The sequence below is a fragment of the Achromobacter sp. genome, assembly GCF_057314935.1.
The window spans coordinates 1-55,089 of the sequence record NZ_DBHKZA010000017.1; the positions used below are offsets into that span (position 1 = coordinate 1).

Genomic DNA, 55,089 nt, shown 5'->3' on the forward strand with positions numbered 1-55,089 from the left:
GAATCGATTTTCCAGGAAGACTCACGTAAGCTTTCGGGATCCACAATCGTGAGCCGAACCGGAACCCTCGCCCATGTCCTACCTGCTGCTGATCGTTGAACCCGTGGGCCAGCGCGCCCAGCGTACCCCCGAGGAAGGCCGCGACGCCTACGCGCAGATGGTGCGCTACGCCGAAGGCCTGAAGGCGCGCGGTCTGCTGACGCAAGCCGAATCCCTGAAATCGGAGTCCGAAGGCGTGCGGCTGCAGATCCGCGACGGTGAACGCTCGCTGGTGGACGGGCCGTACGCCGAGGCCAAGGAAATGATCGGCGGGTTCTTCCTGCTGACGTGCGACACCCGCGAAGAGGCGCTGGCCCTGGCCGCAGAATGCCCGGCGGCGCAATGGGCGACCGTCGAGGTGCGCGAACTGGGGCCGTGCTTCATGTAACTCCCCGGGGACCTGGTACTTACCCTAGGCCCGCAAATTCTTTGTCGATCTGACGTCTCGCCGTTCGTCGTGCCAGTACAAGCCCGGAGTTTCCGACGGAAACGCGGGCTGCGATGTCCAACCTCAAGGAGAGACTCAGATGCGATTCATGATCATCGTGCGGGCCACGCCCGACAGCGAAGCCGGCGTGATGCCGGAAGAAAGCCTGCTTGCCGCAATGGCGACCTATCACGAAGCACTGGCCAAGGCCGGCGTGCTGTTGGACGCCAGCGGCCTGCAACCGTCGTCCAAAGGATGGCGGGTGGAATACGAAGGCGGCCAGCGCAAGGTGGTGGACGGGCCCTTTGCCGAAACCAAGGAATTGATCGCCGGCTACACCATGATCCAGGTGCGTTCGCGCGAAGAAGCCATGCAATGGGCCCTGCGCTTTCCGGAGCCGTTCACCGGCCAGCCCTGCGCCATCGAAGTACGCCAATTGTTCGAACTGGAAGACTTCGGCCCCAGCAAGGCCGTGGAACGCTTTCGCGACATCCCCGGCGTCAGCCACTGAGCCGCTCGGAATCCCGCCATGCTGAAAACCTTGTTGCTGATCGTCCTGGCCGCCCTCGTCCTGCTGCTGGCCTATGCCGCCACGCGGCCCGACACGTTCCGAGTTGAACGCAGCGCACAGATCCAGGCCCCACCCGACCGGCTGTTCCCCCTGATCAACGATCTGCGCGCATTCAATACCTGGAACCCGTACGAGAAGAAGGATCCCGCGATCAAAGGCAGCTACGGCGCGACTACCGTCGGCCCGGGTGCGACGTACGCTTGGGAAAGCGACAAAGTCGGCGTGGGGGAAATGCGCATCGAGTCGGCGCAACCAGACACGGCCGTCAAGATGCGCCTGACCTTCGTCAAGCCGTTTTCGGCCGTCAATCAGGTGACCTTCAGCCTGACGCCGGCCGGCGACGGCACGCGCGTCGCCTGGCTCATGGAAGGCCGGCTGAACTTCGTTGCCAAACTGATGCACATCTTCTTCAATATGGACCGCATGGTCGGACAGGATTTTGAAGACGGCCTCACCAATCTCAAGGCCTTGGCCGAAAGGCGCTAGGCCCACACCGGAGCACGGACATGCACAAGCAGATCTACGTCAACCTCGCCATCGGCGACATGCAGAAATCCCAAGCCTTCTTCAAGAGCCTGGGGTTCACCTTCAATCCGCAGTTCACCAACGACCAAGGCGCCTGCATGGTCATCAGCGACGACATCTACGCCATGCTGCTGACCAAGGACTTCTTCCAGGGCTTCACCGGCAAGCCGCTGGTCGACGCGACCCGCGCCACCGAAGTGCTGATCTGCCTGTCTTGCGAAAGCCGCGCCGAAGTCGATGACCTGGTCGCCCGGGCGGTGGCCGCCGGCGGCACCGCGCCGCGTGCCCCGCAAGACCATGGGTTCATGTACGGCCATGGCTTCGAAGACCTGGACGGCCACATCTGGGAACTGGTGCACATGGTCCCCGGCGAAGCGGCCGGCGCATGAGCCAGACGGCGACCCATCGGGCTATCGAGGCAGTCTGGCGGATTGAGGCCGCCAGCGTCATCGCCGGCGTCGCGCGGCTGGTGCGCGACGTCGGCGTGGCCGAAGAGCTGGCGCAGGACGCGTTGGTGGCCGCCCTTGAACGCTGGCCCGACACGGGTGTGCCGGACAACCCGGGAGCGTGGCTGATGACCACCGCAAAGAACCGCGCCCGCGACCGCTTGCGCCTGGACGCGCTGCACACCCGCAAGCACGATCAGATCGGCCATGAACTGGAGGCCTTGCAGGCCGACGTGGAACCCGACTTCGTGGACGCGCTGGATGCCGCGCGCCAGGACGATATCGGCGACGACCTGCTGCGCCTGGTCTTCACCGCCTGCCATCCGGTGCTGTCGACCGAGGCGCGCGTGGCGCTCACGCTGCGGTTGCTGGGCGGTCTGTCCACGGCAGAGATCGCCCGCGCGTTCCTGGCGTCGGAGTCCACGATCGCCCAGCGCATCGTGCGCGCCAAGCGCAGCCTGACGGCGGCCAAGGTGCCCTTTGAGGTTCCGCGAGAACAGGACCGTGGCCCCCGGCTCGCCTCCGTGCTGGAAGTCATTTACCTGATTTTCAACGAAGGCTATTCAGCGACCTCGGGCGACGACTGGATGCGCCCGGCGCTTTGCGACGAAGCGCTGCGCCTGGGCCGCATCCTGGCCGAGTTGGCCCCCGGCGAAGGCGAAGCACATGGCCTCGTGGCGTTGATGGAGCTGCAGGCGTCCCGCCTGCCTGCGCGCACCGATGCGCAAGGCCGCCCCGTGCTGTTGATGGAGCAGGACCGCGGCCGCTGGGATCCCTTGCTGATCCGGCGCGGATTGGCGGCGTTGGCGCGCTCAGCCGCCCAAGGCGGCGCGTTAGGCGCTTATGCGCTGCAAGCGGAGCTGGCCGCCTGCCACGCGCGCGCGCGCACGCCGCCGGAAACCGATTGGCCGCGCATCGTCGCGCTCTACGACGCGCTGGCCCAGGTGATGCCGTCGCCCGTGGTGGCGTTGAACCGCGCCGTCGCCGTGGGCATGGCATTCGGTCCGCAAGCCGGGCTGGAACTGGTCGACGCGTTGTCGGCCGACCCGGCATTGGCCAACTACCATTGGTTGCCCAGCGTGCGCGGCGACCTGCTCGCCAAGCTTGGCCGCCACGCCGAGGCCTATGCCGAATTCGAGCGCGCCGCCGGCATGACGCGCAACACCCGCGAACGGGAATTGCTGCTGGCGCGCGCCGCCCAGATGCAGGCGCAACGTTCGCCCCCGGCCAAGGGCTGACGCATCGGCGTTCCCGGCCACTGTCAAAGATTGTCAATGCGCGCCCCGGCGCTCGCGGCCAGGAGTAGGCTCGTCCGAAGCGCGAAACTGACATGGGCGGAGCGTCGCATGAACAAGACTGGCACGGTGCTACTGGCGTCCACAATCGGGGTGTTGGCTCTGCTCGTGCCCTTTTCGCTGTCGCTGTACCTGGCGCAGACACAGGGCCGCGAAGATGCCCTGGCCACCCTGCACGACATGGCGGACGACGTGCTGCACCGGGCCGACAACGCCCGCCTGCAGATCAGCGACGCGATCACCGCGTTGAACAGCAATTCCGCCGAGCCGCCCTGTTCCGCGGAACAATTGACGCGCATGGGCATCCTGTCGGCAGCCTTCAGCCACGTGGCGGGCATGGGACGCCTGGAGAACGACGCGCTGGTGTGCTCCACGCTGGGCAATCAGGACCTGCCTATCAATCTGGGCAAACCCGACGGCAACCGGCCGTACGGCCTGCGCTTCTGGAGCGGGATCGAATTGCCCAACCTGCCCGGCCACTCCTTCAGCGTGCTGGGGCGCGACGGCTACGCGGCCCTGGCCTACCCCGACCTGGCGATCGACCTGCTGAACCGGGATTCCCCGGTTTCCCTGGCATTCTTCACGGGCGGGCAGCATCGGATCCTGGGACGCCGCGGCGTCATCCGCGACGACTGGGTCCGCCGCTACCAGGGCCTGCCCGTCCAATTCGAGGACGAGGGCTACTTCGTGGTGATCCAGCCGTCCGTCGCCACCGACAGCGCCGCGCTGGCGGCCATGCCATCGTCGCTGGTGCAGGCGCACGTGCGGCGCTCGGCATATGTCCTGGGACCCGTCGGCCTGATCCTGGGCGCGTTGCTGACCTGGGCAGTCGCCGTCGTCGCGCACCGCCGCATGTCGTTGACTGGCGAACTGCAAGCCGCGTTCGAACGCGACGAGTTCTTCGTGGAATACCAGCCCATCATTGACCTGCGCGACGGCCGGTGCGTCGGCGCCGAAGCGCTGGCGCGGTGGCGCAATGGAAATGGCGCGCTGATCAGCCCCAGCGTCTTCATCCCGCTTGCCGAGGCCAATGGCATGATCCAGCGGATCACCTCGAAGGTGATGGAGATCGTCGTTCGCGACGCCGGCGGACTGCTCCGAGGCAACCCGCGCTTGCACATCTCCATCAACCTGTCTTCCGACGACCTGCATGCCGGCGGCGTCGACACACGGATGACCGATCTGGTGCGGCAGGCGGGCATGCGGCCCGGCAGCCTGGTGCTGGAAATCACCGAGCGCGGGCTGATCGCCCCCGAGAAAGCGCGCGGCGCGCTCCTGGCGGTGCGCGCGGGCGGATTCCGCGTGGCGATCGACGACTTCGGCACGGGGCACTCCAGCCTGTCGTACCTGGCCACGTATGAACTGGACTTCCTGAAGATCGACAAGATGTTCGTGGACACGCTGGGCACCGACGCGCCCACCAGCCTGGTGACATTCCACATCATCGAACTGGCGCGCTCGCTGGGTTTGCAGATGGTCGCCGAAGGGGTGGAAACCGAGGCGCAGCGCAACATCCTGCAAGCGCGCGGCGTGCAGTACGCCCAGGGCTGGCTGTTCGGCCGCCCCATGAGCATCCAGAAGCTGCGCGAATTCGCGGCGCGTGCCGGGCAAGGTCTGCCTTCCCCGGATGCCACGACCTTCCTGGGGCCCACCCGGCGTGCTTAAATCCCAGACATGCGTACCGATTCCGCCGCCGCTAACGAGCCGGGCGCGCCCCTCCTGGCGGGCGTGCCGGCGGCGTTCGACCATCCCAATGACCGCGCCGAATTCCGCCATGCGGCACATCAGCCCGGCGTAGAGCTGTACCGCGCGCACATCGTGCGGCATGCCTTCGAACCCCACACGCATGAAGCCTATGGCCTGGGCGCCATCGAGTCCGGGGTGGAACGCTTCCGTTACCGGGGCGAAGACCACCTGGCGCCCTCGGGGTCGGTCGTGCTGATGAATCCGGACGAACTGCACACCGGCCGCGCGGAAACCGAATCCGGCTGGCGTTACCGCATGGCCTATATCGACCCGGACGTCGTGGCGCGCGTCACCGGGGAGTCCGGCTGGTGGTTCGACACCGCCGTCGGCCACGACAGCGCCGGCGCGCAGCGCGTCACCGCCCTGCTCGACACCTTGTGGCAGGCGCGCGAACCGCTGGCTTTCGACAGCGCCCTGTTTCTGCTGCTGGGCGAATTCCGCCGGCACGCGCAAGTGCCCCGGGGCGCGCCGGACGAAGGCGCACTGCGCTTTGCGCCCGTCATCGACTACCTGCGCGCCCATCTGTCACGCCGCCTGACGCTGGACGAACTCGCGGCGGTGGCGGGGCTGAGCCCGTTCCACTTCCTGCGCCGCTTCCAGGCGCAGCACCACGCCACGCCGCAACAGATGCTGATGGCCTTGCGGCTGTTCGAAGCCAAGCGCCTGCTGGCCGCCGGCATCACGCCCGCCCAGGTGGCGCTGGCCGCCGGCCTGACCGATCAGGCGCACCTGACCCGCGCATTCTCGCGCCGCTACGGCGTCACCCCCGCCCGCTACCAGAAGCAGGTCCGCGGCTAGCCGGCGCACCGCAATCTGGTACAAGACCGGCCCGCCCGCCGCTGGCTAGACTGCCCGCATTGATACCTGGAGCAATGTATGTGGGCGGGAACCCTTTATGCCCTGGCCGCCGGCCTGATGTGGGGGCTGGTATTCGTGGGGCCGCTGCTGTTGCCCGAATACCCGGCCGCGCTGCAATCCGTGGCGCGCTACCTGGCGTTCGGCCTGATTGCGTTGCCGCTTGCCTGGCTGGACCGCCATCGCCTGCGGCTCTTGACCCGCGCCGACTGGATTGAAGCCCTGAAGTTGGCCGCCATCGGCAACCTGCTGTACTACCTGTGCCTGGCCAGCGCCATCCAGCGCGCGGGCGGCCCTGTTCCCACCATGATCATCGGCACGCTGCCCGTGGTGATCGCCGTGTGCGCCAACCTGCGCAACGCGCGCCGCGACGGCAGGCTGCCGTGGAAACGCCTGGCGCCCTCGCTGGCGCTGATCGCGCTGGGTATCGGTTGCGTCAACAAGGTGGAGCTTGACGCGCTGCGCCTGGACGCCGACGCGGACCTGGGCCGCTACGCCATCGGCGCGGCGCTGGCGCTGGCCGCCGTCGCGTGCTGGACCTGGTATCCGCTGCGCAATGCCGACTGGCTGCGGGCGCATCCCGACCGCAGTCCCAGCACCTGGGCCACTGCCCAGGGCGTGGCCACCCTGCCCCTGGCGCTGGCGGGCTACGCCGCGCTATGGGGCGGCATGGCCGTGGCAGGCAGCGGCTTCGCCATGCCGCTGGGACCGCGTCCGGAAGTTTTTTTGGGCCTGATGGTCATCATCGGCCTGTTCGCGTCCTGGCTGGGCACCCTGTGCTGGAACGAGGCCAGCCAGCGGCTGCCCACCGCGCTGGCCGGCCAGTTGATCGTGTTTGAAACGCTGGCCGCCCTGGCCTACGCATTCATCCTGCGCGGCACGATGCCTGAACCGCTGACGATGGCGGGCATCGCCTTGCTGGTGGTCGGCGTGCTGCGCGCGGTGCGCGTCAAACCCGAACCCGTTGCCGCGGCCGCCTGACTACAGCAAGCCCGGCAACTGGCTCAGGTCGTCGATCACGTCGGACGCGCCTTCGTCCAGCAAGCGCTGGCGCTGGTCCGGCCCGTTGTGGGACGCGCCCACGTAACCCACCGCCCGCATGCGTGCGGCGCGGGCGGCGCGCACGCCGGGCACGCTGTCTTCCACCACCACGCAGTCCAGAATGGCGGTGCGCATCTGGCGCGCCGCGAACAGGAAGACGTCCGGCGCGGGTTTGCCTTTGGCCACCTGCGCCGTGCTGAACACGTTGGGCGCGAACGCGTCCCACAGGCCCACCAGCTTTAACGCGGCCTCGAGTTTCGGCGGCGTGCTGCTGGATGCCACGCAGATCTCCAGTCCGCGCGCCCGTAGCGTGGCCAGGGTCTCGTGCACGTGGGGCAAGGCTCGCAGTTCCTGGCGGAAAGTGCTTTCCAGACGATCCGCGTACTGCCGCGCAAAGCCCTCGGGCAAGGTGCAGGCATTCTCGGTTTGCAGCGTCTGCCACATGTCGGCGTCGGGGATGCCGGCGAAGCGGCGGGCGGCGTCTTCCGGGGTGATGGCGATGCCGTGTTCGGCCAGCGCGCGCGACTGGGCGCGCGCCGCAATGATTTCGCTATCGATCAGAACGCCGTCGCAATCGAAGATGACGAGGCGGGGGGCAGGCGTATGCATGGCGGCTCCAGACAGAATCGACCTCCATGATAGGCCTGCTTCATGACGGTCCGCCAACCGCCATGCGGCGGATGGCGTGCTTGGGGGGCTACAGACGCGCCGCGCGCACCCGGCCGAGGCAAATTGCGATCAGCAGCCCGCCCAGGCCGGCCGCCAGCACGACGTAGGACGCCGACGCCCAGCCGTAGCGGTCGATCACGCCGCCCACGGTGACCGGGCCGATGACCTGCCCCAGGTTGCTGCCCTGCATGACCAGGCCGACCGACGCTGCCGTCAACGCCGGACGCGGCGCCACCAGCGGCGCGGTGCCCAGCAAGGTCGCGGGGATCAGGCCGCCCACCGCCGAAAACAGCACGCACAGCAGGAAGGTGGGCATCGCCGGCAAGACCGAGCGGAAGATCAGCAGCGCCACCACGCCCATCGTCACGCTGGCGCAGGCGATCAGCGTAGACCGCCGCCAGCCCCGCGCCAGCAGCATGCCCGCGCCAAGGTTGCCGATGATGTTGGCGGCGCTTGCAATCGCGCTGTACAGGCCGGCCTTCGCCAGCGTCAGCCCCAACTGCTCCATCAGCAGCACCGGCAGGAACGTGAACAGCGCGAAGAACATCAGGCTGTACAACGTGAACGACAGCGCCAACAGCACGGGCCCCGCCGCCCCCAGCGTATCGGCGGTGTCTTGCCGCAGGCCGCCCCAGGACAGGCTGGCGGTGCCGGGCGTGGCCGGCGCCAGCGCCGCCACGCAGGCCAGCGCCACCACCACCGCCGCGCCGGCGCACCACCAGTACGCCTGCCAGTGGTCGAACGCCTGCGACGCCAGCATCGCGATAGCCATGCCGGCGGGCATGTAGCAGCTCCAGAGCGCAAAGGCGAAATCCCGGTTGGACGCCGACACCATGCGCTGCAGGGCCGCGGGACCTGCCACCGTGATCATCAGGAAACCCAGGCCTTCGATCACCCGGGATGCCAGCAGGACGCCGTAACCGGGCGCCGTGGCGCCCGCCGCCGTGCCCAACGCCGTCGCCGCCAAGCCCAGCAACAACATGCGCCGCGCGCCGAAGCGGGCGATCACCCCGCCGGCCGCAATCCCGCCGATCACGCCCAGGATCGAAAACACGGCAGTCAGAGTGCCGATGGAGGCCAGGTCCAGCCCCATGTCCTGGCGCAGCAACGGCGCGGCGATGATGACCTTGCCCACCTGCAGCGACGCCACCACGCCCGCGCCCACGATGGCCAGCACCCCGGCCCAACGCGTTTCAACCTGGTTCATTCCCGCCTCTCTTCCCATGCGATCCCGACAGCATGCCTGCGGGAAACGATCTTGATAAGTGATAATCTTTTGAAGAAACCGATCGACTGGATAGATCAGACGCAAGATGATAGACGCGCTCACCTTGGACCAGCTGCGCGTGTTCGCCGCCGTGGCCGACACCGGCAGCTTCCGCGCGGCCGGGCGCCGCCTGTCCCGCGTGCAGTCGGCGGTCAGCCACGCCATCGCCAACATGGAAGGACAACTGGGCGTGACGCTGTTCGACCGCGGCGGCCGCCGGCCTGTCATGACGCCGCAAGGTCACGCGCTGCTGGCCAACGCCCGCGACATCCTGCTGCGTGTGGACGCCCTGCGCGCCCGAGCGCAAGGCCTGGGCGAAGGCGTCGAGCTGGAGCTGTCGCTCGTCGTCGACACGCTCTTTCCCATCGCCGCGGTCGGTGCTGCGTTGAACGCCATGCGTGCCGCGTACCCGACCGTCGCCACCCGCGTGTCCGTGCTTCCGCTGGGCGGCCCGATCGATGCGCTGCTGACTGGCAGCCATACCCTGGGCATCATCGCCGGCGAGCATTTCCGCCATCCGCGCATCGCCGTGCAGGCGCTGTCCTCGGTGCAGATGGTCGCCGTGGTCAGCGCCGGCCATCCCCTGGCGCGGCGCCCCCGGTCCGACGCCGCGCTGGGCACGCCCGAACTGGCCGACCACCTGCAGATCGTGCAGTCGGACCCGTCCACCCTGACCGAAGGGCGCGATTTCGCGGTGCTGTCGCCGCAGACGTGCCGCGTCAGCGGCCAGGACACCAAGCATGCGCTGATCCTGGCGGGGGTGGGCTGGGGCCGCCTGCCGCTGTGGCTGGTGGAACGCGACCTGGCCGAAGGCCGCTTGCTGCGCCTGCCCACGGACAGCCTGGGCCGCGCCAGCCAGGTCGCCACCGAAACCTATCTGGCGCATCGCATCGACCTGCCTTTGGGGCCCGCGGCGCGCGCGCTGGCGACCGCGCTGCGCGACGCCGGCTAGGCCTTCTTGGGCGATTGCGCATAGCTCACGCCCATGCCCGCGCGCACGTCGTTCTGGATACCGTAAGGCGCGATCGGATATCGCAACCCATTGGCTGCCAACGCCTTCATACCGGCGATCGCCACCGGCAGATAACGCGGCGGCAGCGCCATCAGCATTTCTTCGTCGGGCACGCCGCCATAGCGGCGTTCGGCGAAACAGGGCAAGGACAAGCTGGGTTCGCCCGTGGCCAGCGCCCGGCCCCATGAGTCCGCACAGGCCGTCTCGCCGACCACGCTCCAATCGAACCGCCGATAGTTCTTCCACTGCAAGCCATTGATCAGAATGATCATTTGACCCGGGGTGGCGTACACCAGGCAGATGTCGGGCGGGTCCAGCCGGCCCGAGGCCAAGGGCGACACCACCAGCCCCCGGTACTTGCCCGCCGGCACACAGGACAAGGCCTCCTGGCGCGCCCGCGCATCGGCGTCTGTCGCATGCCATACGCCCACGTAGTCCTTGCCGCTTTTCCAGGCTTCGTCCTGCGGTCCCAGGCCCACCACCGCGCGGCATTGCGACCCCACCAGGTCGTCGCCCGTAATGCCCACCGTCCAACCCAGCCGCGCCGCCATCCCGACGATCTGGTCGGTCGTATGCGTGGCCTGCGGGCGCCGCAAGCCCTTCACCGCCGCCATGGCAGCCTCGTCCTCGAACAGCTTCATGCCGATGACCGTGGTCTTCAACCGCAGCAGCTTGTTCAGGTCGTCGACCAGCGACGCCCAGTCAAGGGGCGTGTCTTGCGTTGTCTCTTCCATTCCCGTCCTTTGGACTGTTGTGCGCGACGGATGCCGCGTTGGATGCCTTAGGACGGATTTTACGGATTACGACACCCGCTTCATCAAATACTTCGGTGACTCTTCATACCCCTGCCGGTAGTAGAACCGGTGCGCATCCGTCCTGCGTTCGTGGCAATGCACTTCGATGCGGTCGCAGCCGCGTGCGCGCGCTTCGTCCTCGGCCGCCGCTTCCAGCCGCCGCCCCACGCCTGCGCTACGCGCCTGATCGCTGACGCAGAAATACGTGATGCGGCAGAAATCGCCGGGCAGCGCCAGCTGGACCATGAAATGCAATCCGATGAAGCCCAGCAACTGGCCGGCCTCGTCTTCGGCGACCAGCAGCCGCGCATCGGGGTGAACGGTCAGTTGCGCGATCTTCTGCGGCATGAAAGGCGCGGTGCCGGGGTAATCCAATTGCGTCAACAATGCCGCGATGGCGGCGCTGTCCTCGGAAGTGGCGGTGCGTATCTGCATGGTGGCTTCCCGTCGATGTCTGCTAGAAAGCGCGACAGCGTATGACAGCGCCGTGTCCGCGCCATGACAAGCGCGCCACGTCCGCCTGCCCTGGCTACCCCGCCTTGTCATCCCGCTGCAACATGCTGAACAGCGCCCGGACCGACGGGCTGCCGACCGCCTGCGCCGAGGCCGCCAGGCCGAATGACCGGTACAGCGGCGACGCCAGCCGCAACACCCGCAGGCCGCGGCGGTTCTCAGGCAAGGTCAGCGCGGGCACCAATGTCACGCCCAGGCCTTCACGGACAAGCGCGAACGCGCTGCTCCAGTCCCGCACCGAGGCGCGCACGTCCGCAATGGCCAGGCCGGCATCCGCCGCCAGGCTTTGCGCATGCACGCTGCAGCCGCCCGTGGCCAGCACGAAGGGCTGGGCCACCAGCGCTGCCAAGTCGATGGCGCTGCCCGCGCGCGCCAGCCGATGGGCGGCAGGCAGCACGGCCATCCATTCGTCTTGCCCCAGCGGGCATACCGGCCTGCCCGGCGCGGCATTCAGCACGACGCCCACGTCCACGGTGCCGGCAGCCAGCAGGGTTTCGACTTCGTCGTCGGTCGCCTCCAGCGACACCACCTCGATGGCCGGGTGCAGCTGCCGGAAACGCCGCAGCACCGGCGGCAGCACGGTCGAGAACACCATCGGGAAACTGGCCAGCCGCAGCGTGCCGCCTTCGGCGCCGCTCGCCTCGCGCGATAGCGCCTGGATGCGATGCAGCGCGCCCAGCATGGCGCGGGCTTCATCCGCCACGCGCAGCCCCAGCGCGGTCGGGACGGTCTGCCGGCGTTCACGCGTAAAGAGCGGCGCGCCCAGCGTGTCTTCCAACTGCGCGATCGCCTGGCTGGCGCCGGACTGGGTCATGCCCACCTGGGCCGCGGCGTGCGTGATGTTGCCGGCGTCCACCACCGCCAGCACCAGCCGCCAATGCATCAGGTTCATCATGGCATTAGCTTTACTTATTTCACATTTATGGAAAAGTAATTTTACGCATACCTGGCATGGCCTCAAGCTGGGCGTCTTGTTGACTCCAGGACTGACCGATGAAGCTGTATTACGCACCCGACACGTGTTCGCTGTCGCCGCACATCGTGCTGCGCGAACTTGACCTGCCCTTCACGCTGGTGCGCGTGGACAACAAGACGAAACGCACCGCCGATGGCGGCGACTTCCTGAAGATCAATCCCAAGGGGTATGTCGCGGCCCTTGAACGCGGCGACGGACAGGTGCTGACCGAAGGACCGGCCATCGTCCAGTATCTGGCCGACCTCAAGCCTGAAGCCGGCCTGGCCCCGCCCAATGGCAGTTGGGCGCGCAGCCGTTTGCAGGAATGGCTGAACTTCATCAGCACCGAAATCCATGGCGGTTTCGGTCCGCTGTTCAACCGCGACCTGCCGGCTGCGGCACGCCGATGGTGGCAGGACCGGCTGGAAAAGCGCCTGGACTACACGGCGCGCGAGTTGGACGCGCGGCGCTATTTGGTCGAAGACCGCTACGGCGTGGCTGACGCCTATATGTATACGGTGCTGCGCTGGGCGGTGTTCTTCGACATCGACCTGGCACGCTGGCCCGCCCTTGCGGCCTATATGGCCCGCATCGCGCAGCGGCCCGGCGTACAGGCGGCCCTGGCCGCCGAAGGCGCTACCAGCGGTACGTGACGCCGGCCCACCGGCCATCCCCGATCGGCGACGGACCAGGAGGCCCCTCAACGAAAAGCGTCGATCCCGCGCATCAGGGCCTGGGCCAACTTGGGTTGGCGCAACGCCTCCAGCCACCATTGCAGCGCCCTGCCCTCATGGCCGCCGCGCCACGCCAGATACAGCAGGTTGGGCTCGCGCGGCGTTTCGGTGGCTTTTTCCACGAGGTCACCGCGTTCCAGCAAGGAGGCCACGCGATGGCGCGGCACCCAGCCTACGCCCAGGCCGTCGCGCTGCGCCAGGATCTTGGCGCGCATGCTGGGCACCGCCAGCACCGCCTGGCCGCCCACCCGTCCATAGCCGCGCGCCGACGCGCCGCGCGCCGTATCCGCCACCACCACGGCCCGATGCTGCTGGATCTGGTCCTGGCGCAAGGGCGCTTTGGCCTTGGCGAGCGGATGGCGGCGCGATACGGCAAACAGCCACTCCATTTCACCCAGTGCCGCCCACTGCAGATTCGGCATAGACTGGGGTTCGTTCGTCGCCCCCACGATCAGGTCGGCGCGGCCTTCGCGCAGCGCTTCCCACGTGCCGCCCAGGACTTCATGCGTAAACCGCAGCGTCACGCCGGAATCCAGGCGGTCGAACGCCTGGATCAAAGGCGACATCAGTTCGAATTCCAGGATCTCGTCGCTGACGATGTGCAGCCGGTCCTCCCAGCCGCTGGCCACCTGCTTGACGCGCTGCGTCAGGCGCGAGACGTCCAGCATCAGCCGGGCCGCCTCGTCCGCCAGCAACTGGCCGGCCGGCGTCAATTGCAGCCGGTAGCGGCGGCGGTCGAACAGCAGCGCATCGAACCGTTCTTCCAGTTGCCGGGCCGCGTGCGATACCGAAGACGGCGCGCGCCCCAGTTTCACCGCCGCCCGCGACAGGCTGCCGCTGTCCCGGATGGCTTCCAGCAGTGCCAGTTCATTCACCGTCAACATGTGCGATTCCTTCGAACGTGTTCGTCCGGAAGATCGTACGACAAAGCGCCTGACCTGGCGCACTATGGCTACACCTTATCGAACGACTCCCAAGGAGCTCACCATGAACCGTTTTGAACAGAAGACCGTCCTGGTCACCGGCGGCACCAGCGGCATCGGCCTGGCGGCCGCACAAGCTTTCGCGGCGGAGGGCGCCCGCGTCATCGTCACCGGGCGCGACGCCGCCGCCCTGGAGACCACCCGCGCCGCGCTGGGCGCGCGTGCCGTGGCCATCCAGAACACCGCCGGCGCGCCTGGCGCGGCTGCCGCCCTGGCCGACGCATTGCAAACGGCCGGCATCCGGCTGGACGCGGTGTTCGTGAACGCCGGCATCGCCAAATTCGCCACGCTGGCCGAGGCCACCGAAGACCTTTGGGACCAGACCTTCAATACCAACATCAAAGGCGTGTTCTTCCAGCTTCAGGCCTTGGACCCGCTGTTGAACCCGGGCGCCTCCATCGTGCTGAATGGATCGATCAACGCCCACATCGGCATGCCGGCCTCTTCCATCTACGCCGCCAGCAAGGCCGCGCTGATTTCCTTGGCCAAGACCTTGTCGGCCGAACTGCTGCCGCGTGGCATCCGCGTGAATGTGGTCAGCCCGGGCCCGATCTCCACGCCCATCTACGGCAAGCTCGGCCTGGACGCCGAGGCGCTGGAAAAGACCGCGGCGGGCATCCAGGCGCAGATTCCGCTGGGCCGGTTCGGCACGCCCCAGGAGCTGGCCTCCACCGTGCTGCACCTGGCCGCGCCGGAGTCCGCCTTCATCGTGGGCACCGAGATCATCGTGGACGGCGGGATGAGCCAGCTCTGAAATCGATGCGGTTACGCCCCGACCGAACGCAGTGCGCGCTTGCAGATGCGCTCGGTCGCGGCGGCGGGCTGACCGGCCAGCCACCGCGCGCACACGGCGCGCACCCAGGCCGGCTGGTCCTTGCTGGCGTCGTTCAGCCAGTTCGCCACCGAATCCTGCACATAGGCCGCCGGGTCGGCGCGTAGGGGCTCCAACAGCGGCAGCGCGATGGCCGGGTCCGACTTCAACGCCGCGATGTGGGCGCACCAGACCCCTCGCGGCCGCAGCGATTCACTGGCGAAACGGCGCACGCGCTCGGACGGGTCCAGGGTCCAGGGCCGAAGCGCCTGTACCGACGCCGCCAGGTCGTCGGCCAAGCGCGGGCGCACGGCCAACCACGCCCACTCGCGCACCCCGAAATGGGCGTCGTCCGCCAACGGACGGATACGGTCCAGGCGGGCTTGCAGCGACACGCCCGGCAACGCGCCGACCAGGAAGCAGGCCCAGCCGCGCACGGTGTCGGATTCGTGCGACCTGAATTGCACATCGGCCTGCGGACCGAAGTGGTCGCCCAGGATGCGTCCGGCTACCGCCATGCGCTTGGAAATGCCGGTCGCGGCTTGCGCGCGCATTTGCGCAATGGCTGTCGCGCCCACTTGCGGCGCAACCGCCTGCATCAATGCCGCGAAATCCACCGCCAGGCATTCGGTCAACGTCGTGGCGGGCGCGCCCGCGTTCAACTGCGCCAGGCGGGCCGCGCTGATGTCCTTGACGCCGCGGCCCGTGGCCTTTTTGGCAGGTGCTGCGGTCCGGGTCATTGCGGCCCCCTGAGCAACGCCGAGCGGCCGGTGTCGGTGCCATGCCAGATGCGCGCCAGCAGGTCGCTCAAACGGGCCTTATCCGACGGGGCCAAGCCCCCGAACAGGGAACCGATCCAGTCCGTGTGTTCCTTGAACAGCTTCGCCGCCACCGACTTGCCCTTGGCCGTCAGCGTCACCATGACCCGGCGGCGGTCCTCTCGCCCGGGTTCGCGCAGCACGAAGCCGTCGCGCGCCAGTCCATCGACGAGGCCGGTGATGGTCGCGCGCGTCACGCCCGCCCCGTCCGCCAGCTGGTGCGCGGACAAGCCGGCCGCCTGCTCGTGCAACAGGAACAGCAGCACGAACTTGCCTTCCGACAACTGCTGCGGCGCCAGCCGTGCCGCGCAGTCGCGGTCGATGGCGTTGGCCAGCGACAGCAACTGAAAGCACAGCCCGATGTCGCCGGCCGACGCCAACCCGCGGCGCTTCGCGACGTCCAGCAACGCATGGTGTTTGGGTTCGAGCATGGGCGGCGTGCGCGCAGCGTCGGGCATGGGCGGTTTCCTGTTCTTCGATTCAACGGAGCAAATAGTAAGGCACCTAATCATCTAAGCGCAAACCAGCTCCGCGCGTGCCGGTATCATCGTGCATGCTCCCGGACTCCCCCTTAGCTCCCCTGCCCGCCCCCCGCCCCAGCGTGACCCTTCGCCGTGTGCAAACGGACGACGTGCCCATGATCCTGGCGATGGAGGCCGACCCCGCGGTCATGCGGCACAGCACCGGCGTCAAGCCCGCGACCGACGCGCGGCGCCAGGAATTGCTGGCATGGCTGCGCGAACCGACTTCCGACATCGGCCATTGGACCGTACTGGTCGACGGCGCCGCCGTCGGCTGGATCAGCCTGGTCCCCCTTGCGGAAGGCGGTCGCCTGCAACTGGCCTACCGCCTGTGCCGTGCCGCCTGGGGCCAGGGGTACGCCACGCTGGCGGGCCAGCAGCTGTGCGACTACGCTTGGCGCGCGCTGGACGTCCCCGAACTGGTGGCCGTGGTCTGGCCCGACAACCACGCTTCCGTGCGCGTCTTGGAGAAGCTGGGCTTCGCCTTCAGCGCCTACGAGCGGCACTACGATCGCCGCACCGCGGTTTACGCCTTGCCGCGTCCGGCCGCCTGATCTGCCCTATCATTCCGACTTCCCATTCACGGAACCCCTCAGCATGTCCCACACCGCGCAGCCCTTCGACGTCCAAGCCTTCATCGCCCAGAGCCTGGAGGGGATGCAGGCCGCTACCAGCGCCCATTGCGCCACCTGGCACCTGGACGAGGCCGAGCAATGGTCGGTGGACATGGACAGCGCCAGCATCGTCTTCCAAATGCCCGGCGGCATCACCGCGACGGCGCCCGTGCAGATCGTCGGCACGTCCAACAGCGCCGACGGCAGCTTCCTGTGGGGCTGGGACCACCCGTCCGTGCCTGCCGAACTGTCCGAACACGCGCAGCTGGCGCTGGCCTTCGGACGCGCGCACGGCCTTCCCGCCTACACCCACCGCAAGGTCCCGTGCGACGACGCGCTGGCCTGGGAGTTCACGGCCGTTGCCATGCGCCTGGGTGAGGCCACCGGCACCTATCGGGCACAAGCATCCGAAACCGCCTATGTGTGGATGACGTTCGGGCAAGTGAGCCTGTCGGCCGCATCGGGCCAATCCGAACACTGATCCCCCATGATCCCCTTCCGTCTGCCCCGTTGCACGCTAGGCGCAGTCGCGCTGGCCCTTCTGGCACAAGCCGGCAACCTGGCCCACGCGGCCCCGCGCACGGTGTACACGGGCACGCTGCAAGGCGCGGGCGACGTGGTGATGGAACTGGATAGCCGGCCGGCGGAAAACGGCGTGCTGACCGGCCGCTACTTCTATCCCAAGCATGGCGTCGACATTCCCTTGAAGGGCACGGCGCAGGCGCTGGTCGAGCCGATGACCTTCCAGGCGCTTGTGGATGCCGGCAAGGATCCTGAAACGGACGAGCTGGCGACGATTGCCGCGGCCACCTGGCAAGGCAAGCGCGACGCCGACGGCTACCAGGGTCAATGGACCGACGCCCGCACCGGCAAGCAGCGCAGCTTCACCTTGCGCCGCGTGGCCGAATACGACCCCGAGGCGTCGGCGCCAGGCAGCGTGCAGGCCGTCACCAATGCGATCAGCGGCGGCGTGGGCAGCGGCATCGACGTCAACGTCGGCATCAATGCCCAGACCGCCCCCTATGAAACCTTGAAGCTCGCCGGCCATGCCGTGCCCGTCGGGCAGGACAGCGGCAACGGCCCGGTGGCCTATCGCATGTGGCGCGACCCCCGCACGCAATTCAGTTATCCGCGGCTCAGCCGGCACCCGGACCCGCAAGTCGCCAAACGCGTCAACGCCCTGCTGGAACAGCGGCACTGGCAAATGAACCTGGCGGCGCTGGCCTGCATGGCATCGGCCTACACCGACGGCAACCCGGCCGCCGGCACGCTGGGCAGCTACGACGACGAAGCCATCACCGTGCAATGGCTGTCCAGGGCGCTGATGACGGTGACCGAATCCGGCAGCCTGTACTGCGGCGGCGCGCACCCCGACAACCATTTCGAGCCCTACACCTTCGATCTGCTGCGCGGCGAATACCTGGACTGGAACCGCGTGCTCGACGCCTACGTTCCGGGTGAAAGCGGCTGGCGCAAGGAGAGCCCCGCGCTGCTGGCGTTGATGGAAAAAGCGCGCGCGCCGCTGGCCGCCGCCAGGGCCAACACCAAGGGCGACGCGCAAGACGATTCATTGGACAGCTGCTCTGACCTGTGGCCCAGCTATCTGGCCTTGGGCACGGAATCGCCGGGCGTGCTGACCCTGTCGATTTCCGGCATCGGCCATGCGATGGGCGTCTGCCTGGGCACGCACGCGACGGTGCCCTTCAAGGATCTGACACCCTACCTGGCGCCCGGCGGCCAGGCGTATCTGGTCACCGAATAGCCAAGACGGCGGGCAGGCTCAACGCTTGCCGAAATCCTTCTGGCTGAAGTCCGTCTCGCCGCGATAGCCGTACATCCGGGAAACGGCCTGGAAATCCTCCGGCGCGAAGCCGGTCCAGGAATAATTCCGGACATTCTTCTTGGTCTTGGCGTTACGCACGTAGAACGACAACGCGGCGCGCTGCTCGGGCAAGTTCACGGCCTTATGCAGCGACGGCACGAACTCGTACTCGGACGTGGCATAGCTTTTCTTGACGCCCAGCAGGGTGTGGACCGAGATCTCGTTGTCGTTGAAGGCATAACGGTTCACGAAGACATAGTCCCGGCGGATGATCAGAAAGGCGATCAGCCCCAGCACCACCGTCGACACGTGGAAGACCGTCGAATTGATGTTCCGGTCCACCGTGAACCGATAGGCGTAATTGAAGACCAGCGCCAACAGGCCCACGCCGATGACCAACTGCCCCAATTGCGAAAACAGCCATTTCGGTTTGTTCTGGATGTTGGCGATCATCGGTCGTCTCTATGACAGGTTGCGGGATAGGCATGGCCCCGAAACCCGGGGCCGGCCGATTATTCCAGGGAGGGATGACGGTCCGCAAGCCGTTGGCGTCGCTGCCGCAGGGCCTCCAGTTTTTCTTCCAGCTCCGCGATCTCGGACTCGACGTCCTGCACGCTTTGTTCGATGGTCTCGTACGCCTCTTGCAGCAGCACCTTGGCTTCACGCTTGCTCGACGCATTCGGCGTGTCGCCCCGCAGCGGCCGGTTTGCCGTTTCGGGCAGGAAGAACGAAGTGATCAACCCGATGGTGGCCGCGACGATCAGGTAGTAGGCGGGCATCATCAGATTGCCGGTTTCCTCGACCAGCCACGCGGCAAGCGTGGGCGTCAGGCCGGCGATGATGATGGCGATGTTGAATGAACTGGCCAGCGCACTGTAGCGGATCCGCGTCGGAAAGAGCGCCGGCAGGGTCGAGGCCATGACGCCCGTCAGGCAATTGAGCAGCACCGCGATGAACAGCAGCCCCAGGAAGATCAGGCCGGTATTGTCGCTGCCCACGAATTTGAAGGCCGGCACCGCCAGCACCAGCAGGCCCAGGCTGCCCGCCAGCAGGAAGGGCTTGCGCCCCACCTTGTCGCTGGCGAAGCCGACGACCGGCTGCACGAACAGCATGCCGATCATGACCACGATGATGATCAGCACCCCATGCTCTTCGGAATACCCGAGACTGCTCGTCAGGTAGGTAGGCATGAAGGTCAGCAGCATGTAGTAGGTGATGTTCGTCACCAGGACCATGCCGATGCAGATCAGCAGCGCCTTGCGGTACTTGGAGAAGATCTCGCGGAACGACACCGTGGGCCGCTCCTGCACGGCGTCCCGGTCCTCTTTCTCCATCTTTTCAAGCTGTTGCGTGAACGCGGGCGTCTCTTCGGCGGCGTGGCGCAGATACAGGCCCAGCAAACCCAGCGGCCCCGCCAGGAAGAACGGCAGGCGCCAGCCCCAGTCCAGGAAGGTCTGCTCAAGCAGGATCGTCTGCAGCAGCACGACCAGCCCGGCGCCCAGCACGAACCCCGCGATCGATCCGAAATCCAGCCAGCTGCCCAGGAAGCCGCGCTGCCGGTCGGGCGCGTACTCGGCCACGAAGATCGCCGCCCCGGTGTACTCGCCCCCCACCGAGAAGCCCTGCGCCAGCTTGCACAGCAGCAGCAGGATCGGCGCCCAGATGCCGATGGATGCGTAGGAGGGGATCAGCCCGATGCAAAAGGTGCTGATCGCCATGATGATGATGGTCAGCGAAAGGACTTTCTGCCGGCCGAACCGGTCGCCCATCACACCGAAGAACACGCCGCCCAGCGGGCGGACCAGGAATGGCACCGAAAAGGTGCCCAGCGCGGCGATCGTCTGGACGGCGGGCGACGCGTCCGGGAAGAAGACTTTGCCCAAGGCGAAGGCGACGAAGCCATACACGCCAAAATCGAACCATTCCATGGCGTTGCCAAGCGCCGCGGCCGTCACGGCCTTCTTCAGTTTGGAGTTGTCGATGACGGTGATGTCACCGATCTCCAATGGCCGCGCCTGTTGCGATGAAGAGGGTGTAGAGGTCATGTGTCAGCTTCCCGTAGTGCGTCCAGGATCGTGCTGACGACAGCATACTCCCCTACCGGTACAGCACCGTCGGCAGCCACATCCCGATCGCCGGGAACATGTACAGCAGGAAAATCGCCACCACCTGGATGCCCATGAACGGCATCATGCCCAGGAAAATCTGGTTCAGCGTCACATGCGGCGGCGACACGCCCTTCAGGTAGAACGCAGACATGGCCACGGGCGGCGACAGGAACGCGGTCTGCAGGTTCAGCGCCACCAGCAGGCCGAAGAACAGCGGGTCGATGCCGAAGGCGTTCAGAAGCGGCACGAAGATGGGCATGAAGATCACGATGATCTCGGTCCATTCCAGCGGCCAGCCCAAGAGGAAGATGATGACCTGCGCCAGCAGCAGGAACTGGATGGGCGTCAGGCCCAGCGACAGCACCCAGTCCTCGATGATGCGCTGGCCGCCCAGCAACGCGAACGCGGCGGAAAAGATCGACGAGCCCACGAACAGCCAGCACACCATCGCGCTGGTCTTGGCGGTCAGGAAAACGGATTCGCGCAGCACCGGCAGGTTCAGCCGCCGATACGCGAGCGCCAGCAAGGCGCCGCCCATCGCTCCCATGGCCGCGGCCTCGCTGGGCGTGGCCAGGCCGAAGGCGATCGACCCCAGCACCGCGGCGATCATGACCGCCAGCGGGAAGAACGACGACATCAGCATCTTGAAGATTTCCAGCCGCGCCCAGGTCAGCGCGGCGTAGAACACCGCCAGCAACGCGGCGCACACGGCGACGAAGATCCAGAACTCCTTGGGTGTCGGGACGGACTCCGCCGCCGCCCCGGCGGGCGCGGCCGGCTCCGCAGCGCCGGCCTGCGACGCGGCCGACGCGGTCGACGCGGCAGGCGTGCCCGGCGGCTCGGCCAAGCCGACGGCCCCCACGCCCGACCCGGGCGGCTCGGCCAGTTCGCCCGACGGCGGTTCCGCCAGGCCGCCCGCGTCGGGCTCGCTCAGGCCGGAGCCGGAATCGAAGCCGCCCGAACCCAGTTGCAGTTCCGCCGGGATGTCATACACGACCTCCGGCCGCGTCACTCCATGGTGCACCACCGCCACCAGCAGCAGCGTCAAGGCCAGCGGCGCCAACGCCGTCGCCATGTTGCGCAGCAGGAAGCTGAACGGCACGTCGCGGTTGCGGCGGCCCTTGAACAGGGCGGCCACCATGCCCGAGACGGCGTGCGTGTATCCCGTGGCGGCCAGCGACCGGGCCTCGGGCGACAGCGGCACGCCGCGCTCGTTGACCGGCAGCGGCGGCGCCATGTCGGGGCGCAGTTTGGCCACGATGATCACATACACCATGTACAACACCGCCAGCATGATGCCGGGAAACAAGGCGCCCGCGTACAGCTGCACCACCGACACCCCGGTCGTCGCGCCGTACACGATCAGCATCACCGACGGCGGCAGCAGGATGCCCAGGCAACCGCCCGCCGTGATGGCGCCGGCCGTCAGCCGCACGCTGTAGCCCGCCTTCAGCATCGCGGGCATCGCCAGCAACCCCATCAGCGTCACTACCGCCCCGACGATGCCGGTCGCCGTGGCGAAGATCGCGCAGGTGGCCAGCGTGGCCACCGCCAGCGCGCCAGGCAGGCGCGCCAGCGCCAGGTGCATGGACCGGAACAGCTTTTCGATCAGGTTGGCCCGTTCGACCAGATAGCCCATGAACACGAACAGCGGGATCGAGATCAGGGAATCATTGGTCATCGTGGCGTATGTGCGCTGCACCATCAGGTCCAGCGTCTGCCCGATGGAGCGTCCCGCGTCCGCGCTCTGCATGTAGTACGCCAGGAAGGTGAACAGGACGCCCATGCCCATCAGCGTGAACGCCGTGGGAAACCCCAGCATGATCGCCACCACGATCAGCGCCAGCATCAGGAGGCCGATGTGCCCCGTTGTGAGCTCGCCCCACGGGGTCAGGAACGCGATCATCAACAGCACGATCCCGATGCAGGACAGCCCGAACCACAACGCCTTGTGGATTTTCATCAGCGAGGCTCCTTGGGCGTGGTCACATAGCGGTCCAGTTGGGCGATGTCTTCGTCCTTCACGTGCACCATCTTCTTGAGCTTGTCCACGTCCACTTCCTCGACGTCCTCTTCACGCGACGGCCAGGCGCCGCGCCGCAGGCACAGCACGCAACGCAGCACCTCGGCCACGCCCTGCAGCAGCAACACGGCGCCCGCCACCGGAATGAAGGCCTTGAAGGGATAGATGGGCGGCCCGTCGGCCATCAGCGAAGAGTGCTCGCCGATGGCGATGGAGTAGCCGGCGTAATACCAGCCGGCCCACACCAGTGCGATCACCCCCGGGAAGAAGAACAGGATGAAGAGAATCAGGTCCAGCCCGGCCTGTACCCGGGGCGGCAGGAAACCGTACAGGATGTCGCCGCGCACATGCCCGCTCTTGGCCAGCGTGTAGGCGCCCGCCATCATGAAGAGGATGCCGTAATACATCATCTGCATGTCGAACGCCCAGGCGCTGGGCCGGTTCAGCAGATAGCGCGCCGCCACCTCCCAGCACACGTGCAAGGCCAGCACGACGATCAACCAGGCGAACGTCTGCCCGACGAAGGTGGAGATGCGGTCAATCAAGCGTATGAGTCGGATCATCGGACATCCAGGACGAGACGCGTGGCGCCCTTGCGCGCACGCGCCGCCCGCCTGGCCCCACGGGGCGGCAAGCAGGCGGCAAGGCAGGCCTGCGTCAGGCTGGCTTGGTGCTGCGCGAGAAGTAGTGGTTGTAGGCCATGCGGTAGTTCACCGACACGTCCCCGTGCCAACGCCCCACCCGCTCGGCGAATACCCGCTGCGAGTCCAGCACCTTCTTGAACAAGGGGTTCTCGGCCGACCGCTTGGCGATCATCTCGTCCCAGATCTTCAGCTGCGCCTGCAGGATCGCGTCCGGCGTCTTGTAGAACTTGACGTTGTGGTCCTTCTGCAGCTTGATGTAGTCCTGCGAATAGCGGTTGGCCGCCTTCCAGGACATGTCCGCGCTGCAGGCCTGGGCGGCATTGCTCAAGACGTGCTTCAGGTGCGGCGGCAGGGAATCGTACTTGCCCTTGTTGAACAGCACTTCGAACTGCTCGGCGCTTTGATGGAAGCTTTGCAGCATGCAGATCTTGGAGACGTCCTGAAAGCCCAGCGCCAGGTCCGACGACGCGTTGTTGAACTCGGCCCCGTCCAGCAGGCCGCGGTCCAGCGCCGGCACGATCTCGCCGCCCGGCAAGGCGTTCACCGCCGCGCCCATTGCCGTGTACATGTCGATGGCCAGCCCCACCGTGCGGAACTTCACGCCCTTCACGTCCTCGACCTTGGTCACCGGCCGCTTGAACCAGCCGAACGGCTGGGTTGGCATCGGCCCGTACATCAGCGACACCACGTTCACGCCCATCGCCTTCTGGATTTCCACCAGCAATTCCTTGCCGCCGCCGTACTCGTGCCAGGCCAGCAGCATGTTGGCGTCCATGCCGAAAGACGGCCCGGACCCCCACAGCGCCACGGCCGTATTCTTCCCGTACCAATAGGCCACGACCCCATGGCCGCCGTCCAGCGTGCCTGCCGATACCGCGTCCAGCAGGTCGAACGCCTTCACGACCGCCCCGGCAGGCAGCACCTCGATCTTCAACTGGCCGCCGGCCATGTCGTTGACCTTCTGCGCATAGTCGCGCGCGAACTCGTGGAAGATGTCCGTGGCGGGCCAGGTACTTTGGAACCTTAAGGAAATGGGCGCGTTCTGCGCCCGGGCGACGGCGGGGAATCCCAGTGCGGCGGCGCCCGCGACGGCAGCGCCGGAAATGAACTTGCGGCGGGGTTTCGTGGGTTGTTGCATGGCTTGTTGTCTCCTTGGTGGACTACACGGACCAGCTTGTAGTGACTACACCTGCTTGGACACGAGAGAAACGCCTGCTGCGAGCTTCCCGGTGCCGGGACTGCGACCGCTTTGCAACTTTGTGCTGATTAAACCTTCCTGACTAACACCTGACAATCAGCTTGTTGTCAGGAATTACCCTAGACCAGCGGATTAGGCGATTCGTCTAAGGGCGCGCCGCGCCGCGCAACAAGGGGCCCAGCAATGCGCCTTGCCGGGCGAGCTCCCGCTCGTCCAGCCCGCTGTAGCCGATCACCAGTCCCGCCGGCAAGGCCGCGCGTCGGCAATAGTCCGAGACGGGCTGCAACGCCAGGCCCCTCGCCCGGGCCTGATCCCCCAACGCCGCCGCATCGATACCGTCGGGCAGCCACCACAGCAGGTGGAATCCGGCATGTTCGCCGCTGGTCCGCAGCGCGTCGCTGCCCACGGCTTGCGCCAGCAACCTCAACACCAGATCGCGCCGTTGGGCGTACACCGCCCGGGCCTTGCGGACATGGCGCGCGAAGCTGCCGTCGGCAAGAAATCCCGCCAGCGTCATCTGCTCGATCATGCTGTTGGACCTGCCGGTCGTGTGGCGCGCCCGGCAGAACGCGGCGACCCAGCGCTTGGGCACCACGGCATAGCCGATGCGCAGCGCGTTGAACATCGTCTTGTTGAAGCTGCCGCAATGGATGACGCGATCCGCCGTGTCCAGGCTTTTCAGCGCCGCCAACGGTGCGCTGTCGTAGTTGAATTCGCTGTCGTAGTCGTCTTCGATGATCCAGCAATCGGCCTGTTCGGCCCATGCCAGCAGTTCCAGGCGGCGCGACACCGGCATCGTGACGCCCGTGGGCGACTGGTGGGCGGGCGTGACGTGCACCAGCTTCACACCGCGCTGCCGGCGGGCGCGCGCCACCGAAAAGCCGTGTTCGTCGATGGCGATCGGCACGACGCGGGGCGTGAACTGGCTGAACAGCGGCATGGCGGTCAGATAGCCCGGGTCTTCCACCAGCACCTTGTCCTGCCGGGAAAGCAGGATGCGGGCGCTCAGGTCCAGCCCGTCGCGGATGCCGGTCAGGATGACGACCTGATCCGCATCGCACGAGATGCCGCGAGCCGCGCCCAGATAGTGCGCGATCTGTTCGCGCAACGGCAGCCAGCCTTGGGACTCCTCGTTGGCCAACTGGCCGGGCGTGACGCGCTGCGCGCTGGCCATCAAGCCCTTGCGCCAGGTTGCCATCGGGAACAACGACGCATCGGCGGTCCGGGCGGCGAACAGCGGTTCGAGGCCGGGCGCAGGCGGCAGGGCTGCGGGGCCCGCAGGCCGTGCGGGCCTCGGGTCCGGGCCGGCGGCGCCCGGCAGGCCCCGATGAAAGAAATTGTCCGGGATGACGGCCGATACGTAGGTGCCTGACCCGACGGCGCCAGTCGTATACCCTTCGCCGCGCAATTGATCGTAAGCGGCCTCGACCGTCGAACGCGACACATGCCAGCGTTGCGACAGGCTGCGCGTGGACGGCAGGCGGGCGCCGGACGCCAGCGCGCCTTTCAGGATCCGTTCCTGGATCTGCCGATAGACCCAGGTTTGCTTGGATTCGCTGTCGCGGGGCGGCTCCTGCGGCAGGTCCAGACTGGATTCCAGCTTTTTGCGGCTTGAAAGTGGCTTGCCCATTGTTGTAGATATGGCCCTATTGGATAAGCCATTCTATCGATAAATTGTGCCCTGGATGCGCGCTGCCATCAGTCACCGGGAATCTGCCATGACCTCGACCTACACCATCACCCTGCCCGCCGGCGCGTTCGCCACCGACGGCCAGGCCTCTATCCTGGATGCCGCGCTGGCCGACGGCACGCCCGTCCCGTTCTCCTGTCAGCGCGGCGAGTGCGGCTCGTGCCGGGCACAGGTACTGGCGGGACGCTACGAGCGCATCGCGCCGCCGACCGAGCGATCCTACGTGACTGCCGATGATGAACTGCTGATGTGCCAATGCCGCGCGGCCAGCGACCTGACGCTGCGCTTTGCGCACTGGAACGCCCCGGCCCAGGCGCCGCAGCGCGTACGCGCAAGCGTGGTCTCGCGCCGGCCGTTGACGCCGGACGTGACGGAACTGATCATCGAAGTGCCCGGCGACGTGTCCTTCGATTACCAGCCGGGGCAGCATGTACGCTGGCTGCTGGACGATGGCAGCCACCGCTGCTTTTCCATTGCGAACCTCTCCACGGTCGCCGGCGCGCGACGGCTGGCATTCCACATCCGCCGCACGCCCACTGGCAGGTTCACCAACCAGCTGTTGCCCACGCTGACCCCGGGCGACACGGCGGTGCTGGACGGGCCGCACGGCGCTTGCGTGTGGCCGGCCACGCGCCCTGACGGCATCGACCATCTGGTGCTGCTGGCCACCGGCACGGGCTTTGCCGGCGTGTTCCCCATCCTGATGGCCGCCCTCGACAGCCGCAGCGTGCAAAGCGTGACGCTCTACTGGGGCGGCCGGACGCCGGAGGATTGCTACGCCAGCGGCCTGCTGAACGCGCTGCAGGGCAAAGACGGCGTCTTCCGGTGGCATCCGGTCGTGTCGGGCGAACCCTCCGCGGACCGCACCGGCGTGCACTACGTGCAGGACGTCGCGGCCGAAGCGGGCCACGATTGGGCCCGCACGATGGTCTACGCCTGCGGCAATGGCGCCATGGTGCGCGGGGCGCAGACGCGCCTGCGCGAGGCCGGGCTGCCGGCGGGACGCTTCCAGTCCGAAGCGTTTCTGCCTTCCGGCGCCGCGGACCCCGTCATGGCGCCCCTGCGCCAGCCGCCCCATCCCTGGGAGCGCGTCAGCGAACGCTTCACGCTGGACGGCATCCTGCAGGCACGCCAACGGTCGATGGACGCCGTGCGCGAGATCGCCGCGCTGATGACGCCCGGCATCACCACCGGCGACGCCATCGCCCTGGCCGACCAGCATCTGCAAGGCATGGGCGCGTCCCACAATTGGCATCCCACCTACATCCGGTTCGGGCCCGACTCGCAATCGCCCGCCGTGCAACCCACCGACCGGCGCCGCACGCTGGGCGAAAACGATGTCTTCGTCGTCGATATCGGTCCGGTCTGGGATGGTTACGAAGGCGATTATGGCGACACCTTCTTGACCGGAGCCGACGCCGACCAGCGGCGCTGCGCCCAAGCGGCCCGCGACGTCTTCCGGCGCGCGCGCCTGGCGTGGCTCGACGGCCTGACCGGGCAAGCGCTGTACGACCTGGCCGACGTCTATGCCCATGAGTACGGCTGCGCGCTGGTGCACGACATCGCGGGGCACCGGGTATCGGATTTCCCGCATGCACTGTACGGCAAGCACCGGCTGGCGAACGCCGATTTCATCCCGGGCGACGGCATCTGGGTGCTGGAAATCCAGGTCCGCGACCTGCAGCTGCCCATCGGCGCGTTCTACGAGGACGTGCTGCTGCGCCCCCTCACCGCCTGAACGCTTCGGCAAGATGGGCGCGCATGGCCGCCCACGACCGCTCATCGGCGCTGCGGTCGTAGACGATGCCGCGTTCGGGGAATGCCGCGTCCTTGAACGTGAAAGCGTGCTGCGCGTGACCATAGGCGTGCAGTTGCCAGTCTGCGCCGGCCCGGGTCAATTCGCGGGTGATCGCCAGCACGTCGGCAGGCGGCGCGACCGGATCGTCCCATCCATGCAGCAACAGCACGCTGGCATCGATGCGCGCCGATGGCGCCGCATCCGGCGCCTGCAGCACGCCATGGAAGCTGACGGAAGCCCGCAAGTTCGCGGGCGCGGCGCGCGCCAGGTCCAGCGCGCACAATCCGCCAAAGCAGTACCCTACGGCGGCCATCCGCGCCGGATCGACGCCCGCCAACGCGCGGGCCGCCTCGAACCCGGCCAATAGCCGTCGGCGCAACAACGCCCGGTCGCGCATCAAGGGTTCCATCAGCGCCGTGTTGTCGCCTGAAGGATCACCCCGCACGCCCTTGCCGTAAGCGTCGATCGCCACGCAGACGTAGCCCAGCCCCGCATAGCGCTCGGCCAAGCGCATCGTGGGCGTGGTCAGCCCGCTCCAATCGTGTGCCAGCACGATGCACGGCAATGGCGTCGACGCGTGACAAGGCGCCACGGCGTAGCCCTCGAAGACAGTGTCCGAATCCGAGTAGTCGACGGCAAGCGCGCGCAAGGCAATGGGGGAAGAATGCGGCATTCCAGGTTCTCCGAATAGGGGGAACGCCGATGGTAGGTAGCGGCAAGTCGGCCGTATTGAATAAATGGGACAAGCGTAAATGGGACAAGCGCGCCGGGTCGCCTAAATGCCTGGCGTCAAAGATAGAACCTGGGCGCCGGCTCCTGCCCGTCTGCGCCGAATCGGGCCGCCAAGGCGCTGCGGCCCTGACGCGCATAAGCGCCCGGCGTCACCCCCAGGCGACGCCGCCAGCTTCGGATCTGATGCGCCTGATCGCTATAGCCGGCCACGGGATCGCCAAGCCCGGTCTGCATGCCGCGCAAGCTGTTGTGCAGACGTTCCAGGTCAGCCAGGTCTTTCGGCCCGACGCCCAGATGCCGGAAAAACCACCGATGCAATTGGCGGCGGTCTGTTTGCGCGGCTTCAGCGGCGTGTTCGACACGCCCGCCCTGCCGCAACACGTCGTGCGCGGCGGCCACGCGCCAGGCCTCGGGCACGGCGGGCGATGCCGCAAGCCTGCGGAGAAGCCATTGATCCAGTCGCGCGGCGATCGCGTGGGGCCCGGCGGCAGCGTCGATAGCGGCCGGCAACGAAGCCGCCTGCGCATCGCCGGTGAGGGCGCCCAGGTCCAGCAAGCGGTCGGCGCTACCCTCGCCCGCGTGCGGAAACAAACGGACGATGCCCGGCACCGTCAGCATGGCCATCACAAAGTACGTGTCGGACCACGAGCGCCAGGCACGGGCGCGCGACTGCAAACCCAACCAGGACGCTTGCGGCACCAGTGACCCGTCCTGGGCCGCGTTCGGCCGGCCCATGTTGACGGACAGCACGGCCAGCGGGATCGGACTGGTGCGGATGGCGCGCCCTTCGTGTTCGCCGGCCAGGTCCTGGATGAACCAATAACCCTGCACCCATGGGGCCAGCGCCGGAGCCGGAGGCAGCGCAAGCATGAGGATGCTTCCGCCCTCTACGGCTTGCCCGCGCCCGGCACCCAGCGCTGGTTCGCCAGCTTGGGATCGGGAAACGGCAATTCCAGGTTGGTCGGCGGCGAGGCCACCCACTTGCCGCCGTCCTGATAGAAGTCCATCGGCGCCTCCGAGGTGCCCGCCGGCATCAGCAGCATGGTGGTGCAAGACACCCGCCCTTTGTGCGACGGGTTGGGCGCGGGCAGGCAGGTGCCGATGGCCAGCTGCGACTGCTTCATGCCGGGCAGATCATCGCCCAGCAACGTGAGCACGGCGGCATGCGCCTGCTCCGGGGTCGGAACGGCGAGCGGCTCGGCGTGCGCCGCAAAGCCGATCACGGCCATTCCCAAAATACCTAGCGAAGCAAGCTTCATGCGTTTCCCGGAGTGAAGTCGAGGGGCCAAGCCCCACGTCCGATTCTACCCGGGCCGACGTACCGCCCTGACCTTGCCGCTATTGCCCCCGCCGCAAAAGAAGCGGTCCGCGCCATCCGACTCCAGGCCCGACACGCCCACACCCGCGGGCATCTCGACGCTTTCCAGCACGTCGCCGGTTGCGGGTTCCAGGCGCCGCAGCTCGCTGGCATCGTTCTCCCAGGTGCCGTGCCAAAGCTGGCCGTCCACCCACGTGACGCCGGTGACATAGCGGTCGGAATCGATGGTGCGCAGCACGCGGCCGGTCTCGGGATCCACCTGATGGATCTTGCGCTGCTGATACTGGCCGACCCACAGCGAGCCTTCGGCCCAGGCCATGCCGGAATCGCCGCCGTCGCCGGGCGCGGGAATCGTCGCCAGCACGCGGCCGCTCTTGGGATCCAGTTTTTGAATGCGGCCGTCGGCGATCTGATAGAAGTGCTTGCCGTCGAAGGCGGTGCCGGCGCTGGCGGCGACGTTCAGCGCGCGCGCCGTATCGCCCGTGGCGGGATCCAGCGAGACGAGTTTTTCTCCTGCGGCAAACCAGACCTTTTCGCCATCGAACGTGACGCCGTGCACGTTGTCGACGCCGGGGAACGGGCCGTATTCACGGAGGATTTGGGCTTGGGTTCGTTTCATGATCGCATCCTGTTCAGTAGGAGAAGTCATGCTACTCACCGGGCAGCAATGCCGGGAGTAACAAGCTTGTCGTGAAACCCGGCACCGGCGGCGTCATCCAGCGGCGCGCGCGCCCGTGCCCCAATGGCTGCGCCTGCCCGGCCGCGGCCAACGCATCCAGCGCCCGCTGCATGGTGCGCTGGCTGGCGCCCAAGGCCAGGGCCAAGGCTGAACTGGACCATGTCTGCCCATCGGCCAAACAGGCAAGCACCGCAGCTTGATCCCGGTCGGCCACGTCCACGGGACGGGCCAACACCACCACCTCGGACGCACCCGCCGGCTTCAGGACAAAGCCGTGCTTCGTCGCGCTGACGCCGGCCAACGGACGCATCGCCGCGCGCAAGCGTCCGATCTCCACGCGCAGCCGCACCCGATGGGAGTCGTCCTGGAAACCGGTCCGAAAGGCTTGGGCGATCAGCAGTTCCCGCGATACGTCCTGCGGCCAGGCCTCAGCCAGCAGCCGAGCCAGCGTGAACAAGACGGGGCGGCTGGCCAGCGGCGCCGTCTGGCCCTCGCGCCGCAACGCGTTGCGGCAGGCGTCGACAATCAGGACGCGGGACGCCAGCAGCGCTTCCACCTCGCCCAAGGTCAAGTCCTGCGATCCGCCCTGCCCGACCCGGCGTGCGGCCGGCGCGCTCAACGCCCGGCACGCATGGTCCACTTCCGCCAGCAGGGCCGGGATGCCCGCTTGGCGGGCGGCGTCGGCGGCGCGCCTGAATGCCGCGCTTGCGGCGGACGCCTGGACCCGGCGCAACGCGATGCCGCCCCGGATCAATTCATGGATCGCCCGCGATGCCGCCGGCAGGTTCGCGATCTGCACGCCGTCCAAGGTCCGGCCGGCGTCCTCGGGCCTGCCCGTCAGCAACTGCCGGCGCGCCTGGAGCTGCGCCGCATGCGCGGCATTGACCGCGTCGCCGTGCGCCTGCAGCGTCGCGCGGGCAGCAGCCAGCGACTTTTCCGGCCAGGCCAGGTCGCGCGATGCCAGGGCGACCTCCGCCTCGGCCGCCACGCAGCGGGCGCGCGCCACGGCGTCCGTCGCGCCGAATGCCTTCGCCGCGCGGCGCAGCAGCGTTTTGGCCCGAACGAAGTCGCCCAGCTGCGCCATCGCGATCCCGCGCAACGCCAGCGCCGGCGCATCATCGCGCAGCGCCACGCGGTTCAGCGCGCCCAGCGGATCGCCCGCCGCCAGCGCGCGCGACGCGCTCGAAATCAGAATATCCATGGAGGTGCCGCCACACTATCTCTCCTGCAGGCCCGGGCCTGGAAACTAATCTACCACCCGTCGGCACCCCGGCCCGCAACCCGGCTGCGCCGTCACACTGTTGCACCCCAGCCATAATGCGTCCCCGTTTTGCGCGGCAAGCCCTCTCCGGCGGCCCCTTTCCCCCCTCGCCAGCGTGTAAACTCCCCCCTTTTTGACTCTGGTGGTATGTTGCAAGCCCCACAGCGCACAGGTTTAAGCGGCCCGACGCTCATTCGCTTGCTGACTCGCCTGACGGATGTCGACGTTCCGGAATCCAGGCAATCGCTTTCCGACCATCTGAGCCAGTGGCTCGGCTGGACGGACGCGATCGCGCTATCCGCGGCCTTGAACACCAGCCCGCCGGTGATTGCCCCCGGCGCAAGGACGTTCAGCAGCGCCGAGGAACGCGAGTGCATGCGTGTCCGGACCACGCTGGCGGATGCCATCGCCAGCGACACGGCGGCGACCGCCGCCAAACGGCCGCTTCCGGGGCAGGCGCCGGCGAAGAAGCCGGCGGCCGTCGCGGAAGCCGAAGCGGATTACTCGAATTTCCGGCAACGGTATCAGTCGTTGCAGCACACGATGGAAACCAGCGTGGGCAATCTGCGCAGCCGTCTGCGCGGCATGGTCGCGGCCAAGAACGGCGAGATGACGCGTCTGGCGGTAGTGGATGCCATCATGGACCGGGCGCTGCTGCCCAAGGAACGCGCCCTGCTTGGCGTGATCCCCAAGCTGCTCGGCGGGCATTTCGACCGCCTGCGTCTGGCCGAAGCGGCTGCATTGGGTGAGGCCAGCGCCGATACGCAAACTGAAGACGGCGCGGACGCCGAGGCAGCAGGCGCCACGGCGCCTGAGCCGGCGCCCGCGTCGATAACACCCGGCGCATGGCTGGACGTGTTCCGCAAGGATATGCGGAGCGTCCTGCTAGCCGAATTGGATGTTCGTTTACAACCGGTCGAAGGGCTGCTTGCCGCCCTTCGCGCCAGCTAACCGGGACACTATGTCCAAGTATCTGATCAATTTCGTCGTTTTCCTGGCCGGTATGGCCGTCGTGGGCTGGATCGGCGCGGGCTATGCGGGCACCAATCCGCTGGCGCTGGCCGTCACGCTGCTGATCGGCGTCTGCTATCTGGCAGGCGCGCTGGAGCTGCTGCGTTACCAGCAAGCCACCTCCAGCCTGACGCGCTCGGCCGCCGGCCTGACGGAAGCTCCGGCCAGCCTGGCCTCCTGGCTGGACCAGTTGCCTCCCAGCCTGCGCAACGCGGCGCGGCTGCGGGTGGAAGGCGAACGGGTCGGCCTGCCCGGCCCGGCGTTGACGCCCTATCTTGTCGGCCTGCTGGTGTTGCTGGGCATGCTCGGCACGTTCCTGGGCATGGTCGTGACGCTGCGCGGCACGGGCATGGCGCTGGAAAGCGCCACCGACCTGGGCGCCATCCGCGCGTCGCTGGCCGCCCCGGTCAAGGGCTTGGGCTTCGCGTTCGGCACGTCGATCGCCGGCGTGGCCACGTCCGCCATGTTGGGTTTGCTGGCTGCGCTATGCCGCCGCGAACGCGTGCAAGCCGCCCAACTGCTGGATACGAAGATCGCCACCACGCTGCGGGTCTACTCGCAGAGCTATCAGCGCGAAGAATCCTTCAAGCTGCTGCAACGGCAAGCCGAAGTGATGCAACGGCAAGCCGAGGCAATGCCCACGCTGGTAGACCGCCTGCAGACCATGATGCAAAGCATGGAAAAGCAGACCCAGTCCATGAACGAGCGGCAGCTTGCCAGCCAGGACGTATTCCAGGGCAAGGCCGAGGCGGCGTATGCCCGCCTGGCGTCCGTGATGGAACAGTCCATGAAGGAAGGCGTGGCCGAAAGCGCGCGTTCCGCCGGCGTGGCGCTGCAGCCCGTGGTGCAAGCCACGATGGCCAGCCTGTCGCGCGAGACCGCCAGCCTGCAAGACACCGTCACGCAGGCCGTGCAGCAGCAGTTGGCCAGCCTGACCTCGGGTTTCCAGGCGTCCACCGCCAATGTGGCCGATATCTGGAACCAGGCCCTGGCCGGCCAGCAGCGCGCAAGCGAAGCGCTCGCCCAGGACCTGCGCGCGTCGCTGGACCGTTTCGCCGAGACCTTTGAGCAACGCTCGTCCGCGCTGCTGGACGGCGTCTCGACGCGCCTGGAAGCGTCGTCCGGCAACCTGTCCGACGCCTGGACCTCCGCGCTGTCACGGCAAGAGCGCGTCAGTGAAAAGCTGGCCGGCGACAACCTGCAAGCCCTGACCGCGGCGGCCGCCAGCTTCGAGCAACATTCCGCGTCGTTGCTGCGCACCTTGAATCAATCGCACTCCCTGCTGCAGTCCGAGCTGGCGTCCCGCGACCAGCAGCGCCTGGCCGCATGGACCGAGACGCTGGGCGCCATGGGCGCCACCCTGCGCCAGGAATGGCAGCAATCCGGCGCCCAAGCCGCCGACCGCCAGCAAGCCATCAGCGATACGCTGGCCCAGACCGTGCGCGACATCAACGCCCAGGCTGCCACGCAAGCCAGCCTGCTGGAGGGCGTGTCGGCGCGCATGGTCGCGGCTGCCGACAGCGTGTCCGAACGCTGGGATACCGCGCTGGCTCGCCAGGAACAGGCCAGCGAAAAGCTGGCCACGGACAACCAGCAGGCCTTGACCACCGCCGCCGCCGCCTTCGAGCAGCACGCGGCGTCGCTGTTGCGCACGCTCGACCAGTCGCATGCCGACCTCCAAGCCGCACTGGCTTCGCGCGACGAAGCGCGCCTGACCGCCTGGACGGATTCGCTTGCCCGCACCGCGCGCGACGTCACGTCCCAGACCGAGGCCCAGGCCCAGCTGCTTGAAAGCGTGTCGACCCGTCTGGAAACGGCGGCCACCCGCGTGTCCGATCAATGGAACACGGCGTTGTCCCGCCAGGAGCAGGTCAGCGAAAAGCTGGCTGCGGACAACCAGCAGGCCCTGACCACCGCTGCCGCGGCGTTCGAGCAGCACTCGGCGTCGCTCTTGCATACCCTGGCGCAATCGCACACGGACCTGCACGCCGCGCTGGCCGCGAAGGATCACGAACGCCTGGCCGCCTGGACCGGCACGCTTGCCACGATGGCGGCGGCGCTGGGCCAGGAATGGAAGGCGGCCGGCGAACTCACGGCCGCCCGCCAGCAGGAAATCAGCGACACGCTGGCCTTGACGGCCGAGGACGCCGCCACCCGCAGCGAAGCGCAAGCCCGCCTGCTGGAGACGGTGTCGACCCGCCTCGAGACGGCCGCGCGCGAAGTCACCCAAGCCTGGACCGACGCACAGACGCGCCAGGAACAGGTCGGCGAAAAACTGGCCACGGACAACCAGCAGGCGCTGGCCACGGCGGCCGCCGCGTTCGAGCAGCACTCGGCGGCGCTCCTGCGCACGTTGGACCAGTCGCATGCGGACCTGCAAGCCGCCCTGGCCGCGAAGGACGAAGCACGCCTGTCCGCCTGGACCGGCAAACTGGCCGCCATGGCCGATGCGCTGGGCCAGGAATGGGAACTGGCCGGCGTGCAAGCCGCCGACCGCCAGCAAGCCATCACCCACACGCTGACCCAGGCCACGCGCGACATCACCGCCCAGACCGAGGCGCAAGCCAGCCTGCTGGAAAACGTGTCCACCCGCCTGGAAACGGCGGCAAGCCATGTCACCCAGGCCTGGACCGACGCGCAGGCGCGCCAGGAAAACGTGGGCGAACAGCTGGCCGCCACCCACCGCCAGGCGCTGGAAACCGCTGCGGCGACCTTCGAGCAGCACTCGACGTCGTTCCTGCGCACGCTGGACCAATCGCACGCCGACCTGCAGGCGGCCGTGGCGTCCAAAGACGAAGCCCGCCTGGCCGCGTGGACCGGCAAGCTGGCCGCGATGGCCGACGCGCTGCGCCACGAATGGGAACAGGCCGGCGCCGCGACCGCCAGCCAGCAACAACAGATCTGCGACACGCTGGCCCAGACCGCGCACGACATCACCGCGCAAACGCAGGCACACGCCAGCGACACCATCGCCGAGATCGGCCGCCTGGTGCAAGCCGCCTCGGAAGCACCCAAGGCCGCCGCCGAGGTCATCGGCGAACTGCGCCAGAAGCTGTCCGACAGCATGGTGCGCGACAACGACATGCTGCAAGAGCGCAACCGCCTGCTGGACACGCTGGACACGCTGTTGAACGCCGTCAATCACACGGCCGCCGAACAACGCACGGCCGTGGACGCGCTGGTCGCCTCGTCGGCCGAACTGCTGGAACGCGTTGGCACGCAGTTCACCGACCGTGTCGAAGCCGAGACCGGCAAGCTCGCGGACGTGGCGGCGCAAGTCACCACCAGCGCCGTGGAAGTGGCCAGCCTGGGCGAATCGTTCGGCACCGCCGTGCAACTGTTCGGCGAGTCCAACGACAAATTGGTGGCCCACCTGCAACGCATCGAAGCGGCGCTGGACAAGTCCATCGCACGCGGCGACGAGCAACTGTCCTACTACGTGGCGCAGGCCCGTGAAGTGGTCGACCTGAGCCTGATGTCGCAAAAGCAGATCATCGAAAACCTGCAGCAGCTGGCCATCCAGCGCGCCACCGCCGGAGCCGAAGCCGCATGAGCGAGGACATCGACGGCGGCGTAGAGGCGACCGCACCGGCCTGGGCCGTCTTCGGCGACCTGATGTCGGTGCTGCTGGGCGCCTTCGTGCTGATCCTGGTCAGCGTGATCGGCGTGCAGCTGCAACTGTCGACGCAGCTGGAAGAAGAGGTCAAGCAGCGGCAGGAAGAAACGCAGCGGCGCGAAACGCTGGAACAGGCGCTGGCGGGCCCACTGGCGGCCGGCCGCGTCACGTTGATCAATGGCCGCATCGGCATCAGCGGCAGCGTGCTGTTCGCGTTGAACTCCGACCAGTTGCAGCCCGAAGGCCGCGAGATCCTGAAGACGCTGATCGAACCCCTGGCCGCCTACCTGAAGACGCACGACGAAATCCTGATGGTCAGCGGTTATACCGACGACCAGCAGGTGCGCGAAGGCAACCGCCGCTTTGCGGACAATTGGGACCTGTCGGCGCAGCGCGCCCTGACCGTCACGCGCGCGCTCATCGACGAAGGCGTGCCCTCGTCCACCGTGTTCGCCGCCGCCTTCGGCTCCGAGCAGCCGGTGGCCTCCAACGCCGATGAAGAGGGGCGCGCGAAGAACCGCCGCGTGGAAATCACGCCGATCCCCAAGCCGTCCAACGACTCGGGAAAGCCGCGTGAGCAGTGACGGCACGCACTTGAGCCCGCCCAACGCGCAAAGCACGCTGGATGCCTGGCGCGCGTGCGGGGCAGACCGCCTCGACCCGGTGCGCTTCCGTTTCCTGGATGCGATGGCGCGGCGCACGACCATGCTGGGCGGCCCGGCGCGCCAACTGCTGGACGCGAAGCTGGCCGCCCTGCTGCAGGCTTATGAAAGTCAGGTCGCGGCCGCGGCCGCTGACGCCAGCGCCTCGGATGCCGCCCCCACCGCCAGCGCCCTGGCCGGCCTGATCGATTACCTGGCCGACCCGGATCCCCCCGGCGGCGTCAGCGGCTGGACGCGCGACACGCTGGGCCTGCGGGCCACCTATCCCGACGTGCAGATGCTGGACTACTTCCGCGGCGTCTGGTCTCAGGTCAGCGCCGACCGGCAAGTGCGCCAGTCGCAGGAACAGGTCCACAAGAACGCCGGCCCGCTCAATTCCAACCAGCTGGTGCACCGCGCGCTGACCTTGATGCGCGAGCTGTCGCCGGGCTATCTGCAGCAGTTTCTGTCGTATACGGACGCGTTGATGTGGATGGAGCAGGTCCACGTGGCCACGGCGCCTGCGCCGAAGGAAACGGGCCGCGCGGGCGCGGCAAAAAAGGCCTCGCGCAGCAAGAAAAGCTAGCGCCGGTTGCGAGCCAACTCGGCCACTGCCAGATTGAGCTCGACCGCAGGGTCCAGACTTTCAATCATGACATCCGGCAGGATGCCGACCTTGTCGACGCTGGTGTTGGACGGCGTGAACCAATAGGACGTGGTGAACTTGACCGCCTGGCCGGTAGCGAACGGCTGGATCATCTGGATGCTTGAACGGCCGAACGTGGGCCGCCCGATGATCTTCGCCCGTTTGTAATGCTTGAGCGCCGCCACGACCATCTCCGAGCCCGACGCGGTCCCTTCATCCACCAGAACCGCAAGCGGCAGGCGCCTGATGGCCTCCGGCACCTGGGCTAGAGGATCGCTGCCCTTGGTATAGGACGCTTTCTCCGCCTTGTACACGACGTTGTCCTCGGGGGTGCGGCCCTTTGCTTCCGCGACGACCACGCCTGCGGGCAGGAACAAGGAAGACAGTCCGACTGCCGTATCCAGCAGCCCTCCGGGATTGCGGCGCAGATCCAGCACCAGCCCCCGGAACGGTTGCTGGCGCCACTGCTCCGTCAGCGCGGCCGCGATAGAGGCCAGGGTATCCTCCGAGAGCACTCGCACGCTCAGCACCGCAATGTCTGACTCCGCCATCGACAACGATGCCTTGGCAGGCGTGAAGCCGTTGCGTTCAACCGTGAACATCAACGGCTGGCCCGCGCGGCGCACGCCCACCGTGACGCGGGTTCCCGCCGGGCCGCGCAATAATTCGTTGGTCAATTGCACATCGCCCCTGACAGGGGTGCCGTCGATGGATTCAATGGCATCCCGGGGCCGGATTCCGGCCTTTTCCGCAGGGCTGCGCGAAAGGGGAAGGACCACCACGACCTCGCCTTGGCGAAGGGTGACATCCAGCCCGATATGCGCCTGACTAGCCGTGCGGGACAACACGTCCACCTGGCTCTTCGTCAGATACGCACCGGCCTCCGGGTCGATTTCGCGGATCATCCCCCGGATCGCGGCTTCGATCAGCTTGGAATCTGGAACCTGCTTGACGCTGTTCGCTTTGATCGCCATATAGGTGGTCGCCAAGAGCCTCAGCTCTTCGATAGGCAACTGGGAACCGCCCGAACTCTGAGCCTGCACCGGCCCGCACAGGGTTGCCGCCACTACGAGCGCACTCGCGCCGTAACGAAGCTTCATAAAGATTCCTGAAGGATCAATCGGATAGTCACAAGGCCGCCAATGTAACGTAACAATTGTTTTCCATCACCGCGAAGGCTCAATTCCTTCCGATTTGCGCTCTCCCTCTCGCCGCGATACCATACGATCCATATACAAACCATATACGGATCACTCCCACCATGGGTCTCGTCAAAATCTCCGAGCAGATGCATGAGAATCTGCGCGTCGCCAGCGGCGCCCTCAGCCGCTCGATCAATTCCCAGGCCGAACACTGGATGCGCATCGGCATGTTGTCCGAGCTGTATCCCGAACTGCGCCACGCGGACGTCTGCCAATTGCTGATCCGCATCGAGCAGGGTGAAGGCTTTGCCATCGCGTCGCTGTCCCGGCGCTTACCCGATGCCGCCCAGCAGGAGGCCGCATAAATGGCGAAGAAGGTTTCCATCAAGTCCGCCGCCGACATCGAAATGGCCCGCAAGGCCGGCGCCATGGCAGCCGAAGTGCTGCACATGATCGGCGAACACGTGCGCCCCGGCGTCACCACCGATGAGCTGGACCGCATCTGCAACGAATACATCGTGAACGTGCTGAAGGCGATTCCTGCCAACGTCGGCTATCACGGCTTTCCGAAGACGATCTGCGCGTCGGTCAACCATGTGATCTGCCATGGCATCCCGTCGGCCAAGGTGCTGAAAAACGGCGACATCCTGAACATCGACGTCGCCGTCATCAAGGACGGCTGGTTCGGCGACACCAGCCGCATGTACTACGTGGGCCAGCCCAGCCCCCTGGCGCGCCGCCTGGTCAACACCACGTACGAAGCCACCCGTGCCGGGATCATGGCGGTCAAGCCCGGCGCGACGCTGGGCGACATCGGCCATGCGATCCAGACCGTCGCGCACCGCGAGCATTTCAGCATCGTGCGCGAATACTGCGGCCACGGCATCGGCCAGATCTACCACGACGATCCGCAAGTGCTGCACTACGGACGTCCCGGCGAAGGCATGGTGCTGCAGCCCGGCATGATGTTCACGATCGAACCCATGATCAACGCTGGCAAGCCGGCGACCAAGCAATTGCCCGACGGCTGGACCGTGGTCACCAAGGACCGCTCGCTGTCGGCGCAGTGGGAACACATGGTCGTGGTGACCGAAACCGGGTACGAAGTGCTGACCCCCTGGCCGGACGGCTACGGCGAGTATCCGCCAATCCCCTGACCGTTGACGGGACGCCGTCCGCAAGGACCGGAGTGCAAGCCGCCAAGGGCACGATCATGATCGTGCCCTTGCCGTTTCCAGCGCCCTGACGGGCGTCGCCCATGCCTGCCCTGCCCCCCGCCTTCCGCCGTCTGGCCGCCTCGAACCTGGCCGCCCAGTTTTCTGAACAGATGGCCTTGGCGGCGGCGCCGCTGGTCGCCGTGCTGGCGCTGGGCGCCACCGCCGCGCAGACGGGCTACCTGCAAACCGCGCAAACCCTGCCGTTCCTGCTGCTGTCCCTGCCCGCCGGCGTGCTGGCGGACCGGATGTCGCGCCGCGCCTTGATGACCGCCGCCGAGTGCGTTCGCGCCGCCAGCCTGGTGGGCCTGTTGGCGCTGCTGTGGGTAGGCGGACTGGGCCTGGGCTGGCTGGCAGCGCTGGGCTTTCTGGGCGCGGTCGGCACGGTGGCCTACAACGTGGCCGCCCCCGCGCTGGTGCCCAGGCTCGTGCCCGCCAGCGATCTGGCCAGCGCCAACCGCTGGCTGGAGCTGGCGCGCAGCAGCGCGTTTTCCGCCGGCCCCGCGGCGGGCGGCGCGCTGGTGGGCTGGATGGGCGCGCCAGTCGCCTATGTGATCGCCACCACGCTGTCGCTGCTGGCCGCGGCCCTGCTGGCCGGCCTGCCAGCCGACGCGCCCAAGCCCGTTGCCCGGCGGCGCTTGTGGACCGAGCTGCGCGAAGGCGCGGCTTTTGTCGGCAAGCATCCGCTGCTGCGGCCGGTGCTTGCGACCGCCGTGTTCTTCAACACCGCCTGGTTCGTGCTGCAGGCCGTGTACGTCGTGTATGCCATCGAACGCCTGGGCCTGACGGCCGCTGGCGTGGGCGTCACGCTGGGCGTGTATGGCGGCGGCATGCTGGCAGGCGCCCTGGCCGCGCCGTGGCTGGCGCGCCGCCTGTCTTTCGGCGCGATGATCGCCTCGGGTCCGCTGTCGGCATTGGCGGCGAGCGCCATCCTGCTGTCGACGCTGGTCTTGCCCTCGGGCATCTGGGCGGCGGTGGGCTTTTTCCTGTTCGGCGCCGGCCCCATCCTCTGGACCATCACCACCACCACCCTGCGCCAGGCCGTGACGCCCAACGCGCTGCTGGGCCGCGTGTCCGCCGTGATCCTGACGGCGACGTTCGGCGCCCGACCCGTCGGCGCGCTGATCGGCGCGACGTTGGCCGCCCGCGTAAGCCTGGACGCCTGCTTGTGGGTATCGACGGCGGGATTCCTGGTGCAGTTCCTGGTGCTGTTCGCATCCCCCGTGCGCCGGTTGCGCAGCCAGCCGGAGGCGGCGGGCGCCTGACGGCGGGCCCGCCCCGAAACGCGCCGCCATGCTGTTACGCCCGCCGCCGCCCCGATCTGTATCTGGCGGCAGGCCGGGGCAGCCGCTAGACTGCCCGCATTCCTCCACGCCATTGATCCGGGCCGCTCGCAAGATGTTGAAAATATTGGGTAAAGCGTCATCCATCAACGTACGCAAGGTACTGTGGACCTGCGCCGAACTGAATCTGCCGTTCACCCGCGAAGATTGGGGCGCGGGCTTCCAGGCGACCTCCGACCCGCGCTTCCTGGCGCTGAATCCCAATGCCATGGTGCCCGTCATCCAGGACGGCGATTTCGTGCTGTGGGAGTCCAATACCATCATCCGCTACCTGGCCGGGCAATACGGCGGCCAGCGCTTGTACCCGGCCGAGCCCCGGCTGCGCGCGCGGGTGGATCAATGGATGGATTGGCAGGCGACCGACCTGAACCGGTCCTGGAGCTATGCCTTCATGGCGTTGGCGCGGCGTTCGCCTGAACACCGGGATGCCGCCAGCATCCAGGCGTCGTGCCAGGCCTGGACGCACTTCATGGCCATTCTGGAACAGCGCCTGGCGCTGACCGGCGCCTATGTGGCCGGCGACGGGTTTTCGCTGGCGGACATTCCCGTAGGGCTATCGGTGAACCGGTGGTTTGCGACGCCCTTCGACAAGCCCGCCCTGCCGGCGACGGCTGCCTATTACGACCGGCTTGCCGAGCGCGAGGGCTACCGGTTGCACGGCCGCAACGGCACGGCCTGAATGGCCGTCGCGGCAACCCGGCGCACCCTTTTTCGCGCTTACTTCACCACGCCGCAAACCAGGCGGCCACCTCCGCCGCCCAGCGGCGCGGGCGTGTCGCTGTAGTTGTCGCCGCCCACGTGCACCATGACCGCGTGCGTCTTCACGTCCGCCAGCTTCAGGTGCGGCGCCACCACGGCCTTCTTGGCGGTACCGTCAGCGGCCACCACGATGAAGGGCAGGTCGCCCTGATGGCCGTCAGTCGCCATCGGGCCCTTGTGGGCCTTGGTGCCCTTGGGATCCAGGTGGCCGCCCGCGGCACCGCCGGGCGCCGTCTGGCCGTTCACCATGCCCGGCATGCACGAACCCTTTTCATGCACGTGGAAACCGTGTTCGCCCGGCGGCAAGCCCTTCAGGTTCGGCGTGATCTGCAAGCCGCCCTTGGTGTCCTTCAGCGAAATCGTGCCGGCGCTTTTGCCTATGCCGTCAGCGGTCAGGAATGACATCGTGACGTTTTCGGCCAGCGCGGCGCTCGAGGCGCCCGCCATTGCCAGCGCCGCGACAAGCATCGAGATTTTCTTCATGAAGTGCCTCCTGGAATCATGCACGCAAAGTGCGGATGCCCGGCCCGGCGCAATCGGCGCCAACCTGGCCCTGGGCGCCAATGACAATAGCACCGGCGCCGCCCCGTCGACCAGCAATCTTCATTCCTGATACAAGCGATCAGGCTTGTTAACGATTGACCAGTAGCACCAGCGCGTGCAGCGCTACGCCGATCAGGCCGCCCACCAGCGTGCCGTTGAAACGGATGTACTGCAGGTCGCGCCCCACGCTGAGTTCCAGTTCGTCGACCAGGTGGCGTTCGTCCCAATTTTTCACGGTGCGCGAAATATGCTCCGTCACGCCGATGCGCAGGCGGCCGGTCAGGCGCCGCGCGCTGCCCAACACGTGGTTGTTGATGGCGGCGCGCAAGCCCGGGTCTTCGCCCAGCTTGCGGCCCAGCGCCAGCAAGGCGCTTTCCAGATGGCGGGCCAGCGCCGAATCCTCGTCCGAGAGGTCGCGGCGCAACGCCGCGTGGATATCGTCCCACAGGCCCTGCACATACTCCTGCACCTTGGGATGGTCGATCGCCCGCTGCTTCAACTCTTCGACCTGCGCCGACAAGGCGGGGTCGGTCTTCAGGCGTTCGATGTAGTTCAGCACCCAAGCCTCGTAGTCGCGCCTGACGGGGTGATCGGGTTCGGACAGCACATCGCGCACTTCCTGCACCAGCGCCAACGCCAGCCGGTCGGCCAGGTTGTCGGCAATGCCGTCCACCGACTTGACCACGTCGACGGCCGCGATGATGCGCGGCCATTCCTTGCGGGCGAATTTCACGAGCAGGGTCGATGCGCGTTCCTTCACATCGTCTTCGCCCAGGTAGCCGCCCAGGCGCTCCATGGCCGCGTCCAGCAGTTCCTGATGGCGCCCGTCACGGGTCAGGAGGCCCAGGATCTCGCCCACGGTGCCCGCGGCATCCCAGCGGCGCAGGTTCTTCACCACGAACTCCTGGATCACCCCGCGCACCGCCTGGTCATCCAGCATGTCCAGCGTCTGCAAGACCACGCGGCGCGCGCCGTCGCTCAAGGCATGCGCCTGGCGCGGCCGGATCAGCCACCGGGACAGCCGCGCGGCGGGGTCGAAGACCCGCAGCTTTTCCATCAAGGTGTCCGGGTCCAGGAAATGGTCACGGACGAACACGGCCAGGTTGTCGCCGATGCGGTCCTTGTTGCTGGGAATGATGGCCGTGTGCGGGATCGGCAGGCCCATGGGCCGGCGAAACAGCGCGACCACCGCGAACCAGTCGGCCAACGCGCCCACCGTCGCCGCTTCGCAAAACGCCCGCACCCATGCCCACACGCCCTGCCCGCCCATGACGTGGCTGGTGATGAAACCGCTGATCATGGCCACCAGCAAGGCCAGCGCGGCGATCTTCATGCGCCGCAGTTGCGTGCGGCGCGTGTCGGACGCCAAGGCGGAGTGCGGGGCGGATGGCGTCGAGGGTCGGGACGGATCGGGCATGGAGGTTCCGGCAAGGCGATGCGTCAGCATACCAACTGCCGGCGCCGTTCAGGCCGCCCGGCGGACCTTCGCCCCCCTTAAGCGGCCGGCTCCGCCAGCGCCGCGCGCAGCCATGCCACAAACGCGCCTGCGTGCTCCGACATCCCCCGGCCGGGGGCCGGCAGCGCGCGCAACCCGCCGTCGAACGCCACGAATCCGAAGGGCGCGACCAGCGAGCCCTCTTCCAGTTCGCGGCTGATCAGCCGCTTTTCCACCAGCGCCACGCCCAGTCCGGACAGCGCGGCCTCGATGCAAAGGTGCGTGTGCGGAAACGCCAGCTGGCCGGCGGCGGCAACCGCCACGCCGGTAATGGCCTCCCATTGGTTCCAGGCGCTGGATGTGTACTCATGGGCGATACGCACCCGGTCCGCCGCCGGGCGGCGGGCATAGGCGGGCGTGCAGACCGCGCCAAACCGCACGGGCGCCAGCGTCAGTGCGCGGCGGCGGTCGGCATCGGTGTAGCCCGACAGGTCCCAGGCCAGCAGCAGGTCCGCGCCCTCGTTGCGCATTTCGCGGGCGGACGTCATCGACAGGCGGATGCGGATATCGGGATGCTCGCGGTAGAACACGGCCAGTTGCGGCACCAGCCAGCGCATCGCGAAGGTGGCGCTGCAGGCCACGTGCAGCCCCGGCCCCTGCGCTTCGCGGCCCAATCGTTCGTAAGCGCTTTCCAACTGGTCGAACGAGGCGCGCACCGACGCGTAGAAGGTCGCGCCGGCAGGGGTGAGCTTCAGCCCGGTGCCGTCTTTGTCGAACAGCGGAACGCCTGCGTGTTCCTGCAACAGCTTCAGGTGCCGGCTGACCGCGCCGTGGCTGCGGCACAGTTCTTCCGCCGCGCGCGTGACCGAGCCGGTCCGCGCGATGGCCTCGAATGCCCGGACGGCGGATAGGGGCGGCAAGTGGCGCACGGCGTGTCCTTATGTCAATAAAACTGACGGATATCCAGAAAAACTGCATTTTCCGGATCCTGCTGCTTTTTTAGGATATCGCCTGCATTTCCCGCAAGCAGTGCGATGCATCGCAGTATCGCATGATGGATTGTGAGGATAAAGACAACTTCTTTATTTCAATAATCTGACTATCAGGAGCCCCTATGACCCTCATCGATATCGCCGCCCACGAGGCGCTGGACAGCCGCGGCAACCCGACCGTCGAGGTCGAAGTCCGGCTCGATGACGGCGCGGTTGGCGTGGCGCTGGTGCCGTCTGGCGCGTCGACGGGCCAGCATGAAGCACGGGAGCGCCGCGACGCGGATCCCGCGCGCTATCTGGGCCGTGGCGTGCTGGGCGCCGTGCGCGCGGTCAATACCGAGTTGCGGGAGGCGCTGCTGGGCCAGCAAGCGGACCAGCAGGCCGCGATCGACCAGATCATGATCGGCCTGGACGGCACGCCGGACAAAAGCCGTCTGGGCGCCAACGCCTTGCTGGGGGTCTCGCTGGCGGTGGCGCGCGCGGCGGCCGCCCGCCAGGGGCAACCACTGTGGCGCCACCTGGGCGGCGTGCAGGCCCAAGTGCTGCCCGTTCCCATGATCAACATCATCAACGGCGGGGCGCACGCCGACAATCCGCTGGATTTCCAGGAATTCATGATCTTGCCGGTGGGCGCGCAAACCTTCACCGAAGCCATCCGGATGGGCGCCGAAGTCTTCCACACCCTGCGCGGCAAGCTGCTGGCGGCCGGCCACAGCGTCAATGTGGGCGACGAAGGCGGCTTCGCCCCCGTCTTGCGCACGGCCCCCGAAGCCCTGGACTTCATCATGGGGTCCATCGAGCAGGCCGGCCTGCGCCCAGGCACGGACATTGCGCTGGCGCTGGATCCGGCGGCCAGTGAATTCCATACCGAGGCAGGCTATCGCTATCAAGGCGAAGGTGTGGTGCGCAGCCGCGAACAGCAGGTGGACTACCTGGCCCGGTTGGCATCCGACTACCCCATCGTCTCCATCGAAGACGGGATGGCCGAAGACGACTCCGCCGGCTGGCAAGCCCTGACCGCGCGGCTGGGCGATGCGTGCCATCTGGTGGGCGACGATGTCTTCTGCACCAACCCCCGCCTGTTCGAGGCCGGCATCTCGGCCGGGATCGGCAACGCCATCCTGGTCAAGGCCAATCAGATCGGCACGCTGAGCGAAACCCTGCAGGTATTGGGAATGGCGCGCCGCGCGGCATACGGCGCCGTCCTGTCGCACCGCTCGGGTGAAACCGAGGACACCACCATTGCCGACCTGGCCGTGGCGGCCAACTGCGGCCTGATCAAGACCGGTTCGCTATCGCGCGCCGACCGCACCGCCAAGTACAACCGGCTGCTTCGCATCGAACGCGAACTGGGCGCGGCCGCCGTCTACGCTGGCCGTGACGCCTTGCCGCGGCGCGGCCGGGTCGACAGCCGCGTGTAGTACCACCCCATCAAGGGAGACGCCGAAATGCCGTGCACCAGCACGGACGCGACGATGGCGGTCAGCAACAACGGCGCCAGCGCCCGGGACACGTCCTGCGGCGCTTGCTCCACGGCCAGCAGCAGATAGTAGAACGTGCCCACGCCGCGTATTCCCAGCCAGCTGGCCAGCCAACGCTGGCGCCAGTCCATCGACGACCCGGCCAGGGCCAGCATCACGCTGGCCGGCCGCAGCACGAAGAACAACACCGCCGCCACAACGAGCGGCGTCCAACCCAGCATGTCGCGCCAATGCGCCGACACCACGCAGCCGATGACCAGCATCAGGGCCAACTCGACAAAGCGTTCCAGCCCCACCGACGTTGCCATCATCGACTCCGCCAGATGGGCATGAGCCAATTGCGGATCCTGCGTGCTTTCTTCGCTTTCGGCAGGCGTGACTTCCTGCAAGACGGCACGCGGGGTTCGGCCGCTGCCCGTGGCGCGCAGCTCTTGCTGACGCAACGCCACCCCGGCGCAGAAGACCGCAAGAAAGCCGTAGCCATGCGCAAGCAAGGTCGCGCCATAGCACAGCGCCATCAGCCCCAGCGCCAGGAATTCGTCCAATCCCAGGGCGTTGCCATAGCGGATCCGAAGCGTGGCGATCAGGCGTTCGCCCAGCGTGCCCAGCAGCCAGCCAATTCCCACCGCGCTGACCACCCCCCAGATCAGGGCGGCCGCCAACGGCCACGGCCGCTCAAGCCCCGCCGGACCCGCATTGCACAGGGCGATGCCCAGGATCACAAAGGGAAACGCCGCCCCGTCATTGGCGCCGCCCTCGCCCGACAAGGCAAAGCGCAGCGGCTCGTCATCGCCCGCTTCACGCGGTCGCAATTCGTTGGCCAGCACCGGATCGGTCGGCGCCAACGCCGCCGCCAACAGCAACGCCGCCCCCAATCCCAAGCCCAGCAGGCCCATGCCGAATGCCGTCATCAGCGCAATGGTCAGCAACATGGCGGGCGCCGCCAGGCGCAGCGGCAGGCGCCATAATGGATGCCCGCAGGCCACGCGCAAATGCATGCCCACGGCAAAGAGCGATACGGGCAATGCCGCTTCGGTCGCCAATCTCAGCACGTGGCGGTCGCCGTACAGGTCCAGATTCAGCAGCCCCAGTCCCGTCGGGCCGATCAGAAAGCCGACGACCAGATACACCATGGCCCCGGTCATGGGCAGCGCATCGATCAGGCGCTTGGACACCGCCATCAACACGAACAAGGCGCCGATCAGCAGGAACCAGACGGCTTCGATATTCATCGCATCTCTCCGGCGGTCGCCAGGGGGCCAGGTCGGGCCTGTTAGTGCCGACCGGCCCTAGTCGGGTTCGTCCCAGCCTTGGCGCAAGGCGCTGGCAAAGCCGCCTTCAACGCGGGAATACGGCCGCGCGCTGGTGGTCACGCGCGGCAGCGCCGTCCAGGCGATGCGGGCGCCGCCCTGCTCCAGCCGGTCCACCAGCGCCTGGTCTTCGCTGCAGGCCAGCGCGGCAAAGCCGCCGATGTGCCGGTAGGCATGGGCCTCGATGCCAAGATTTGCGCCGTGGACATGGCGATGGCCGTCGCGGTCCTGGTAGTGGGTGGCGAAACGCCGCCGGGCCTGCCGCGCATGCGCGCCGTGTTCGGCCCAGCCCGACACGCCCACCGTGCCGCAAACCACTTCCGCCCCTAACGACAACTGGTCCACCAGCCAGCGCGCGGATACGCGGGTATCGGCATCGGTGAATGCCAGCCAGCGCGCGCCGGCCTCCAGCAGATGCTGCGCGCCAAGGGCCCGGGCAACGCCCACATTGCCCGCCTCGACGCTCAGGCACCGCACCGGCCAGGCCGCCGACAATTGCTCGGTGCGGTCGCGGCAACGGTCCAGCACCACGACGATCTCGACGCGTTCGGCTGCCAGCAGCGGGTGGCGCGCGGCGCGGGTCGCAGCTCGCAGGCAAGCCCCGATCATCCGTTCCTCGTTGTGGGCGGGTATGCAGATTCCGATCATCGCCTGCTCCTTATGAGGGGTTGCGCCAGAGGTCCAGACGAAAATCTTCTTCATGGTGATGCACCAGCCGCTGCAGGCCGGGCAGCGCCCCCATCGCGTCATGCAGACGGTCGGTGGGTTGCAGGCGGTCATCGAACGCGGGACGCCAATGACAGGCGACCAATTCGCCGCCGTCTCCCAAGCTGCTGCGTAGCCGCGCAAGAAACAACGCGCAGGCGGCGTCATCCAGGTAATAGGCCAGCTCCGAGACGACGATCAAATCGAAGCCGCCCGGCGGCACGGGCGGCCATTGCTGCGGCAGTTTCAACGCCAGCGTCCGCACCGCCGCCGCCACCGGATCGGCGCGCAGCCGGGCCTGCACCCGGCGCAATGCGCTGGGCGCCAGATCCACGGCGCACAGCTGGTCGCAGCGCTGCGCCAGGGCAAGCGTCATGTCGCCGCCGCCACAGCCCGCCTCGAAGACGTGGCCATAGCGCTCGCGCGCCAACGTCGCCAACAGCACGGCGCGCTTGCGGCGCTCGTACCACGCGGTGGCCACCCGCCAAGGGTCATCGTCCTGGCGGTACAGGCGCTCGAAGTGGCGGTCATCTACAGTATCCAAGGCGGTTCTCCGTGTTGTGAGACCTGCTTGCCATGCGCGGCCTGATCATGTTCCGCGTGGCTCTGCCGGATGAACACGGGCAAGTCGGCCAGGGCTTGCGCCAACGCGGCGTCACGGCATAAGGGGCCGGCGCCCAGTGCGCGCGGCACGCGGTTCAACACCTCCTCGGCGGCAGCCTCCACCGCCAGGCGCGTCCGCGCGGCCGCCAGGGCGCAGCCGTCTTCAGGATGGGCGTCGATGGCCGATGCCGCCTCGCGCAGCGTCGCCCGCGCCTGGGCCAAGGCGACATCCACGGCGCCAAGGTGGGCCAGCCGGTGCGGGTCGGGCCGACCCTGGGCGACGGCGGCGCGCAGCCTCTCGGCAATGCCCGCCAACGCGCCATACCAGCATGCGGCAACGCCCGCCCCGCCGTGCAGGAAACCGGGGCGGCCGACGTAGGCGCCCGGCGCACCGACGGCAACGCCACGCGCCTGATCGAAAACGACGTTCACGCTGGCGGATGAGCGCATGCCCACGGCATGCCAGCCTTGCGTGGTGACCGTGACCCCCGGCTGGTCCAGCGCCACCGCGGCCAGGCACGGTTCGCCTGCGCCGTTCCAACCGCTGACGAGCGCGTGGCTTAGCGCCGCGGCGCCGGAGCACCAGCCCTTCAATCCGCTGACCATCACCCCGCCGGTGGCCTGGGCGCGGATGCCCACGCGCATGTCCGGCGGTTCGGCGCACCAGACACCCCAGCACGCATCCTCCGGCGCGTCGACCGACGCGTCCAGCTCGGCAAGAATGGCCAGCGCATCCGTGTGCCCCTCGAACAATTTGGCCAAACCCAGATCCGCCGCGGCAACGGCGGCAAGCGCCCGCCAGCGCAGCAAGGTGCCGCCCGAGCCCGGCAACGGCAACTGGCCGTAGCCGGCGCGCACAAGCTCGCCCAGCCAATGGCCGGGATCTACCGGCGGCCGGGCGCCGGTCAGGACGCCTTCGATCGTCTGGCCGGAGAATTCGGGGGGAATCGAACGGGCAAGTCGGGTTTGCATGGCAGGGACGGTGGCTTGATTCAAAGGGACTGAGACTCGCCTTCCAGCATGTGGCGTGCCCGTGCCTATTCGCCCAGGAATTCCGACACGGCTTCCAGCCCTTCGATGTGGTCGGCCACCACCTTCGCAATGAAGGCGAGCGGCACGGACAGCAGCGTCCCCCACACGCCCCACAGCCAGGTGAACAACAACAGCAGCATGAAGACGGCCACGGCGTTCATCTTGGCGATGCGGCCGGACATCCAGGTCGTGACCACCACGCCCATCAGCAAGGCGATGGCCACCGAACTGCCGGCCACCGCCAGCGCCGGGCCGATTTCGCCGAATTGGATAAGGGCCGCGATCCCGGTTCCCACCGCCGTCAGCAACGGACCGAAGTACGGGATGATGTGCAGCGCCCCGGCCACCACGGCCCAGGTCGCCGCGTTCTCCAGGCCCAGCAGGCGGAACGCCGCCCAGGACATCAGGCCCAATGCCAGGTTCGTCACCAGCATCATCGCCATGTACTGGTGGATGGAGCTGTTGATCTGGTCCAGCATGTGCACGCTGATTTTCTTCTGCGACAAGGTCTTGCCGGCCACCTTCACGAACTTGCGCTTGAATGCGTTGCCCGACAGCAGCAGGAAAAACACCAGGAAGACGCTCATCGTCGCCTGACCGATGAAGGCCGCCACGCCTTTGGAGCCCCACAGCAGGAAATCGCTCAGGCCCGAATCCGACTTGGCCACCACCACCTGCCGGCCGGGCACGATGCCCCCGCTGTCCTGCAGCACGCCGGCCGCGCCCTTGATCTTTTCAAAGAAGGAACCGTCGCCGCTGGAGATGCCGGTCAAGGTGCGGGACAGCTTTCCGGAGATCTCCGGCAGCGCCTGCACGATCGAACTGACCTGGTTCTGCGTGACGTAGGCCAACCCCGCCAGACCGGTGGCGATGACGAACATCAGGATCAGGATCCCGACCGCGCGCGGCACCCGGGCACGCCCCATCAGGCTCACGATGGGGTCCAACGCATAGGCCACCACAATCGCCATCACTACGGGAACGATGAATTCCTGCGCGAGCTTGAGGGTGAACAGCACCGCCAGGACGGTCAAGGTGGTCAGGCAGGCGCCGCGCGCCCAGACATAAGGCGTATCCGGCGGGGGATCGGGGATCAGTCCCGCCTCTTGCACCGTCACTTTCTCTTCCGGGACGCGCGCCGCCTCCTCCCCCGTGCCGGCCGCCTCCGTCGGCTTCTTGCGTTCGGCCGCGTCCGGCGCGGTCGCGACCGGTGTGGTGATTTCCATCTTGCCCCCCAACAATCGATTATCGACAGCGGACAGCAAGTGGCGTGCCTGGGCGTTTCAGCCCGCCAGCGCCAGCAGGCCCGCCTGGCCCTCGTGGCCGCGCTGGGCCCGCTCCAGGATGAATTCGATCATCATCGAGATCGCCCGGGGATGGTGCCGGTTCGGCATGTACAGCATGTACATGCCCCGGCCGAAGATACTCAGCCGCCAATCCGTCAGCGCGGCCAGCAGGTCGCCGCGGGCGATGTCGTCGTGCACCACGTAGTCCGGCACCACGCCCACCCCCAAGCCGGCTCGGATCGCGTCGCGCAGGAACGCGTAGTTGCGCGAGATCACGGTGGGTTCCAGCACCACGTGTTGGCGCGGCTGGCCGCCATAGTAGGCAGACAACCGCAACGGCCGGCCGATGACGGCCGCGCTGATGACGGGCGCGCCCGCCAGATCTTCCGGGCGCTGCGGCAGGCCGCGGGCGTCGGCATAGGCCTTGGACGCGCACGCCATGTAGCGGACCAGCCCCAATTCGCGCGCCACCAGGTTCTGCGGCGGCTCGGACATGATGCGCACCGCGATGTCCACTTCGTCGCGCAGCAGGTCGTCCACGCTGTTCTCGAACAGCACGTCCAGCACGATGTCGGGATACGCCTGCTTGAACTCCAGCAGCCACGGCGTCATCACGAACTGCCCGTAGCCGCTGGGCACGCTCAGGCGCACTTTGCCTTGCGGGGTCTTGCCCAGCGTTTCCACGGATTCGCGGGCGGCCACCAATTCATCCTGGATGCTGCGCCCGTGCTGATACAGCTTCAGTCCGATCTCGGTGGCCTCGACATGGCGCGTGGTGCGCCGCACCAGCTGCATGCCCACCGAACGCTCCAGCTGGTTCAGGTGATAGCTGACGTTGGCGCGCGTCATCTTCAGGCGGCGCGCGGCTTCGCTCAGATTGCCGGCATCCAGGATTTCCACCAGCAATGTCAGGGATTTGGTGTCCATTTGGGGCTCCTCCCCGGTCACTGTCAAATTTTATTATCCGCCATGTCAATTCTAGATGCCATTGTCAAGACATCTTTACTGGGAAAGAATAAGGAAATAAGAGACGAGCCGTTCTGGCCCGCCAGGCGCCGCCACGGCGGACGCCCCATTGGAGACAAGGTCCCATGACGGACAAGAACCCTGCAGGCGCCGCCCACGCGCGCCGCGACGAAGACATCCTGGTCATCACCCTTGACCACCCTCCCGTGAACGCGCTGAGCGCCGATGTGCGCCATGATCTCGCCGCCGCCATCCAGGCCGCGCAGTCGGACCCGCAAGTGCGCGCCGTCCTGCTGGTAGGCGCCGGCAAGAATTTCATCGCCGGCGCGGACATCCGCGAATTCGGCAAGCCGCCCAAGCCGCCCGCCCTGCCTGATGTGTGCAACCAGATCGAAGCCAGCAACAAGCCCGTGGTAGCGGTGCTGCACGGCGCGGCCCTGGGTGGCGGGCTGGAAGTGGCGCTGGCCGCCCACTACCGCGTCGCCCTGCCCGGCGCCAAGCTGGGCCTGCCTGAAGTGAACCTGGGCCTGTTGCCCGGCGCAGGCGGCACGCAACGCACGCCCCGCCTGATCGGCGCCCGCGCGGCGCTGGACCTGATGCTGTCGGGCAAGCACCTGTCCGCCGAGGCGGCGCTGAAAGCCGGTCTGGTCGACGCCCTGGGCGAAGGCGACGATGCCTTGGCCGCCGGCCTGGCCTACACCCGCCGATTGCTGGCTGAAGGCGCCGGCCCGCGCCGCAGCCGCGATGCCACCGCCGCGCTGGCCGACAAGGCCGCGGCGCTGGCGGAAGCCGCCGCCGCAGGCGAACAGGTCGCCAAGACCTTGCGCGGCCTGTATTCGCCCGCGAAGATCGTCGACGCCGTGCGCGCCGCCATCGAGCAACCCTTCGACGAAGGCCTGCGCACCGAACGCGCGCTGTTCCTGCAATGCCTGGACAGCCCGCAGCGGGCCGGCCTGGTGCACGCGTTCTTCGCCGAACGCGAGACCGCCAAGATCCCTGAGCTGCAAGCGGCGCGGCCGCGCCGGCTGGAGAACATCGGGGTGGTGGGCGGCGGCACGATGGGCGCCGGCATCGCCGTGTCGGTGCTGGATGCCGGCCTGCCGGTCGTGATGGTCGAACAGGATGAGGCCGCGCTCGAACGCGGCCGCGCGCGCGTGGCCCAGGTATACGACCTGCTGGTCAAGAAAGGCCGGATCACCGCAGGCGAGCGCGACAGCCGGATGGCGCGCTTTACCGGCGCCACCACCTACGACGCGCTGGACGACGCCGACCTGATCATCGAAGCCGTCTTCGAAGACATGGACGTCAAGCTTGCCGTCTTCGCGCAGCTGGACCGCGTGGCCAAGCCGGGCGCCGTGCTGGCCACGAACACCTCCTATCTGGACGTGAACCGCATCGCCTCCGCCACGCGCGGACCGGCTGATGTGCTGGGCCTGCACTTCTTTTCGCCCGCCAACATCATGAAATTGCTGGAAATCGTGGTGGGAGAACACACGTCCGCGGAAACCGTGGCCACCGGATTCGAACTGGCGCGGCGGCTGCGCAAGACGCCCGTTCGCGCCGGTGTATGCGACGGCTTCATCGGCAACCGCATCCTGGCCGTGCACCGCCAGGCGGCGGACATGATGATGGAAGACGGCGCATCGCCCTACGACATCGATGCGGCCGTGCGCGAATTCGGCTACCCGATGGGGCCCTATCAGATGGCGGATCTGGCCGGCGGCGACATCGGCTGGGCTACCCGCAAGCGCCGCGCCGCTACGCGCGACCCCGCGCTGCGTTATGTGCAGATTCCCGACCGCCTGTGCGAACGCGGCTGGTTCGGCCAGAAGACGGGCCGAGGTTTCTACCTGTATGCCGACGGCGCGCGCGTGGGCACGCCTGACCCGGAAGTGCTGGCCATCATCGATGAAGAGCGCCGCCGCGCCGGCGTCACGCCGCGCCTTTTTACGCACGAAGACATCCAGCGCCGCTACTTGGCGGCCATGATCAACGAAGCCGCCAACGTGCTGCACCAGGGCATTGCGCTGCGCCCGTCCGACGTGGACGTGGTGTTCCTGTCCGGCTACGGCTTTCCGCGCTATCGCGGCGGCCCTCTGCATTACGCCGACAGCGTGGGCCTGGACCGCGTGCTTGCCGACATCCGCAGCTATGCCAAGGAAGACCCCGCATTCTGGAAGCCGTCGCCGCTGCTCGTGCAGTTGGCGGAATCCGGCCGCAATTTCGCCAGCCTGAACCAGGCTGCCTGATCCGCCGGATTTCAATTCCAACGATCCCGAACCGACCTTCTTCGACAGGAAACCCTCATGCGCGAAGCCGTTATCGTCTCTACCGCCCGCACCCCCATCACCAAGGCGGGGCGCGGTGAATTCAACCTGATCGCGGGCCCCACCCTGGCCGGCCACGCGGTGCGCGCCGCCGTCGACCGCGCCGGCATCGACCCGGCGCTGATCGA

At 67.6% G+C, this 55,089-nt stretch carries 55 protein-coding genes (1 of these 55 only partly in view); 26 read left to right on the forward strand and 29 right to left on the reverse strand.

Going from position 1 to position 55,089, the window contains the following annotated elements; translation table 11 throughout:
- The first annotated feature begins 73 nt into the window (after nt 1-73).
- The 8 genes from ACO6D5_RS08505 to ACO6D5_RS08540 all read left to right on the forward strand — a co-directional run bounded on the left by ACO6D5_RS08505 (nt 74) and on the right by ACO6D5_RS08540 (nt 6,885).
- On the forward strand, nt 74-427 hold the full coding sequence (locus ACO6D5_RS08505; RefSeq protein ID WP_315845802.1) for a YciI family protein: 354 nt from the start codon (nt 74-76) through the stop codon (nt 425-427).
- 139 nt (nt 428-566) lie between these two features.
- Nucleotides 567-977, forward strand: coding sequence for a YciI family protein (locus tag ACO6D5_RS08510; protein ID WP_485825120.1), 411 nt, complete (start codon nt 567-569; stop codon nt 975-977).
- An 18-nt stretch (nt 978-995) separates the two neighbouring features.
- On the forward strand, nt 996-1,523 hold the full coding sequence (locus ACO6D5_RS08515) for an SRPBCC family protein (protein WP_485825121.1): 528 nt from the start codon (nt 996-998) through the stop codon (nt 1,521-1,523).
- Nucleotides 1,524-1,543: 20 nt separating this feature from the next.
- A complete protein-coding gene (locus ACO6D5_RS08520) occupies nt 1,544-1,951 on the forward strand; it encodes a VOC family protein (protein ID WP_315845799.1) in 408 nt (135 codons plus the stop codon).
- Nucleotides 1,948-3,246: an RNA polymerase sigma factor gene (locus ACO6D5_RS08525; protein ID WP_485825122.1), complete on the forward strand. Its 1,299-nt coding sequence runs from the start codon at nt 1,948-1,950 to the stop codon at nt 3,244-3,246. The genes ACO6D5_RS08520 and ACO6D5_RS08525 overlap by 4 nt, the downstream gene beginning before the upstream one ends.
- Nucleotides 3,247-3,354: 108 nt before the next feature.
- The gene (locus ACO6D5_RS08530; protein WP_485825123.1) at nt 3,355-4,968 is read left to right on the forward strand and encodes an EAL domain-containing protein; all 1,614 of its coding nucleotides are present in this window, start codon (nt 3,355-3,357) and stop codon (nt 4,966-4,968) included.
- A 9-nt stretch (nt 4,969-4,977) separates the two neighbouring features.
- On the forward strand, nt 4,978-5,847 hold the full coding sequence (locus ACO6D5_RS08535) for an AraC family transcriptional regulator (RefSeq protein ID WP_485825124.1): 870 nt from the start codon (nt 4,978-4,980) through the stop codon (nt 5,845-5,847).
- Between the two features lie 78 nt (nt 5,848-5,925).
- Nucleotides 5,926-6,885, forward strand: coding sequence for a DMT family transporter (locus ACO6D5_RS08540; RefSeq protein ID WP_485825125.1), 960 nt, complete (start codon nt 5,926-5,928; stop codon nt 6,883-6,885).
- On the opposite strand, the gene ACO6D5_RS08545 is transcribed toward ACO6D5_RS08540, so the two are convergent.
- Nucleotides 6,886-7,554, reverse strand: coding sequence for an HAD family hydrolase (locus tag ACO6D5_RS08545; RefSeq protein ID WP_485825126.1), 669 nt, complete (start codon nt 7,552-7,554; stop codon nt 6,886-6,888).
- Between the two features lie 88 nt (nt 7,555-7,642).
- Nucleotides 7,643-8,821: an MFS transporter gene (locus tag ACO6D5_RS08550; RefSeq protein WP_485825127.1), complete on the reverse strand. Its 1,179-nt coding sequence runs from the start codon at nt 8,819-8,821 to the stop codon at nt 7,643-7,645.
- Nucleotides 8,822-8,927: 106 nt separating this feature from the next.
- Between ACO6D5_RS08550 and ACO6D5_RS08555 the strand changes: the two genes are divergently transcribed.
- Entirely contained in the window at nt 8,928-9,833 is a 906-nt protein-coding gene (locus ACO6D5_RS08555; protein WP_485825128.1) for a LysR family transcriptional regulator, read from the forward strand.
- Here ACO6D5_RS08555 and ACO6D5_RS08560 read toward each other — a convergent pair.
- The 3 genes from ACO6D5_RS08560 to ACO6D5_RS08570 all read right to left on the reverse strand — a co-directional run bounded on the left by ACO6D5_RS08560 (nt 9,830) and on the right by ACO6D5_RS08570 (nt 12,095).
- Nucleotides 9,830-10,627 carry a DUF169 domain-containing protein gene (locus ACO6D5_RS08560; protein ID WP_485825129.1) on the reverse strand — a complete coding sequence of 266 codons (798 nt, stop codon included), beginning with the start codon at nt 10,625-10,627 and terminating at the stop codon, nt 9,830-9,832. The two genes, ACO6D5_RS08555 and ACO6D5_RS08560, sit on opposite strands and share 4 nt — an antisense overlap.
- Before the next feature lie 66 nt (nt 10,628-10,693).
- Nucleotides 10,694-11,122: a GNAT family N-acetyltransferase gene (locus ACO6D5_RS08565; protein WP_485825130.1), complete on the reverse strand. Its 429-nt coding sequence runs from the start codon at nt 11,120-11,122 to the stop codon at nt 10,694-10,696.
- Between the two features lie 94 nt (nt 11,123-11,216).
- Nucleotides 11,217-12,095, reverse strand: a complete 879-nt coding sequence (locus ACO6D5_RS08570; RefSeq protein WP_485825131.1) for a LysR family transcriptional regulator — start codon at nt 12,093-12,095, stop codon at nt 11,217-11,219.
- 98 nt (nt 12,096-12,193) lie between these two features.
- Here ACO6D5_RS08570 and gstA point away from each other — a divergent pair, with 98 nt between their 5' ends.
- Nucleotides 12,194-12,808: a glutathione transferase GstA gene (gene gstA / locus ACO6D5_RS08575; protein ID WP_485825132.1), complete on the forward strand. Its 615-nt coding sequence runs from the start codon at nt 12,194-12,196 to the stop codon at nt 12,806-12,808.
- A gap of 47 nt (nt 12,809-12,855) precedes the next feature.
- Here the strand turns inward: gstA and ACO6D5_RS08580 are convergent, their stop codons facing one another.
- Nucleotides 12,856-13,773: a LysR substrate-binding domain-containing protein gene (locus ACO6D5_RS08580; protein ID WP_485825133.1), complete on the reverse strand. Its 918-nt coding sequence runs from the start codon at nt 13,771-13,773 to the stop codon at nt 12,856-12,858.
- A gap of 103 nt (nt 13,774-13,876) precedes the next feature.
- Here ACO6D5_RS08580 and ACO6D5_RS08585 point away from each other — a divergent pair, with 103 nt between their 5' ends.
- Nucleotides 13,877-14,626 (forward strand): SDR family oxidoreductase, encoded by a 750-nt coding sequence (locus ACO6D5_RS08585; RefSeq protein ID WP_485825134.1) that lies wholly within the window; start codon nt 13,877-13,879, stop codon nt 14,624-14,626.
- Between the two features lie 11 nt (nt 14,627-14,637).
- Here the strand turns inward: ACO6D5_RS08585 and ACO6D5_RS08590 are convergent, their stop codons facing one another.
- Nucleotides 14,638-15,423, reverse strand: a complete 786-nt coding sequence (locus ACO6D5_RS08590; protein WP_485825135.1) for a DNA alkylation repair protein — start codon at nt 15,421-15,423, stop codon at nt 14,638-14,640.
- Entirely contained in the window at nt 15,420-15,959 is a 540-nt protein-coding gene (locus ACO6D5_RS08595) for a MarR family winged helix-turn-helix transcriptional regulator (RefSeq protein WP_485825136.1), read from the reverse strand. The genes ACO6D5_RS08590 and ACO6D5_RS08595 overlap by 4 nt, the downstream gene beginning before the upstream one ends.
- Before the next feature lie 143 nt (nt 15,960-16,102).
- Here ACO6D5_RS08595 and ACO6D5_RS08600 point away from each other — a divergent pair, with 143 nt between their 5' ends.
- The 3 genes from ACO6D5_RS08600 to ACO6D5_RS08610 are packed head-to-tail and all read left to right on the forward strand — an operon-like array spanning nt 16,103 to nt 18,398.
- Entirely contained in the window at nt 16,103-16,576 is a 474-nt protein-coding gene (locus ACO6D5_RS08600) for a GNAT family N-acetyltransferase (protein WP_485825137.1), read from the forward strand.
- 43 nt (nt 16,577-16,619) lie between these two features.
- The gene (locus tag ACO6D5_RS08605) at nt 16,620-17,117 is read left to right on the forward strand and encodes a DUF6882 domain-containing protein (RefSeq protein ID WP_485825138.1); all 498 of its coding nucleotides are present in this window, start codon (nt 16,620-16,622) and stop codon (nt 17,115-17,117) included.
- A gap of 6 nt (nt 17,118-17,123) precedes the next feature.
- Nucleotides 17,124-18,398: a hypothetical protein gene (locus tag ACO6D5_RS08610; RefSeq protein ID WP_485825139.1), complete on the forward strand. Its 1,275-nt coding sequence runs from the start codon at nt 17,124-17,126 to the stop codon at nt 18,396-18,398.
- Between the two features lie 18 nt (nt 18,399-18,416).
- Here ACO6D5_RS08610 and ACO6D5_RS08615 read toward each other — a convergent pair whose 3' ends face one another.
- The 6 genes from ACO6D5_RS08615 to pdxR form a co-directional block, all read right to left on the reverse strand.
- On the reverse strand, nt 18,417-18,911 hold the full coding sequence (locus tag ACO6D5_RS08615) for a hypothetical protein (RefSeq protein WP_006224340.1): 495 nt from the start codon (nt 18,909-18,911) through the stop codon (nt 18,417-18,419).
- Nucleotides 18,912-18,970: 59 nt separating this feature from the next.
- The gene (gene proP / locus ACO6D5_RS08620; protein WP_485825140.1) at nt 18,971-20,503 is read right to left on the reverse strand and encodes a glycine betaine/L-proline transporter ProP; all 1,533 of its coding nucleotides are present in this window, start codon (nt 20,501-20,503) and stop codon (nt 18,971-18,973) included.
- Between the two features lie 52 nt (nt 20,504-20,555).
- Entirely contained in the window at nt 20,556-22,529 is a 1,974-nt protein-coding gene (locus ACO6D5_RS08625) for a TRAP transporter large permease (protein WP_485825141.1), read from the reverse strand.
- Complete coding sequence (locus ACO6D5_RS08630) at nt 22,529-23,152, reverse strand: TRAP transporter small permease subunit (RefSeq protein ID WP_315845390.1); 624 nt, start codon at nt 23,150-23,152, stop codon at nt 22,529-22,531. Before ACO6D5_RS08630 ends, ACO6D5_RS08625 begins: the two co-directional genes overlap by 1 nt.
- A 94-nt stretch (nt 23,153-23,246) precedes the next feature.
- The gene (locus ACO6D5_RS08635) at nt 23,247-24,371 is read right to left on the reverse strand and encodes a TRAP transporter substrate-binding protein (protein WP_088587173.1); all 1,125 of its coding nucleotides are present in this window, start codon (nt 24,369-24,371) and stop codon (nt 23,247-23,249) included.
- A 205-nt stretch (nt 24,372-24,576) separates the two neighbouring features.
- Entirely contained in the window at nt 24,577-26,061 is a 1,485-nt protein-coding gene (gene pdxR / locus ACO6D5_RS08640) for a MocR-like pyridoxine biosynthesis transcription factor PdxR (RefSeq protein ID WP_485825142.1), read from the reverse strand.
- 88 nt (nt 26,062-26,149) lie between these two features.
- On the opposite strand from pdxR, the gene ACO6D5_RS08645 reads away from it, so the two are divergent.
- Complete coding sequence (locus ACO6D5_RS08645) at nt 26,150-27,859, forward strand: M24 family metallopeptidase (protein WP_485825143.1); 1,710 nt, start codon at nt 26,150-26,152, stop codon at nt 27,857-27,859.
- On the opposite strand, the gene ACO6D5_RS08650 is transcribed toward ACO6D5_RS08645, so the two are convergent.
- The 5 genes from ACO6D5_RS08650 to ACO6D5_RS08670 form a co-directional block, all read right to left on the reverse strand.
- Nucleotides 27,849-28,592, reverse strand: a complete 744-nt coding sequence (locus ACO6D5_RS08650) for a dienelactone hydrolase family protein (RefSeq protein WP_485825144.1) — start codon at nt 28,590-28,592, stop codon at nt 27,849-27,851. The two genes, ACO6D5_RS08645 and ACO6D5_RS08650, sit on opposite strands and share 11 nt — an antisense overlap.
- A 116-nt stretch (nt 28,593-28,708) precedes the next feature.
- On the reverse strand, nt 28,709-29,521 hold the full coding sequence (locus ACO6D5_RS08655) for an AraC family transcriptional regulator (RefSeq protein ID WP_485825145.1): 813 nt from the start codon (nt 29,519-29,521) through the stop codon (nt 28,709-28,711).
- A 17-nt stretch (nt 29,522-29,538) separates the two neighbouring features.
- On the reverse strand, nt 29,539-29,910 hold the full coding sequence (locus ACO6D5_RS08660) for a hypothetical protein (RefSeq protein WP_485825146.1): 372 nt from the start codon (nt 29,908-29,910) through the stop codon (nt 29,539-29,541).
- A gap of 45 nt (nt 29,911-29,955) precedes the next feature.
- Nucleotides 29,956-30,588: a Vgb family protein gene (locus ACO6D5_RS08665; protein WP_315845384.1), complete on the reverse strand. Its 633-nt coding sequence runs from the start codon at nt 30,586-30,588 to the stop codon at nt 29,956-29,958.
- A 31-nt stretch (nt 30,589-30,619) separates the two neighbouring features.
- A complete protein-coding gene (locus ACO6D5_RS08670; protein WP_485825147.1) occupies nt 30,620-31,849 on the reverse strand; it encodes a helix-turn-helix domain-containing protein in 1,230 nt (409 codons plus the stop codon).
- A 207-nt stretch (nt 31,850-32,056) separates the two neighbouring features.
- Between ACO6D5_RS08670 and ACO6D5_RS08675 the strand changes: the two genes are divergently transcribed.
- Genes ACO6D5_RS08675 through ACO6D5_RS08690 form a run of 4 tightly spaced genes read left to right on the forward strand, consistent with a single transcriptional unit; the run spans nt 32,057 to nt 37,763 of the window.
- The gene (locus ACO6D5_RS08675; protein WP_315845382.1) at nt 32,057-32,860 is read left to right on the forward strand and encodes a DUF3348 family protein; all 804 of its coding nucleotides are present in this window, start codon (nt 32,057-32,059) and stop codon (nt 32,858-32,860) included.
- Nucleotides 32,861-32,870: 10 nt separating this feature from the next.
- Nucleotides 32,871-36,473: a DUF802 domain-containing protein gene (locus tag ACO6D5_RS08680; protein ID WP_485825148.1), complete on the forward strand. Its 3,603-nt coding sequence runs from the start codon at nt 32,871-32,873 to the stop codon at nt 36,471-36,473.
- Nucleotides 36,470-37,120: an OmpA family protein gene (locus tag ACO6D5_RS08685; RefSeq protein ID WP_315845380.1), complete on the forward strand. Its 651-nt coding sequence runs from the start codon at nt 36,470-36,472 to the stop codon at nt 37,118-37,120. The genes ACO6D5_RS08680 and ACO6D5_RS08685 overlap by 4 nt, the downstream gene beginning before the upstream one ends.
- Nucleotides 37,110-37,763, forward strand: a complete 654-nt coding sequence (locus ACO6D5_RS08690) for a DUF2894 domain-containing protein (protein WP_485825149.1) — start codon at nt 37,110-37,112, stop codon at nt 37,761-37,763. The genes ACO6D5_RS08685 and ACO6D5_RS08690 overlap by 11 nt, the downstream gene beginning before the upstream one ends.
- On the opposite strand, the gene ACO6D5_RS08695 is transcribed toward ACO6D5_RS08690, so the two are convergent.
- On the reverse strand, nt 37,760-38,923 hold the full coding sequence (locus tag ACO6D5_RS08695) for a S41 family peptidase (protein WP_485825150.1): 1,164 nt from the start codon (nt 38,921-38,923) through the stop codon (nt 37,760-37,762). The genes ACO6D5_RS08690 and ACO6D5_RS08695 overlap by 4 nt on opposite strands.
- A gap of 161 nt (nt 38,924-39,084) precedes the next feature.
- Here ACO6D5_RS08695 and ACO6D5_RS08700 point away from each other — a divergent pair, with 161 nt between their 5' ends.
- From ACO6D5_RS08700 to ACO6D5_RS08715, 4 genes are all read left to right on the forward strand, one after another.
- Entirely contained in the window at nt 39,085-39,330 is a 246-nt protein-coding gene (locus ACO6D5_RS08700; protein ID WP_315845377.1) for a TA system antitoxin ParD family protein, read from the forward strand.
- Nucleotides 39,331-40,122 carry a type I methionyl aminopeptidase gene (gene map / locus ACO6D5_RS08705; RefSeq protein WP_315845376.1) on the forward strand — a complete coding sequence of 264 codons (792 nt, stop codon included), beginning with the start codon at nt 39,331-39,333 and terminating at the stop codon, nt 40,120-40,122. It begins immediately after the preceding gene.
- A gap of 101 nt (nt 40,123-40,223) precedes the next feature.
- A complete protein-coding gene (locus ACO6D5_RS08710) occupies nt 40,224-41,444 on the forward strand; it encodes an MFS transporter (protein WP_485825151.1) in 1,221 nt (406 codons plus the stop codon).
- Between the two features lie 133 nt (nt 41,445-41,577).
- The gene (locus tag ACO6D5_RS08715) at nt 41,578-42,201 is read left to right on the forward strand and encodes a glutathione S-transferase family protein (RefSeq protein WP_485825152.1); all 624 of its coding nucleotides are present in this window, start codon (nt 41,578-41,580) and stop codon (nt 42,199-42,201) included.
- 38 nt (nt 42,202-42,239) lie between these two features.
- Here ACO6D5_RS08715 and sodC read toward each other — a convergent pair whose 3' ends face one another.
- From sodC to ACO6D5_RS08730, 3 genes are all read right to left on the reverse strand, one after another.
- Entirely contained in the window at nt 42,240-42,764 is a 525-nt protein-coding gene (sodC, locus tag ACO6D5_RS08720) for a superoxide dismutase [Cu-Zn] SodC (RefSeq protein ID WP_315845373.1), read from the reverse strand.
- A 148-nt stretch (nt 42,765-42,912) separates the two neighbouring features.
- Nucleotides 42,913-44,241 (reverse strand): DUF445 domain-containing protein, encoded by a 1,329-nt coding sequence (locus ACO6D5_RS08725; RefSeq protein ID WP_485825153.1) that lies wholly within the window; start codon nt 44,239-44,241, stop codon nt 42,913-42,915.
- Between the two features lie 77 nt (nt 44,242-44,318).
- Nucleotides 44,319-45,188, reverse strand: coding sequence for a LysR substrate-binding domain-containing protein (locus tag ACO6D5_RS08730; protein ID WP_315845372.1), 870 nt, complete (start codon nt 45,186-45,188; stop codon nt 44,319-44,321).
- 185 nt (nt 45,189-45,373) lie between these two features.
- Between ACO6D5_RS08730 and eno the strand changes: the two genes are divergently transcribed.
- Nucleotides 45,374-46,672 carry a phosphopyruvate hydratase gene (gene eno / locus ACO6D5_RS08735; protein WP_485825154.1) on the forward strand — a complete coding sequence of 433 codons (1,299 nt, stop codon included), beginning with the start codon at nt 45,374-45,376 and terminating at the stop codon, nt 46,670-46,672.
- Here the strand turns inward: eno and ACO6D5_RS08740 are convergent.
- The 6 genes from ACO6D5_RS08740 to ACO6D5_RS08765 all read right to left on the reverse strand — a co-directional run bounded on the left by ACO6D5_RS08740 (nt 46,618) and on the right by ACO6D5_RS08765 (nt 52,595).
- The gene (locus tag ACO6D5_RS08740) at nt 46,618-47,964 is read right to left on the reverse strand and encodes a cation:proton antiporter (RefSeq protein WP_485825155.1); all 1,347 of its coding nucleotides are present in this window, start codon (nt 47,962-47,964) and stop codon (nt 46,618-46,620) included. The two genes, eno and ACO6D5_RS08740, sit on opposite strands and share 55 nt — an antisense overlap.
- Nucleotides 47,965-48,021: 57 nt before the next feature.
- Nucleotides 48,022-48,690: a glycosyltransferase family 2 protein gene (locus ACO6D5_RS08745; RefSeq protein WP_315845392.1), complete on the reverse strand. Its 669-nt coding sequence runs from the start codon at nt 48,688-48,690 to the stop codon at nt 48,022-48,024.
- A 10-nt stretch (nt 48,691-48,700) separates the two neighbouring features.
- Complete coding sequence (locus tag ACO6D5_RS08750; RefSeq protein ID WP_315845369.1) at nt 48,701-49,291, reverse strand: class I SAM-dependent methyltransferase; 591 nt, start codon at nt 49,289-49,291, stop codon at nt 48,701-48,703.
- Nucleotides 49,279-50,322: an acyl-CoA dehydrogenase gene (locus ACO6D5_RS08755; RefSeq protein WP_485825156.1), complete on the reverse strand. Its 1,044-nt coding sequence runs from the start codon at nt 50,320-50,322 to the stop codon at nt 49,279-49,281. The genes ACO6D5_RS08750 and ACO6D5_RS08755 overlap by 13 nt, the downstream gene beginning before the upstream one ends.
- A gap of 65 nt (nt 50,323-50,387) precedes the next feature.
- Nucleotides 50,388-51,608, reverse strand: a complete 1,221-nt coding sequence (locus tag ACO6D5_RS08760) for an AI-2E family transporter (protein ID WP_485825157.1) — start codon at nt 51,606-51,608, stop codon at nt 50,388-50,390.
- Between the two features lie 57 nt (nt 51,609-51,665).
- Nucleotides 51,666-52,595, reverse strand: a complete 930-nt coding sequence (locus tag ACO6D5_RS08765; protein WP_315845366.1) for a LysR substrate-binding domain-containing protein — start codon at nt 52,593-52,595, stop codon at nt 51,666-51,668.
- A gap of 164 nt (nt 52,596-52,759) precedes the next feature.
- Here ACO6D5_RS08765 and ACO6D5_RS08770 point away from each other — a divergent pair, with 164 nt between their 5' ends.
- Together ACO6D5_RS08770 and ACO6D5_RS08775 are read left to right on the forward strand one after the other, a co-directional pair.
- Nucleotides 52,760-54,883, forward strand: a complete 2,124-nt coding sequence (locus ACO6D5_RS08770) for a 3-hydroxyacyl-CoA dehydrogenase NAD-binding domain-containing protein (RefSeq protein WP_485825158.1) — start codon at nt 52,760-52,762, stop codon at nt 54,881-54,883.
- Between the two features lie 57 nt (nt 54,884-54,940).
- Nucleotides 54,941-55,089, forward strand: the start of a protein-coding gene (locus ACO6D5_RS08775) for an acetyl-CoA C-acyltransferase (RefSeq protein ID WP_315845364.1). Its footprint extends 1,033 nt past the window's final position; 149 of the gene's 1,182 nt are visible here — the first part of the coding sequence; the start codon lies at nt 54,941-54,943; its stop codon lies off the right edge, out of view.

Excerpts from the sequence above, each read along its gene's own strand:
- ACO6D5_RS08505 (WP_315845802.1), top strand. The coding sequence starts at position 74 with ATGTCCTACCTGCTGCTGATCGTTGAACCCGTGGGCCAGCGCGCCCAG.
- ACO6D5_RS08510 (WP_485825120.1), top strand. The coding sequence starts at position 567 with ATGCGATTCATGATCATCGTGCGGGCCACGCCCGACAGCGAAGCCGGC.
- ACO6D5_RS08515 (WP_485825121.1), top strand. The coding sequence starts at position 996 with ATGCTGAAAACCTTGTTGCTGATCGTCCTGGCCGCCCTCGTCCTGCTG.
- ACO6D5_RS08520 (WP_315845799.1), top strand. The coding sequence starts at position 1,544 with ATGCACAAGCAGATCTACGTCAACCTCGCCATCGGCGACATGCAGAAA.
- ACO6D5_RS08525 (WP_485825122.1), top strand. The coding sequence starts at position 1,948 with ATGAGCCAGACGGCGACCCATCGGGCTATCGAGGCAGTCTGGCGGATT.
- ACO6D5_RS08530 (WP_485825123.1), top strand. The coding sequence starts at position 3,355 with ATGAACAAGACTGGCACGGTGCTACTGGCGTCCACAATCGGGGTGTTG.
- ACO6D5_RS08535 (WP_485825124.1), top strand. The coding sequence starts at position 4,978 with ATGCGTACCGATTCCGCCGCCGCTAACGAGCCGGGCGCGCCCCTCCTG.
- ACO6D5_RS08540 (WP_485825125.1), top strand. The coding sequence starts at position 5,926 with ATGTGGGCGGGAACCCTTTATGCCCTGGCCGCCGGCCTGATGTGGGGG.
- ACO6D5_RS08545 (WP_485825126.1), bottom strand. The coding sequence starts at position 7,554 with ATGCATACGCCTGCCCCCCGCCTCGTCATCTTCGATTGCGACGGCGTT.
- ACO6D5_RS08550 (WP_485825127.1), bottom strand. The coding sequence starts at position 8,821 with ATGAACCAGGTTGAAACGCGTTGGGCCGGGGTGCTGGCCATCGTGGGC.
- ACO6D5_RS08555 (WP_485825128.1), top strand. The coding sequence starts at position 8,928 with ATGATAGACGCGCTCACCTTGGACCAGCTGCGCGTGTTCGCCGCCGTG.
- ACO6D5_RS08560 (WP_485825129.1), bottom strand. The coding sequence starts at position 10,627 with ATGGAAGAGACAACGCAAGACACGCCCCTTGACTGGGCGTCGCTGGTC.
- ACO6D5_RS08565 (WP_485825130.1), bottom strand. The coding sequence starts at position 11,122 with ATGCAGATACGCACCGCCACTTCCGAGGACAGCGCCGCCATCGCGGCA.
- ACO6D5_RS08570 (WP_485825131.1), bottom strand. The coding sequence starts at position 12,095 with ATGATGAACCTGATGCATTGGCGGCTGGTGCTGGCGGTGGTGGACGCC.
- gstA (WP_485825132.1), top strand. The coding sequence starts at position 12,194 with ATGAAGCTGTATTACGCACCCGACACGTGTTCGCTGTCGCCGCACATC.
- ACO6D5_RS08580 (WP_485825133.1), bottom strand. The coding sequence starts at position 13,773 with ATGTTGACGGTGAATGAACTGGCACTGCTGGAAGCCATCCGGGACAGC.
- ACO6D5_RS08585 (WP_485825134.1), top strand. The coding sequence starts at position 13,877 with ATGAACCGTTTTGAACAGAAGACCGTCCTGGTCACCGGCGGCACCAGC.
- ACO6D5_RS08590 (WP_485825135.1), bottom strand. The coding sequence starts at position 15,423 with ATGACCCGGACCGCAGCACCTGCCAAAAAGGCCACGGGCCGCGGCGTC.
- ACO6D5_RS08595 (WP_485825136.1), bottom strand. The coding sequence starts at position 15,959 with ATGCCCGACGCTGCGCGCACGCCGCCCATGCTCGAACCCAAACACCAT.
- ACO6D5_RS08605 (WP_485825138.1), top strand. The coding sequence starts at position 16,620 with ATGTCCCACACCGCGCAGCCCTTCGACGTCCAAGCCTTCATCGCCCAG.
- ACO6D5_RS08610 (WP_485825139.1), top strand. The coding sequence starts at position 17,124 with ATGATCCCCTTCCGTCTGCCCCGTTGCACGCTAGGCGCAGTCGCGCTG.
- ACO6D5_RS08615 (WP_006224340.1), bottom strand. The coding sequence starts at position 18,911 with ATGATCGCCAACATCCAGAACAAACCGAAATGGCTGTTTTCGCAATTG.
- proP (WP_485825140.1), bottom strand. The coding sequence starts at position 20,503 with ATGACCTCTACACCCTCTTCATCGCAACAGGCGCGGCCATTGGAGATC.
- ACO6D5_RS08625 (WP_485825141.1), bottom strand. The coding sequence starts at position 22,529 with ATGAAAATCCACAAGGCGTTGTGGTTCGGGCTGTCCTGCATCGGGATC.
- ACO6D5_RS08630 (WP_315845390.1), bottom strand. The coding sequence starts at position 23,152 with ATGATCCGACTCATACGCTTGATTGACCGCATCTCCACCTTCGTCGGG.
- ACO6D5_RS08635 (WP_088587173.1), bottom strand. The coding sequence starts at position 24,371 with ATGCAACAACCCACGAAACCCCGCCGCAAGTTCATTTCCGGCGCTGCC.
- pdxR (WP_485825142.1), bottom strand. The coding sequence starts at position 26,061 with ATGGGCAAGCCACTTTCAAGCCGCAAAAAGCTGGAATCCAGTCTGGAC.
- ACO6D5_RS08645 (WP_485825143.1), top strand. The coding sequence starts at position 26,150 with ATGACCTCGACCTACACCATCACCCTGCCCGCCGGCGCGTTCGCCACC.
- ACO6D5_RS08650 (WP_485825144.1), bottom strand. The coding sequence starts at position 28,592 with ATGCCGCATTCTTCCCCCATTGCCTTGCGCGCGCTTGCCGTCGACTAC.
- ACO6D5_RS08655 (WP_485825145.1), bottom strand. The coding sequence starts at position 29,521 with ATGCTTGCGCTGCCTCCGGCTCCGGCGCTGGCCCCATGGGTGCAGGGT.
- ACO6D5_RS08660 (WP_485825146.1), bottom strand. The coding sequence starts at position 29,910 with ATGAAGCTTGCTTCGCTAGGTATTTTGGGAATGGCCGTGATCGGCTTT.
- ACO6D5_RS08665 (WP_315845384.1), bottom strand. The coding sequence starts at position 30,588 with ATGAAACGAACCCAAGCCCAAATCCTCCGTGAATACGGCCCGTTCCCC.
- ACO6D5_RS08670 (WP_485825147.1), bottom strand. The coding sequence starts at position 31,849 with ATGGATATTCTGATTTCGAGCGCGTCGCGCGCGCTGGCGGCGGGCGAT.
- ACO6D5_RS08675 (WP_315845382.1), top strand. The coding sequence starts at position 32,057 with ATGTTGCAAGCCCCACAGCGCACAGGTTTAAGCGGCCCGACGCTCATT.
- ACO6D5_RS08680 (WP_485825148.1), top strand. The coding sequence starts at position 32,871 with ATGTCCAAGTATCTGATCAATTTCGTCGTTTTCCTGGCCGGTATGGCC.
- ACO6D5_RS08685 (WP_315845380.1), top strand. The coding sequence starts at position 36,470 with ATGAGCGAGGACATCGACGGCGGCGTAGAGGCGACCGCACCGGCCTGG.
- ACO6D5_RS08695 (WP_485825150.1), bottom strand. The coding sequence starts at position 38,923 with ATGAAGCTTCGTTACGGCGCGAGTGCGCTCGTAGTGGCGGCAACCCTG.
- ACO6D5_RS08700 (WP_315845377.1), top strand. The coding sequence starts at position 39,085 with ATGGGTCTCGTCAAAATCTCCGAGCAGATGCATGAGAATCTGCGCGTC.
- map (WP_315845376.1), top strand. The coding sequence starts at position 39,331 with ATGGCGAAGAAGGTTTCCATCAAGTCCGCCGCCGACATCGAAATGGCC.
- ACO6D5_RS08710 (WP_485825151.1), top strand. The coding sequence starts at position 40,224 with ATGCCTGCCCTGCCCCCCGCCTTCCGCCGTCTGGCCGCCTCGAACCTG.
- ACO6D5_RS08715 (WP_485825152.1), top strand. The coding sequence starts at position 41,578 with ATGTTGAAAATATTGGGTAAAGCGTCATCCATCAACGTACGCAAGGTA.
- sodC (WP_315845373.1), bottom strand. The coding sequence starts at position 42,764 with ATGAAGAAAATCTCGATGCTTGTCGCGGCGCTGGCAATGGCGGGCGCC.
- ACO6D5_RS08725 (WP_485825153.1), bottom strand. The coding sequence starts at position 44,241 with ATGCCCGATCCGTCCCGACCCTCGACGCCATCCGCCCCGCACTCCGCC.
- eno (WP_485825154.1), top strand. The coding sequence starts at position 45,374 with ATGACCCTCATCGATATCGCCGCCCACGAGGCGCTGGACAGCCGCGGC.
- ACO6D5_RS08740 (WP_485825155.1), bottom strand. The coding sequence starts at position 47,964 with ATGAATATCGAAGCCGTCTGGTTCCTGCTGATCGGCGCCTTGTTCGTG.
- ACO6D5_RS08745 (WP_315845392.1), bottom strand. The coding sequence starts at position 48,690 with ATGATCGGAATCTGCATACCCGCCCACAACGAGGAACGGATGATCGGG.
- ACO6D5_RS08755 (WP_485825156.1), bottom strand. The coding sequence starts at position 50,322 with ATGCAAACCCGACTTGCCCGTTCGATTCCCCCCGAATTCTCCGGCCAG.
- ACO6D5_RS08760 (WP_485825157.1), bottom strand. The coding sequence starts at position 51,608 with ATGGAAATCACCACACCGGTCGCGACCGCGCCGGACGCGGCCGAACGC.
- ACO6D5_RS08765 (WP_315845366.1), bottom strand. The coding sequence starts at position 52,595 with ATGGACACCAAATCCCTGACATTGCTGGTGGAAATCCTGGATGCCGGC.
- ACO6D5_RS08770 (WP_485825158.1), top strand. The coding sequence starts at position 52,760 with ATGACGGACAAGAACCCTGCAGGCGCCGCCCACGCGCGCCGCGACGAA.